This is a genomic window from Plantactinospora alkalitolerans, assembly GCF_015690345.1.
Lineage (GTDB): Bacteria > Actinomycetota > Actinomycetes > Mycobacteriales > Micromonosporaceae > Plantactinospora > Plantactinospora alkalitolerans.
Genome location: NZ_JADPUN010000260.1, coordinates 115,344 through 157,301, shown reverse-complemented (window position 1 = coordinate 157,301; position 41,958 = coordinate 115,344). Strand labels below are relative to the sequence as shown.

At 70.2% G+C, this 41,958-nt stretch carries 29 protein-coding genes (1 of these 29 cut by a window edge); 15 read left to right on the top strand and 14 right to left on the bottom strand.

The window, feature by feature from the left end; translation table 11 throughout:
• From I0C86_RS30455 to I0C86_RS30445, 3 genes are all read right to left on the bottom strand, one after another.
• The coding region (locus tag I0C86_RS30455; RefSeq protein ID WP_323373945.1) for a glycosyltransferase at positions 1-1,318 on the bottom strand (1,318 nt) is incomplete at its 3' end.
• Between the two features lie 7 nt (positions 1,319-1,325).
• Positions 1,326-3,404 carry an HAD-IIIC family phosphatase gene (locus I0C86_RS30450; RefSeq protein ID WP_196204750.1) on the bottom strand — a complete coding sequence of 693 codons (2,079 nt, stop codon included), beginning with the start codon at positions 3,402-3,404 and terminating at the stop codon, positions 1,326-1,328.
• A 330-nt stretch (positions 3,405-3,734) separates the two neighbouring features.
• Positions 3,735-5,087, bottom strand: a complete 1,353-nt coding sequence (locus I0C86_RS30445) for a glycoside hydrolase family 6 protein (RefSeq protein ID WP_196204749.1) — start codon at positions 5,085-5,087, stop codon at positions 3,735-3,737.
• A 300-nt stretch (positions 5,088-5,387) separates the two neighbouring features.
• Between I0C86_RS30445 and I0C86_RS30440 the strand changes: the two genes are divergently transcribed.
• The 5 genes from I0C86_RS30440 to cpt all read left to right on the top strand — a co-directional run bounded on the left by I0C86_RS30440 (position 5,388) and on the right by cpt (position 9,929).
• Positions 5,388-5,801, top strand: coding sequence for a hypothetical protein (locus I0C86_RS30440; RefSeq protein WP_196204748.1), 414 nt, complete (start codon positions 5,388-5,390; stop codon positions 5,799-5,801).
• A 431-nt stretch (positions 5,802-6,232) separates the two neighbouring features.
• Positions 6,233-6,883, top strand: a complete 651-nt coding sequence (locus I0C86_RS30435) for a DsbA family protein (RefSeq protein WP_196204766.1) — start codon at positions 6,233-6,235, stop codon at positions 6,881-6,883.
• A gap of 12 nt (positions 6,884-6,895) precedes the next feature.
• Entirely contained in the window at positions 6,896-7,546 is a 651-nt protein-coding gene (locus tag I0C86_RS30430) for a vitamin K epoxide reductase family protein (protein ID WP_407676368.1), read from the top strand.
• 222 nt (positions 7,547-7,768) lie between these two features.
• Positions 7,769-9,316 (top strand): methionine--tRNA ligase, encoded by a 1,548-nt coding sequence (locus I0C86_RS30425; protein WP_196204747.1) that lies wholly within the window; start codon positions 7,769-7,771, stop codon positions 9,314-9,316.
• A 79-nt stretch (positions 9,317-9,395) separates the two neighbouring features.
• Entirely contained in the window at positions 9,396-9,929 is a 534-nt protein-coding gene (cpt, locus tag I0C86_RS30420) for a chloramphenicol phosphotransferase CPT (protein WP_196204746.1), read from the top strand.
• A gap of 65 nt (positions 9,930-9,994) precedes the next feature.
• Here cpt and I0C86_RS30415 read toward each other — a convergent pair whose 3' ends face one another.
• Entirely contained in the window at positions 9,995-11,182 is a 1,188-nt protein-coding gene (locus I0C86_RS30415) for an FAD-dependent monooxygenase (protein ID WP_196204745.1), read from the bottom strand.
• A 71-nt stretch (positions 11,183-11,253) separates the two neighbouring features.
• Here I0C86_RS30415 and I0C86_RS30410 point away from each other — a divergent pair, with 71 nt between their 5' ends.
• Positions 11,254-11,889 carry a TetR/AcrR family transcriptional regulator gene (locus tag I0C86_RS30410; RefSeq protein WP_196204744.1) on the top strand — a complete coding sequence of 212 codons (636 nt, stop codon included), beginning with the start codon at positions 11,254-11,256 and terminating at the stop codon, positions 11,887-11,889.
• 163 nt (positions 11,890-12,052) lie between these two features.
• On the opposite strand, the gene I0C86_RS30405 is transcribed toward I0C86_RS30410, so the two are convergent.
• The 5 genes from I0C86_RS30405 to I0C86_RS30385 all read right to left on the bottom strand — a co-directional run bounded on the left by I0C86_RS30405 (position 12,053) and on the right by I0C86_RS30385 (position 16,144).
• A complete protein-coding gene (locus tag I0C86_RS30405) occupies positions 12,053-13,063 on the bottom strand; it encodes a DUF5954 family protein (protein WP_196204743.1) in 1,011 nt (336 codons plus the stop codon).
• A gap of 209 nt (positions 13,064-13,272) precedes the next feature.
• Positions 13,273-13,617 (bottom strand): VOC family protein, encoded by a 345-nt coding sequence (locus I0C86_RS30400; RefSeq protein ID WP_230395053.1) that lies wholly within the window; start codon positions 13,615-13,617, stop codon positions 13,273-13,275.
• 150 nt (positions 13,618-13,767) lie between these two features.
• A complete protein-coding gene (locus I0C86_RS30395) occupies positions 13,768-15,177 on the bottom strand; it encodes an FAD-binding oxidoreductase (protein WP_196204741.1) in 1,410 nt (469 codons plus the stop codon).
• A gap of 7 nt (positions 15,178-15,184) precedes the next feature.
• A complete protein-coding gene (locus I0C86_RS44625) occupies positions 15,185-15,556 on the bottom strand; it encodes a DUF302 domain-containing protein (RefSeq protein WP_196204740.1) in 372 nt (123 codons plus the stop codon).
• Between the two features lie 330 nt (positions 15,557-15,886).
• On the bottom strand, positions 15,887-16,144 hold the full coding sequence (locus I0C86_RS30385; protein ID WP_196204739.1) for a hypothetical protein: 258 nt from the start codon (positions 16,142-16,144) through the stop codon (positions 15,887-15,889).
• A gap of 333 nt (positions 16,145-16,477) precedes the next feature.
• On the opposite strand from I0C86_RS30385, the gene I0C86_RS30380 reads away from it, so the two are divergent.
• A complete protein-coding gene (locus I0C86_RS30380; RefSeq protein ID WP_196204738.1) occupies positions 16,478-16,699 on the top strand; it encodes a hypothetical protein in 222 nt (73 codons plus the stop codon).
• A 116-nt stretch (positions 16,700-16,815) separates the two neighbouring features.
• Positions 16,816-17,907, top strand: a complete 1,092-nt coding sequence (locus I0C86_RS30375; protein WP_196204737.1) for a methyltransferase — start codon at positions 16,816-16,818, stop codon at positions 17,905-17,907.
• Between the two features lie 78 nt (positions 17,908-17,985).
• On the opposite strand, the gene I0C86_RS30370 is transcribed toward I0C86_RS30375, so the two are convergent.
• Positions 17,986-18,825, bottom strand: a complete 840-nt coding sequence (locus I0C86_RS30370; RefSeq protein WP_407676370.1) for an SAM-dependent methyltransferase — start codon at positions 18,823-18,825, stop codon at positions 17,986-17,988.
• A 200-nt stretch (positions 18,826-19,025) separates the two neighbouring features.
• Here I0C86_RS30370 and I0C86_RS30365 point away from each other — a divergent pair, with 200 nt between their 5' ends.
• On the top strand, positions 19,026-19,784 hold the full coding sequence (locus I0C86_RS30365) for an META domain-containing protein (RefSeq protein ID WP_196204735.1): 759 nt from the start codon (positions 19,026-19,028) through the stop codon (positions 19,782-19,784).
• A 156-nt stretch (positions 19,785-19,940) separates the two neighbouring features.
• On the opposite strand, the gene I0C86_RS30360 is transcribed toward I0C86_RS30365, so the two are convergent.
• A complete protein-coding gene (locus I0C86_RS30360) occupies positions 19,941-23,402 on the bottom strand; it encodes a galactose-binding domain-containing protein (RefSeq protein WP_323373942.1) in 3,462 nt (1,153 codons plus the stop codon).
• Between the two features lie 432 nt (positions 23,403-23,834).
• On the opposite strand from I0C86_RS30360, the gene I0C86_RS30355 reads away from it, so the two are divergent.
• The 6 genes from I0C86_RS30355 (at position 23,835) to I0C86_RS44620 (ending at position 34,648) form a co-directional block, all read left to right on the top strand.
• A complete protein-coding gene (locus I0C86_RS30355; RefSeq protein ID WP_323373941.1) occupies positions 23,835-25,067 on the top strand; it encodes a DUF2786 domain-containing protein in 1,233 nt (410 codons plus the stop codon).
• A gap of 529 nt (positions 25,068-25,596) precedes the next feature.
• Positions 25,597-28,170, top strand: coding sequence for a 3-keto-disaccharide hydrolase (locus I0C86_RS30350; protein WP_196204733.1), 2,574 nt, complete (start codon positions 25,597-25,599; stop codon positions 28,168-28,170).
• Positions 28,171-28,242: 72 nt separating this feature from the next.
• Entirely contained in the window at positions 28,243-29,478 is a 1,236-nt protein-coding gene (locus I0C86_RS30345; RefSeq protein WP_230395021.1) for a multicopper oxidase domain-containing protein, read from the top strand.
• An 80-nt stretch (positions 29,479-29,558) separates the two neighbouring features.
• Positions 29,559-33,635, top strand: coding sequence for a ThuA domain-containing protein (locus I0C86_RS30340; RefSeq protein ID WP_196204732.1), 4,077 nt, complete (start codon positions 29,559-29,561; stop codon positions 33,633-33,635).
• Between the two features lie 234 nt (positions 33,636-33,869).
• On the top strand, positions 33,870-34,559 hold the full coding sequence (locus I0C86_RS30335) for a hypothetical protein (protein ID WP_196204731.1): 690 nt from the start codon (positions 33,870-33,872) through the stop codon (positions 34,557-34,559).
• Entirely contained in the window at positions 34,526-34,648 is a 123-nt protein-coding gene (locus tag I0C86_RS44620; protein ID WP_255527872.1) for a hypothetical protein, read from the top strand. The genes I0C86_RS30335 and I0C86_RS44620 overlap by 34 nt, the downstream gene beginning before the upstream one ends.
• A 105-nt stretch (positions 34,649-34,753) precedes the next feature.
• Here I0C86_RS44620 and I0C86_RS30330 read toward each other — a convergent pair whose 3' ends face one another.
• The 3 genes from I0C86_RS30330 to I0C86_RS30320 all read right to left on the bottom strand — a co-directional run.
• Positions 34,754-40,549, bottom strand: a complete 5,796-nt coding sequence (locus tag I0C86_RS30330; RefSeq protein ID WP_196204730.1) for a ThuA domain-containing protein — start codon at positions 40,547-40,549, stop codon at positions 34,754-34,756.
• A 479-nt stretch (positions 40,550-41,028) separates the two neighbouring features.
• On the bottom strand, positions 41,029-41,766 hold the full coding sequence (locus tag I0C86_RS30325; protein WP_196204729.1) for an isocitrate lyase/PEP mutase family protein: 738 nt from the start codon (positions 41,764-41,766) through the stop codon (positions 41,029-41,031).
• Positions 41,767-41,838: 72 nt separating this feature from the next.
• Positions 41,839-41,958: the end of a carboxymuconolactone decarboxylase family protein gene (locus tag I0C86_RS30320; protein ID WP_196204728.1), read on the bottom strand. Its footprint extends 381 nt past the window's final position; 120 of the gene's 501 nt are visible here — the last part of the coding sequence; its start codon lies beyond the right edge, outside the window; the stop codon is at positions 41,839-41,841.

The following is a 41,958-nucleotide window of genomic DNA, read 5'->3' as shown; positions in this document are numbered from 1 at the left end:
CCGCTGCGGCGGCCGCCCCGGCGGTGCCCGTCGGGTCGGCCGCCGCAGCGGGGGACGCGGTGTCGACCGATGCCGGACCGGCGGGCCCGGCCGGTTCGACCGGCCGCCCGACAAGTTCCTCCAGGGCCCGGCACGCGGCGTCGAGCGCGGCCGAGCCGTCGATCGTCGGCGCCAGGTCGGCGGCGCGGCGCCGGTATCCGGGCTCGCCGAGCACCCGGTTCAGCAGGGCGGCCGCGTCGGCCGGGTTCCAGCGCGCGGCCGGCAACCATTCGGCGAGCCCGAGGCGGCGCAGCCGGAGGGCGTTGTCCGGGCGGTCCACGCCGTGCGCCAGTACGAGCTGCGGGGTGCCGGACCGGATCGCCCGTGCGGAGGTCAGGATCCCGCCGTGGTGCACCACCGCGGCGACCGCCGGCATGAGGGTGGCGAAGGGCAGGGCGGGGAACCAGCGCACACCGGCCGGCAGCTCCGGTGGCAGCAGATCCCGGTACCGGCACACGACGATCCCCCGTCGGCCGGCGGCGGCGACCGCCGCCACCGCGGTCGGATACCAGTCGCGGTGCAGCATCCGACTGGAGCCGCCGGTGATCAGCACCGGCCGGTCGTCCGCCGGTACGTCGGGGGCGACCAGGGCCGCCACCTCGGCGGGGAGTTCACCGCCCTCCGCTGCGTCGTTGAGCAGGAAACCCGCCCGGGCGGCGTCGGCCGGTGCCGGATGCCCCGCGGAGTCGAACCAGTCCGGCCACAGGCACACCGAGCCGTCCACACCCGAGAGCCAGGACCCCCAGTCGGCCACCGGCGGAAGGCCCAGCCGGTGCCGCAGCGCGTTCATCGGGTCGGCGAGCCCACGCGGATACAGGCGCTGCGTCAACGGCGCACCCATGTGCTGGGTCGGCGTCACACACACCCAGGCCGCCGGGATCCGCAGGGCCTCCCGGCCGAGCAGGACCGACAGGCGGGACGTGTGTCGCCCGACGAGCACCACCTCGCCGGGCGGGCGGTTCCGCGCCAGGGCCGCCATCGCCTCGTACTCGCCCTGGATCTGGTCGAATATCCCGTTGCGGTGGTAGAAGTCCACGACGTGCTCCACCCGGGTCAGCACGTTGAGCAGGACCTCGCGGTGGTCGTCGAGCAGTCGGTCGTACGCCTCGGTGGTGTCGGTGGCGACGAGCCGGACCCCGACCCGCGCGGCGGTGTCGGCGTAGACCTGATGGCTGTACACCACCGCCTCGTGCCCCCGGCCGGTCAGCCCCTGAGCGAGCCGGATGAACGGCAGAACGTCACCGTGCGTCCCGTCGGTGCACAGCAGAAAGGTTGCCACCGCCGCGCTACCGATCGGCGTCGAGCAGTCGACGCACCTCGTCGTCGGAAAGCTCGTCGAGCTTGGCCAGCATGCCGATCAGCACGTCGTCGCCGGGGGCCGCCCGTCGCTCGTTGATGGCCCGGGCCATGTCCGCGACGGTGAACCGGTCGGTGAAGAGCACGTCGACCGGGAGTTCCACGTCGAACTCGTCGCGGACCCGGCCGGCGAACTGCACCACCAGCAGCGAGTGACCGCCGAGTTCGTAGAAGTTGTCATCGACCGTCCGGGGCGGGAACTCCAGCAGTTCGGCCCAGATCTTCGCGACGATGGCCTGGGTCGCGTCCGCCGTGACGAGTTCCGCGAGCGGCGGGGCGGAGCGGCGCGCCGCCATCGTCTCGAGTACCTGCGTCGGGTCGGCGAGCGACCGCGCGATCCGGTCCACCGTGGCGTTGTCGACGACTCCCGCAGTTGTCGCGACGGCGCCCGGGGCCGGGGCTGCCGTCGGCCGTCCCCCGTCGGGCTGGAACGTCTCGGTCGACGCGACACCGGCCGGTACGTCGAAGAACTCCGTACCCTCCGGCCCGGTCCGCTGCCCGGCCGGAAGGTTCCGCAGGAAGTCGATCGCCGGCTGGTTGCGCTCGGCCGGCCGGTACGGCAACGACACCGTGCCCAGGCCACGCTCGACCGCACGCGCGCCGAGCGCCCGGAGAACCCGGTGCTCGACGCCACGGCCCAGTACCCGGCAGCTCAGCCACAGCCCGTCGACCCGGTACGTCGATCCGTCCGCCACGGCCTGGACCGCTCCCGCGAGACCGTAGTCGCCGAACCGGTCCCGCGCCCGCACGACGAGGCACTCGGCGCCCGGCGGCAGGTCGATCAGTTCGGATACCGACCGTCGGGTACCGGCCAGGTTGAACTGGTTGACCCGCTGGGTGAGCTGCGCGACCCGGGCCGCGTCGGCGCCGTCCATCGGCTCGACGGTCACGACGAGATCGAGCGAGGCGAGGAACTCGGCCAGCGAGGGCGCGGTCGACCGGGCCGTTTCGCGCCGGCGCTCCTCGCGGTAGCGCTCGGCCCGGGCCCGGTCGTCGTCGGTGACCCGAGGATGGTCCAGCGGCCAGCAGTGCCGCAGGTACGACAGCATCCCGTCGCCGGACGACGGTGGGGAGAGCGTCAGCACGGCCGGGTGCGCCGCCCGGACCTCGGCGGCCTCGACCGGGCTGTCGTCGATGAACACGAACGAGTCGAGGCCGAGGGTGAGTTCGGCGGCAAGCTCGGCGATGTTCGCCGATTTCGGCGCCCAGTTGATCCGCCATCCGCTCAGGTGCTCGGCCCGCAGCAGCATGTCCGGGTGCCGGCGCAGCGTTTCCAGTACGTCGGCCTCGGCGTTCTTGCTGGCCATGCAGATCAGCCGGCCGGCGTCGCGTTGTGCCAGCAGGAGTCGCTGGATTTCCCGGTGTGCCGGGCCGACCCGCACGCCGAGTGGCCCGTCCTCCCCCACGGCTCCGTCCCAGAGCGTGTGGTCGGCGTCGACGACGATCACCTTCGGCCGTGGCACCCGCCAGGCGTGCACCGCACGGACCACGGTCAGGGCGAGCCCGGCGTACATCTCCGGTGTGTAGGGCACATCCGCCGTGGCCAGGGCAAAGTGGTCGTGGATATCGGGCACCGGGTACTGACGGAGGATTTCCGCCTCGGACGCCACGGCGATCCGGGCGTCGTCGGCGAGCCCGTCGACGAGCCGCCGCTCGAACGCCGTCGCGATGGCGTCGGTCGGGTCGTCGGCCGGACACGACACGACGAGGTGCGGCACCCCGGAGGCGGCGGCGCAGTCGACGATCGCCCGTACGAGGTCGTGGGCGATCTGTTCGACGGCCGCGGGTCCGCCCGTCAGCCAGCCGTCCCGGCGGAGCAGGACGACGTTGGCCCCGTCGGTGTTGCCGCGCAGGGCGCCGTCCGGGTCGAGTAGGGACTGAAACACCTCACCGTACGGCGCGAGCGTCACATCGGCGGCAAGGCCCGCCTCGGCGAGCACGAACTCCAAAGGCTCCGCGAGCGGCCCGGCGGTGAAATTGGCGGCCACCCTGATCTGCAACGAAGTCAACGAGGCCCCGCAATCATCGATTATGGACACGTCAATGTAGACGACATTGACCAATGTCGTCGACCTCGCTACACAGAACATTGCCGGTCGGACACAAGGGGACATCCTGATCAATAACCTCGATTGCGCATCGATGACTTCAATATCTGAAATAGATTCGCCATCGAGTGGCGCAGCGCGCCGAACAACCGACTCCCAACGATCAACATCATGATCGACATCTATCTGCAATGTTCGTGCAACCGTCGCCGGTCCGGACGCATCCGATGCTGGAGGCCCGACCGCACCGTGACCGGCTTCGCCCAGCAGGGGCGACCGCAGCGGCGGCTGTCACAGCGGTGGCCAGGCGTTCGCCAGCAACTGCCGAAAGTGCGCCGGGAACCACTCCCCGATCGGCGGGGCGTCCGGCAGCGCCCCGGTGGGGTAAAAGGAAGCGCGCGGCGGACTGTAGTACGGGTCGCACATCGGCTCGTACGGCTGGCCCGCACCCGGGCGGTCACTGGCACCGTCCGACTCGCCGGGCGGCTTGACCCACACGTAGGCGTCGATGCCGGGTTCCGGATCGACGGCCGGCCGCTGGCCGAGGCCGGAGCCCGCCTGGTTGCACCAGTTTCCGATGACCGCCCGCCGATCGATCCGGCTGGCGTCGACGTAATGGTTCAGGTCGCCCCGCGTCGGCGGCACGGTAGGTCTGTCCGGGCCGCCCCAGCCGTTGCGGGAGGTGTCGACCAGCACACTCGACTCCGGGGAGAAACCCACCCCGGCCAGCAGTTCGCGCATGTGCAGCGCGTACGGCACCTCGTCGACGAACGGGTTCCAGTCGACCCACTTCGACTGGTGCACCGGCTGGCCGTTGAAGACGGTGTCGGCGCGGAAGTGCTCCTCACGCAGCACGGAGTAGTTGGCGGTGTTGGCGACGAAGCCGTGCACGTTCGCCACCGTGCTGCCGGCGGCGGTCGCGGCCCGGTGCAGCAGCGCCGTCATCGGACCGGAGTTGTCCGGCCAGCCGAGTTCACCGTGGTGACTGATGTCCAGGTACGGGTAGACGGTGGGCACGGCGCCGAGCCGGGCCAGCGCGTACCCGATCCCGTGCAGGTAGGTGCCGCGCGCCAGTACGTCGTTGCAAGCCTGCGTGGCGGAGTACCGGGAGCCGGTGTTGACGACCAGGTTCGCCAGCGAGTTCGGCTCGACGAGGGCGACGATCCGCAGGTCGGCGTAGCGGGGAGCGGTGAGGATCTCGACGAGCGGATCGATGAACTCCACCCGGTACCTGTCGATCTCCTCGATCGGGAGTTCACCCCGCGGGGCCGGCCGGCCACAGTCGCGGGCCGGCAGGTTGTAGATGACCAGCTGAACGACGTCGGCGCGCTGCGCGAGGGCGGCGTCCAGATGCTCGCGCAGGCCCATCGCACCGTCTGCTCCGCCGATCGCGGCGATCCGGTCCAGCCAGACGGCCGTCGGCTGGCCGGAGATCGCGTCGCCGCCAGGCTCGGCGCCGGCGTGCTCGGCCCACTCGGGATTCACGTAGACCCTGGCCCCGGCGTACGGGTTGTCCACCCGGTGCGGCGGATCGGCCGCGCCGGCCGGACCGGCGCCGACGAGTGCCCCCGCGACGAGGACGGGCACGGCGAGGACGGCGAGGACCCGGCGTACCCGGGCGCTCCGGCCCTCAGAACCTGGCATGGTCATGATGGTGGCTCCTCGGACGCCGGGTGTGACGGCTACCGGTCCGGCTCGTCCGGCTGGACGCCGCCGCGACCCGACAGCCCACCGCTACTCATTCATCTACTTCGATCCATCATGCCACCGCCTCGCGCCGAACGCGCATGATCTGTCGACCGCCGTCGGTGCGCCGGACGCCAGGAGTGAAGGTCAGGCCCGTCGCCACCCAGTTGGTCCGCCTCGGCATCGCCACCACCGCCCGGCCGGCCACGTCGGCTCGCTAATGCCCTGTCCGAAATTTGTTTCGCGTACCCTGGAGGGGTGACTGTCCCGGCCAGCCGAGCGCCTTCGGTGCTGCTGCTGCGCTGGCTCACGGTCGTCGGGGCGTTGTTCGCCGTCGCACTGTTCGGCGGCACGTCGTGCGGTGACGGACCGTACGCGCCGGTGTCGATGGCGGGGCACGCCGCCTGCCCCAACGTGCTCTTGCAGGCGTCGCTGCCGGGAGCGCTGATGGCGGACGCGGACCGCGGCGCGCCGCATGGCGGACACGATCCGGCCGAAGGCGTCACAGGTGCGTGCCTCTTCGTGGTCGTGGCGCTGGCCGGGCTGGCCGTTGCCGGCGCGGTGCGCCGGCCGCTGTTGGTGCACGCGTCCTTCTGGTGGGCCGGGACGGGCAGTCCCGGTGTGCGGCCACCGTCGGCTCGTCCGATACGGATTGACGTGCTGCGCATATAGGCGCGGCGTGACCTCCTTCTCGCGGTAGCCGTCCCCTGCGCGGCCGGCCTCACGTCGTCGCCCCGCCCTCGATGGCTTCCGCCTGCCACCCACACTCGGTGACCCCGCCGGTGCAGAAGCATCGAGTTTCGACTCGCCTGCTGAGGTCACGTCTCCACGCCGGCCTGATCGCTCGCCGGTGTCCGTATCGCGCGAACACTTCAGCCAGACCTGATCTATTGGAAAGAGAGGCACTGACCGTGCCACCACACAAGACGAGAGCGAACCGTAGTTCGGCAAGCAAGCGGCGCAGAGCGCCTGGATCCGTCAGTCCAGGGTCCGGCAGTCCAGGGTCCGACGGTCCAGGGTCCGACGGTCCAGGGTCCGACGGTCCGGCAAGCGTGCGGGTGAGGGCGGCCGGAAAGGCGGTGCGCCGGGCGCGGCGCGGCGGGATGGGCACCAACCTGAAGGTGACGCTCAGCCTTGGCGCGGTCGCGCTTGCCGTGCTGGCCGTCGCCCTGGTGGTCGACCGCGCCGGCAGCGAGGACGTTCCGGCGAGCGAGGCAGCGCAGACGGTGGTCCGGCCGGACAGCCACCGGCTCTCCACCGCGGCAGACGGCAAGGTCACGGTCGTGGAGTTCCTGGACTTCGAGTGCGAGGCGTGCGGCGCGGCGTACCCGGGAGTGGAGCGGCTGCGCGACGAGTACGGGGACCGGATCACCTACGTGATCCGGTACTTCCCGATCGCGAGCCATCCGAACGCGCTCAACGCGGCCCACGCGGCGGAGGCGGCCTCGCGACAGGGCGGGTTCGAGCAGATGTACGTCAAGCTCTTCGACAACCAGACCGCGTGGAGCCACAGGGAACAGTCTCAGGTGGAAACGCTCGTCGGGTACGCCGGCGAGCTGGGCCTGGACGTGGAGAAGTTCCGCGCCGACATCGCCAGCCCGGAGGTGGACGCGCGGGTCCGGTCGGACGCCGAGGACGGTCAGCGGATCGGGGTGCGAGGCACGCCCACGTTCTTCGTCAACGGCGTGCGGTACGAGCAGGACCCGACGTATGAGGCGCTCAAGAGGACCATCGATGCAGCCTTGGCGCGGTAGGAGGATGCCACCGTGTTCAGCACTACAGTCACCCGACCCGACGCTGTCGACGACACAGGTCCGGATGAGGCGAGCGCGATCAGCGACCGGCTGGCCGGCTGGGTCCTGACCATCGGCGGGCTTCTCGGCGGTGGCTCCGCGTTCGTCCTGATCGTGGAGAAGATCGCGCTGCTGCGCGACCCCGGCTACACGCCCAGTTGCTCGATCAACCCGATCCTGTCCTGCGGGTCGGTCATGAACACCTGGCAGGCCGAGGTCCTCGGTTTCCCCAACCCATTGCTCGGCGTGGCCGTGTTCCCGCTGGTGGTCGCGACCGGCGTCGCCGTGCTCGGTGGGATCCGACTGTCCCGCTGGTGGTGGCTCGGCATGCAGGCCGGCACGGTGTTCGGGATCGGGATGGTGCACTGGCTCTTCGTGCAGAGCGTCTACCGGATCGGCGCGTTGTGCCCGTACTGCATGGTGGTGTGGGTGGTCACGATCATCGTGTTCAGCTACACCACGCTGTACAACCTCGACCGGGGCCACCTTCGCCTGCCGGCTTCCTGGCGGCCGACGGTCACCGCGATCACCCGGCTACACACGGCGATTCCCGTGGCGTGGCTGCTCATCCTGACCCTGTTGGTCGGCGAGGCGTTCTGGACCTACTGGCGCACCGTGCTGTGACGACGGGCGCGGTTCATCCGGCTCGGCCATGGTGACATGGCCGAGCCGGGCCCTCCTGTCAACACGATTCGTGGCGTTATGGCGGGCCGTGATCCGGTCCGACCGACGAGCCGGAATTAGTCCGACCGGCGAGCCGGAATTACGTAGACTGCAGCCCACACATCGCGCCCTCAGCCAACTGGCCGCGAGGTGTCATGCCGCCGACGGCCGCGAAGAGGGATCATGCCAGCCACCGCCTATGTTTCCACCACGATCCCCTACGTGAACGCGCGTCCGCATCTCGGGCACGCGTTCGAGTACGTCCAGGCAGACTCGATCTCCCGGCATCTCACCAGAACGGGCCACGAGGTCTACTTCCTCACCGGCTCGGACGAGAACAGCCTGAAGAACGTGCTGGCCGCCGAGAAGGCCGGCATGACCACGCAGGCTCTGGTCGACCGCAACGTGAGCTATTTCGGGGAACTGTTGGCCTCCCTCGGCGTCGTGACGACCGCGTTCATCCGCACCAGCATCGACCCGCTCCACCTGGCCGGGGCGGCGGAGATCTGGCGCCGACTCGATGCCAACGACGACATCTATCCCAAGGACTACGCCGGCCTGTACTGCGTCGGCTGCGAGCAGTTCTACGAGCCGTCCGACCTCGTCGACGGGAAGTGTCCCGAGCACCTCGTCGAGCCGGAGCCAGTGAGCGAGCGCAACTACTTCTTCCGACTGTCCCGCTACGGGGACCAACTCGCCGAGGCCATCGAGTCGGGTCTACTCCAGGTCCACCCGCAGAGCCGGCGCAACGAGACGCTCAGCTTCATCCGCAGTGGCCTGGCTGACATCAGCATCTCCCGGTCGGCCACCCGGGCGCGCGGCTGGGGCATCCCGGTTCCCGGTGATCCGAGTCAGGTCATGTACGTCTGGATCGACGCGCTCACCAACTACATCAACACGTTCGACTGGCTCCATGACGACACGGGCTACCACCGCTACTGGACTGGCGCCGAGCGTCGCATCCACGTCCTGGGCAAGGGTGTGCTGCGCTTCCACGCCGTCTACTGGCCGGCCATGCTGCTCGCGGCCGAGCTGCCGTTGCCGACCGACGTGATGGTGCACGGCTACATCACCAGCGCCGGACAGAAACTGAGCAAGTCTCTCGGCAACGCGACCGACCCGGAGGAGTTGGTCGGCACCTTCGGACAGGATGCCGTCCGGTACTACCTGCTGGCCGAGTTCTCCCCGTTCGGGGATGGCGACTATGCCGAGGAGCGCCTGGTCGCCCGATACAACAACGATCTCGCCAACGGCGTCGGCAATCTCGTCAGCCGGCTGACGTCGATGGTGGAGCGGTATCGGGGCGGAGTGGTCCCGACGCGGGGCGAGGCCGGCGCCCTCGAGGCCGACCTCGAGTCCCGGACAGCCGACGCCGTCCGCGACAGTGTGGCCGCGATGGACCGGTTCGACCATCGAGAGGCGCTGGCCCGCATCGCCGAGCTGGTCCGGCGCAGCAACGCCTACGTCGGCGAGCGGGCGCCCTGGCACCTGGCGAAGGCGGCCGACGCCGGAGACGACGACGCGGCCCGTACGCTGGACACCGTCCTGTACTGCGGCATGGACGCCGTACGACGCATCGCGATATTGCTGCGGCCGTACATCCCCGCCGGCAGCGGCCGGCTGCTCGACGCGGTCGGCGAGGACCCGACCGCAGACTTCGGCTCGCTGACCGAACTGGCTGGCCGTAAGGTCGGCAAGGCGGGGCCGGTCTTCCCGAGGCTCGAGTCGTGAGGTGACCGGGGGGAACGACCTTCGAGGGATCGAGGTCGACCACAGCCGACCAACGCTTCCCGAAAGGCGGACCAGTCGAGTGACGACACAGGTCATCGTGCTCAACGGCGGCTCCAGCTCGGGCAAGTCGGCGATCGTCCGGTGCCTCAAGTACGTACTGCCGCAGCCCTGGATCAGCTTCGGTGTGGACGACCTGATCGACCGGCTGCCGGCAGCCATGATGGGCTCCCCCAGCGGGCTGACCTTCGGTCCGCGGGGCGAGGTCATCGTCGGCGAGGAGTTCCTCCAGGTGCAGCACGCCTGGATGGTCGGCATCGCGGCGATGGCGCGCGCCGGGGCACGCATCGTCCTGGACGAGGTTTTTCTCGGCGGTGCCGCTTCCCAGGAGCGCACCCGTGAGTACCTGGCGGATCTCGAGGTGCTGTGGGTCGGGGTGCGCTGCGCCCCGGACGTCGCGGCGGGCCGGGAGATCGCCAGAGGCGACCGCGTGATCGGAATGGCGGTGTCGCAGGCCGAGATCGTGCACGAGGGTGTCCGCTATGACGTCGAGGTCGATACCAGCCTCACCGAATCCCTCGGGTGCGCCCGCGTCATCATGTCCCACGTGGTCTGACGGCGTACCCGATCCGCGATCGACCTGCCGCCTCGCGCGGTGGGCGGGGCCCTCCCTCGGCTGAGTCAGTCGGCGTACGACGGCAGGGCGAGGGCCGTGGCGGCCCGCCGGCCGGCTCGGCCCAGCAGCCCGGTCCTGGTCAGCAACGGCGCGATCCGGAGGGCCTGGTTCCGCAGCCACAGCCCGGCGGCCGTGGTCGGCGCGAGGATGCTGCCACCGCCGTCGGCCAGAGCCTGGTTGACCTTCACGAAGGGCCGGGTGAGCTGTTCGTACGCGGCGAAGGCGTCGGCGTGATCGGCGCGAGTGGCCAACTCGCCCGCGAGGACGTAGGCGCCGACCAGCGCGATGCTGGTGCCCTGACCCGACAGGAACGACGGCGCGTGCGCGGCGTCGCCGGCCAGCGCGACACGTCCGCGCGACCACGTCGGCATGTGGATCTGGCTGACGACGTCGAAGAACACGTCGTCGGCCGCGTGCATGCCGTCGAGTAGCCGTGGCACCTCCCATCCATCGTCGCCGAACACCCGGGTCATCAGGTCGCGCTGAGCATCGGCGTCGCCGAGTTCCGCGCTCGGGGGTTGCGGGCGGGCGGTGGCCAGAAAACCGTGCAGCGTCTCGGTGCAGCCGGGTGCGTACAGTGCGGCCATTCGCCCGGGAGCGGTGTAGGTGATGCCCTCGTGCGCCAGGCCGAGGTCGTTCGGGATGGTGAACCCGGCGAAGCAGTACCCGAGGTAGCGGGCGAACGGTTCCTCCGGGCCGAACGCGAGTCGCCGGGTACGCGAGTGCAGCCCGTCCGCCCCGATCACCAGGTCGAACTCGCGGCGCGCACCGCCGGTGAAGGTCACCTCGACGCCGCTCTCGTGCGTCCGCAGCGCCGCCATCGAGTCCGCGAACAGAAACTCCACGTCGTCGCGTACCGAGTCGTAGAGGACCGAGGTCAGGTGGCCTCGGGGGACCTCCAGATCACGATCCAGTACCCCGCCGGTGACCGCCTCCGGCCGCAGCGAGCCGACCCGCCGGCCGTCCGGGCCGACGAAGGTGAGACGGTGCGTGTTGATGTGTCCGGCCCGTACCGCCGGCAGGACGTTCATCCGGTCCAGGACACCGAGCGCGCTGCCCCGGATGTCGATCGGGTAGCCCCCACTACGAATGGCAGGGGCCTTCTCCACCACCGTGACGTCGAAGCCGTACCGGTGCAGCCAGTACGCGAGCGTCGGCCCCGCGATGCTCGCACCGGAGATCAGGATCTTCATTGATGAGCGCCTCTCGTCGATATCCAGAACTACACTACACCGTGCAGTGTAGCTCCGATAAGATCGGGGCCATGTCGACCGCGAAGGCACTGCGTGAGGGGTCCGCGCAGAAGCGGGCGGCGATCCTCGGAGCGGCCCGGCAGCTCTTCCTCACCGACGGCTTCGACCGGTCGAGCGTCGACGCGGTCGCCGCGCGTGCCGGAGTGTCGAAGCGGACCGTCTACGACTACTTCGGCGACAAGCAGACGCTGCTGCGGGCCGTCGTGCAGACGTCCGGCCAGGCGCTGATCACCACGATCCGCCGCACGCTCGACGACACGCTCAGCGGGCTGCGCGGACCCGACCAGCTAGAGGACGCCTTGACCGCGTTCTCGATGCGGATATCGACCGAGATGCTCGGCTCGGCGGAGTACGCCACGCTGCAGCGACTGATCCAGAACGCCTCCGGCCACCTCTCGGGCCTGGAGCAGGACGCGATCGACAACGCACCGGAAGAGGCCATGGCCGAACGGTTCGCCGAGCTGGCGCGCGCCGGGCTGCTCCACGCGCCCGACCCGCGCCTCGCCGCCGACCACTTCATCGCCCTGACCTTCGGGGTGGCGCTGAATCGGCTCCGCTCCGCGAACGCGGCGGAGGACACCCGGGTGCGTCCGCTCATCGTCGAAGGGGTCCGGGCCTTCCTCCGCGCGTACCAGCCCACGCCGTAAGGCTGTCCGGGTTGGCGCAGCCGGAAGCTACGAATCCCTCGGGTGCGCCCGCGTCATCACGTCCCACGTGGTCTGACGGCGTACCCGATCCAGCCTGGACCGGGTACCTGAACCGGCTCACCCGCTTCCCGAGATCGATCAGTGGGTGGTACGTACCGGCGGGTCAGTCCGGGTCGGGCATCAGGCCCTGCGCGCGGAGTTGGTGGACGTGCCGCGCCGGCGGTGGCTGCGAGTCCCGGTCCGAGGGACGCGGCCCCTCCGGGCCGTCCGGGCCGACCCGGACGAAGGTCTCGATCCGGGTTACCCGGCACGGCACGCCCTGCACGTCGAAGTCGTCGGTACGCGGGGGCCGGTGCGCCGCGCGGGCGCGCTGGTACGCCGCCGTGAACTCCTCGATCGGGGTGTTCTCGTCCAGGGCGATGTCCCGGATGGAGAACGACCCGGCATCCCGGGCGGCCTGCGGCGTGGGGTACGTGGCGAACGATCGGGGCCGCCAGCTGCCGGCGACGTACTCCCCGATGGTGTAGCCGACCGGCAGCAGCACCACGTTCGGGTGGGTCGTCAGCACCCGACGGGAGTCGGCGTGTACGTCCTCGGGGACGGTCCGCGTACGGTAGGAGGTCGAGATCATCTCCATCCGGACGAGTCCGTCGGTGAGCCCGGTACTCGCGGTCGGGTCGATGACGAACCCATCCAGCTGTGACGTGCTCCGATCGGCCTGGCCCGGCGGGTACGGATCCGGGTCGGTGGGCCGGGGCGGCTCCGGTCCGTCCGCACCCATCCGGATGAACGGCTGGGCCCGGATGATCCGGTAGCGGCGGTCGTTGGCGGTGAGTTCGTCGACGGCCTCCCAGTCGAGCAGTTCGTACACCGCTTCGTACTCCGCCCGCTCGGCCGCGTGCTCGACGGTCTGCGGTGTCTCGCTGAACAGCCTTCGGAAGTGGGACGCGAGGCCGTCCCGGGCATGCTGCGGCTCGTCGGCGTTGAGCTGGATGATCCGCCACCGGCCGTCCACCTCCTCGGCGGCGCCGAAGACCGGTGCGCTCCACAAGAGCGTCGGATAGGCGACCGAGCGGATTCGGGCGTCGTCCTCGGAGACCGCCGATACGGGGTCGTTCCGCTGCTCGATCTTGATCAGCAGGTGATCAGGCACCCGCTTACCGTGATTGGCCATGTACGCAGTGTGTTACGTCAATCGACGAAACGCAGCACTGCCACCACCACAGTTCCCCCACAGATATCGGTACTTCATCCACAACGGCTGTCCGCTCCCCCACGGGGCGCCACCTGCCGTCCGGGTTCTCCGCCGAGCATGCCGACCCACCTGGTCCAGCAACGGTCCCACCGCGCTCGATCGGATCGCGATGCCCCTGCCACCACTGCTCAGCTCGGGTGGTACACGATGTTGATCACATTGCCGTCCGGTGCACGGACGAAGAACCGGCGCACCCCCCATGACTCCGTGGTCAGTGGATGCACGATCTCGTAACCGAGTCTCTGGGCGTCCTCGTAAGCACCTTCCACGTCGTCCACGTGGATGGATATGACCGGATCTTCGGGTGCGGTTGCGTCGCGCGTCACGAGTTGGACGTTCGCCCCGCTGTCGGGAGAGGTGAAGCGGGCCACCCATCCCATGTTGAACTCCTCGGTAGCCAGCCCGAGGTAGTCGGTGTAGAAGCTCTTCGCCGCCTCGATGTCAGCCACTCGAAGGTCGGCCGTGACGCGCATGACGTGCACGTGATTCTCCTGTTCTCGGACCGGCGCTCAGAATACGGGTGGCATGCCTGCGTCCAACGGAGCGACAACGGGACCGAGCGGTCGGCCCGGCCGTCCACCCAGAAGACAGTCGGCACGCTCGTGCCCAATCTCTCCCGGACCTCAGCCCGGGGTGTCGGGCGGAGGTCCCGGGGTGATGTTGTGGTTGACGCGGAACAGGTTCCGCGGGTCGAAGGCGCGCTTGACCTCCACCAGCCGCTGGTAGGTGCGTGGCGCGTAGGCCCGCGCCACCGCCTCGGCCGTGGTGTCGTAGCCGGTCAGGAAGTTGGCCTGTCTGCCGCCCGTTGCCCACCGGGCCATCGCGTCGGCGAGCGCGACCAGCGGCGTGCGGAACTCCTCCGCCATCCCGGGCGCGCCGAACGCGGCGGCGGAGAGCTGGAAGGCGGCGTCCCGGTTGCCGACGGCGTTCGGCACGCCGGGTTCGCGGCCGAGCGCGCCGCCGAGCTGGCGGATCTCGACCATTCCGACCGGGGTGTCGACGCCGGGACCGGCGGCGGCGATCAGCGCCTCGGCGGCCTCGGTGGGGAAATCGCGGAGCAGGGCCGACATCTCGTACGTCGGAACCGGCTCGACCGGGTCCGCGTGGATGGCGGCGATCGTCGTGTACGGCATCTCGGCCATCGTGTCGATCAGCGGCGGCGCGGCGGCACGCAGGTCCGCGACGAGTCGGTGACCGTCGGCGGCCGACCCAAGGTAGGCGATCCGCACGTGCACGCTGAAGCGGTCGCGCAACGGTTCCGGCACGGACGGCGCCGACGGCAGCCGCAGGAACGCGAGGGAGACCGACAGCTCCTCCGGGGCGGCGGCAACCAGCCGGCGGTACGCGTCGACCACCTGCTCGACGTGGTCGCCGGAAAAGTACAGCCCGCCGCCGTACAGCCGCGTCACCGGCACCAGGCCGACGGTCAGCGAGGTGACCACGCCGAAGTTCCCCATGCCGCCCCGGATCGCCCAGAACAGGTCTGGTTCGTGGTCACGGTCGATCCGTCGGAGCGAGCCGTCCGCGGTGACGATCTCGGCGGCATGCACGTGATCGGCGGCGAAGCCGTACGTGCGGGCGAGGGTCGGGCTGATCCCGCCGCCGAGGACGTAGCCGACCACCCCGACGTTGCCCGACGAGCCGGCCAGCGGCGCCAGGCCGACCTCGACCGCCGCGTCGATGAGTCGCTGTGCCGTGACGGCAGCGCCGATGGTCGCCGTACGCAATCCCGCGTCGACCCTGACGCCATCGATCCGACGTAGGTTGATCATGAGTGCACCGTCCGCGGTCACGACCGCGCCGTGCCCCGTGGCGACAGTGGCGACCGGCAGACCGTTCGCGTCGGCGAAGCGGACGGCGGCCCGCACGTCGGCGGCGGAGGTGGCCCCGACCGCGACGGCCGGGCGTTGCACGAGGGCCGTGTTCCAGGTGGCGGTCTCCGCGGCGTACCCGTCGTCGCCGGGGACCACCACCGGGCCGGCGACCTCCGCGGTCAGCCGGGCCAGATCGTCCCGGTCGAGCACGTATGTCATTCCGTGCTCAGCGGCCGTCGACCGCGGCGGCGATCGTGGCCGGGGCGTTCAGGGGCGCGAGCTGGTCCTCGCCCAGTCCGTACCGCCTGGCGAGGTACGCGGGGTCCTGCCAGGTGACCAGCGAGCCGGACCGGCCGTCGTCCCGCACCAGAAGTCGCATCGGCAGGTCGATGGCGATCTCGGGACAGGCCTGCATGAGCGGGGTGCCCGCGTGCGGGTTCCCGAAGATGATCACCTGTGTGTCGGGCATACTCAGCCCGGCCTTGCGAGCGGCCGCCGCATGGTCGACCACCGCCGCCACCGCGGCGCCCACGCGTTCCGCTTCGGCCCGCAGCGCGGAGATCGTCTCTCCGACATCACGGGTACTGCGTCTGGTCACCAGTCCGTCGTTCACGGTCGACCCCCGCTCACCGTGTCGCTGGGCACGTCCATCCCATCGTGCCCGCAACCGGGGCCGGTCCGGGGAGGTTTGCTCCACAACGACGGTCGACCCGGCCGTCTCGGCACTGGTAGCACCGGCTCCAGCGTCGCCCACCGGGCGCCGGTCAGGTCGAACCGCCTCGGCACCGCTGGGGTGTCCGCGAGGTCTCCGGTTTCAGGTTCTGCTTGGTCGCTGAACCATCCACCGGAGACCTCGCCAGATGTCGACCTCCGACACGCGAAGATCCTTAAGCCAGCTCAAACCCTGGCACCGACATCAGCACAGGCTTCAGTAGGTGAAGGTCCAGAGGAAGTAGAAGTTGGGGGCGGTGGGACCGTACTGGCGGCTCTCGCAGTAGTACCAACTCCACTGGCCGGTCTGCACACCCTCGCTGCCGTAGCTGTTGCAGAACTGGCCGTCGGAGTAGACGCCGCGCAGCGTGCCGCCCGGCGGGTCCGCGGCGGCCGGGGTGGCCCCGATCCCGACCAGCCCGCCGAGTCCGAGCACCGTCGCCGCCACCAGGGTGGCCGATCTGCGTCCGCGCATGTTGTGCCTCCTCGCGCTACCGTCCACAGTGCACAGCGACTCCTCGTCGAGTCGGGCCCGAGACATCGAAGTACGTGAGCATCAGGCTCACACGGGCGCGCGTGGTCCGGCTCACGACAACGGGCGACGCTGGGGCGATGATCCGCCAGCCTGGTCTCCGTCGAACGGGCATCCGCCCTGACGGGACGGGGGTCAGTTTCGGACGACCCCGGCGCGTCCTGCCCATTGCGGTAACCAGACCTCGGTGTCGGGTGCGTCGGCTCGCCTGGAGCCGAGGTGGTCGCGTAGCTTGCGGAGCGCGCGGTCGACACCGGATTCCCGCCCGCCGTCACCGTGAACGCGGGCGTCACCCGGGGAGACCTCAACCAACCGGTCCACCCGCTGGCCCGCTTCGGCACCGTCTATTTCGACGAGATCAGTGCCTACCCGACGAGTGGGAGCCGGTCGCTCACCTCGGGCGAGGCCATCACCATGGTCGAATCGAACGGCGGCACCCTCGCCACGCCTGTCCGGCTCACCGACTACGCCTTCAAGACGATGTACGCAGGAGCCTGATCGCCCGCCTGCCACCGTGCCCGGAATACTCCGCCGGCACGGCGATGGCTCCGCACGATGCCGTGGACCTATGATCACATCGACGCGGATGGTGCCAGTCGATCGGCGGAGGTTCGATGACCGAGCAACCCGTACCCCGAGTGTTTGCCGTATCCGCACAGCCGTCGCCGGACGCCGGCCCGGCTTCCGGCGACGGGCCGGCGCCGCCCCCGGCCGGACCGCCGACGCCGGCCCGGATCACCGAGGCCGCGGCCGGCTTCATGCTGTCGAAGCTGCTGTTCGTCGCCACCGAGGTGGACCTGTTCGCCGCCATCGGACCGGAGGGCGCGACCCCGGAGACGATCGCCGAGCGCTGCCAACTTCCGGAGCGCAGCGCGGCGACCCTGCCCTACCTGCTCGCGGCCGCGGGTCTGCTCGAACGCGACGGCGACCGCTACCGCAACGCGCCCGACACCGAGGCCTTCCTCAGCGGTCGCGGTCCCCTCGACATGCGCCCGGTCCTGCGCTACTGGGACACGGTGAGCTATGCCAGTTGGGGCCGGGCAGGCACGGCGTTCCGCACCCGCCAGGCCGTTCGCGGCGAGTTGACCGGAGAGCAGACCCGGGCCTACGAGTCGGCGGTCGCGGCGGTGACCGCCGAGACGGCCGCGGACCTCGCCCGCACGTACGACTTCAGCCGCCACCGCCGGTTGCTCGACGTGGGCGGCGGGATCGGCACCTTCGCGCGGCCGATCCTGCGCAGCTTCCCGCAGCTGACCGGCACCCTGCTGGAGTTGCCCGAGGTGGCGGAGATGGTCGACGCGGAGATCTCGTCCAGCGAGTTCGCCCAGCGGCTGGCGGCACACGGCGCCGACGTCTTCACCGACCCGTTGCCCGGCGGCCACGACGCGATCGTGGTGGCCAACTTCCTGCACCTGTTCCCGCCGGAACGCAACATCGCCCTGCTGACCCGGCTGCGCGAGGTCGCCCCACCGGACTGCCGGCTACTACTGGTCGACTGGTGGCGGGACGGCCCGACTCCCCACCCGTCGGCCCGGTTCGCCGCCGGCGAGTTCCTGATGATCAGTGGCGGCGACACCTACCGGCCGGACGAGGTGGCGGACTGGCTGGCTGCCGCCGGCTGGCGATTCGTCAGTCATCAGCCGCTGCCGCCGCCGGCCGGGCTCATCGTCGCCGAGCCCGCCGAGCCGAGGACCGCCAGCGGCTGATCGGAAAGGGCATCGGGTCCAAGTGACGACGACAACCTCGGACGGCGAACCGCGCGATCCCGGGTACCCCCGGTCAGCTCAGGGTTTGCGCCCGACCACACCGTACTGCGGGACCTGCGCCGGCAGCGCACCGTCGGCGTCGGCCCGCCACACCGCACACGACACCAGGCCCGGCTCGACCAGGTCCAGTCGCCGGACCAGCCGGGCGATCTCCTCACCACTGCGGGCACAGATCTTCGGGGTCGCGTGCTGGTTGTAGTACGCCATCGCCTCGATGTTTCCTTCGCCACCGAGTTCGATCGTCGGATGGGTGAGCGCCAGGTAACTACCAGCCGGCACCGCGTCCAACAACCGGTCCACAATCGCCTGTACCTGCTCGGTGTCCTGGACGAAGTTGAGGACGCCGAGCAGCATGATCGCAATCGGTCGGTCGAAATCCAGCGTCGCGGCGGCCCGGGTCAGGATCGCGTCCGGATCGCGGACGTCGGCCTCGATATAGTCGGTCGCACCCTCGGGGGCGCTGCTCAGCAACGCGCGAGCGTGTACCAGCACCAGCGGGTCGTTGTCGACGTAGACGATGCGCGACTCCGGGGCGACCGATTGGGCGACCTCGTGGGTGTTGTTGGCGGTTGGCAGGCCGGTCCCGATGTCGAGGAACTGACGGATGCCCGCCTCCCCGGTCAGGAAACGGCCGGCTCGGGCCAGAAACGCGCGGTCCGCGCGAGCCACGGCATCGATATGGGGAACCATCTCCCGGATCCGCTTCCCCACCTCGCGGTCGATCACGTAGTTGTCTTTTCCGCCCAGCCAGTAGTCCCAGATCCGGGCGTTGTGCGCCACGCTGGTGTCGATCCCCGACCCGGGCCGACCAGTCTGGTTGACGCTAGGACTCTGCGACACGCTCGACTCCTCAGGCAGAGGTTTGGCAGGCTGTGTCGGGCAGCTTATCGCTACCCGGCCGACCACCACGCCACGGCCGATCGTCCGGCGCATCCACCGGCACCGCAACCGGTTCCGGTGGCACCGGGCAGTGTTCACCAACGGGCCGCAGCCCGCGGCGTGGTTGTCGGTCCTGATGCGACAGCGCCCGGAAGTGCGTCATCAGGCATCATGGAGCTATGAATACATTGACAGGCATCGTTGTCATGGGCGCCATGGCGGCCAGCACCGTCGCGGCGCTCCCGGCCACCGCCGCCGGGGTCGAGGACCAGACGTTCCAGTCGGTGGCGGTGACCCAGGACGGCCAGCCCCGCCCGCTGCTACCCGACACGGTGGTCCAACTGCGGATCACCGACGGCGGCCTGCACGCCCGTGCCGGCGGAAACCTCATCACCGCCAGGGTCGGCGTCGAGAGCACCCACCTGGTCGTGACCGACCTGCACACCGCCGACGCCCCGTACGGGACCGGGCAACATGCCCAGGACACCTGGCTGGCCGGGTTCCTCGGCGCCGGACCGGCCTGGACGCAGCACGACGACGAACTGCTGCTACGGGTCGACGGTACGGAGATCCGGCTGGCCGGTCTGCCGGAGTCCGACCGGCCGCTGCTCGGGACGTACTGGATCCTGGAGTCGTACTCGCGGCCGGACAGCCCGCCGACCCCGGGCCGCGTACCCGCGCACCTGGTCTTCCAGGACGACGAGGTGCAGGGCGCGCTCTCCTGCAACTGGCTCAGTGGCCAGGCCGTGGTCGTCGACGGCGCCATCGCGTTCGCCGGCCTGGGCACCACGAAGCGGATGTGCCAGCAGGCCGACATCATGCTGGAGATCGCCATCTTCGACGTCCTGGAGGGCGAGGCGACCTTCGATCTCGACACCGACCGGCTCGACCTGACCGCACCGGACGGCCGGAGCCTGCACCTGCGCGCGCCGTTCTGACCCGGCCAGGTGGGCGACACGACGCCAGACGAGATCCACGATCCCCGACCGGTGCCCGAGCCGACATGTCCGGAAGGGGCCGGCCCCGACCGCCGTCGTCGCGCCGGGGACGCCGGACGCACCGCCCGTACCCGACGGGCGGTGCACCGGCAACCGTCAGCCGATCGGCTCGACCCAGATGTTCCGGTAGAAGAGATTGGGCCCGGGATCGCCGTGGTCCTGGAGCCGGATCGGACCCACCGAGGCCCCCTCCGGCGCTCCGTTGCCGGTCGGCCCGTTGATCTCGGCGTTGTCGTGCACGGTGAGGCCGTTCCACACGACGGTGACCCGGGCGTTCTCCGTCTTGGCTCCGGAGGCGTCGAACCGGGCGGCGCGGAACGTCACGTCGTACGTCTGCCAGGTCTGCGGTGCGGTCGCCGCGTTCACCCTCGGCGCCAGTTTCTCGTAGATGGCGCCACACTCGTTCGGGGCGGGAGTGGTGTCACCGTACGAGTCGAGCACCTGCAACTCGTACCGGTCCTGGAGGTAGATGCCGCTGTTCGCCCGCGCCTGCCCGGTGACGTCGGCCGGCAGGTTCGGCAGCCAGAACTCGATGTGCAGCTTGAAGTCGCCGAAGCTCTGCCGGCTCCGGATGTCACCGCCGAGCACCTCCACTCCGCCGTTGCCCAGCGGCCAGCTCGGGTTGGCCCCGTCGGCCTGCTGGAAGTTGTTCATGTTGGTCCCGTCGAAGAGCGTGATCCGGCCGGGGCTGCCGCCGGGCCCGTACGCCTCGAACTCGTAGATCCGGGCCGCGTTGTCGGTGGTGCTGGTCGGCGCGCTCACGTTCAACCGCGCGTACCTGGCCTGGACGGCCGGGATGTCGTGCGTGGTGGCGTTCGCGGTGTTGCCGGTGACGTTCACGACCGTGGTCCAGGCGGTGCCGTTGGTGCTGACCTGGACGGTGAAGTCGCGGGTGTTCCAGGCGGTGTTCTCACCACCGGCGCCCGCGTGCCGGACCACGAACCGCTGCACACTCTGGGCCGAGCCGAGGTCGACCTGCAACCACCTGGTGGCGCCGAGCGAGCACCACTTGTCTCCGTTGCCGCCGGTCACGCTGCCGTTGACCGCCTGCGACGGTCCCTCGGTGCCGGAGCAGGAACTGTCCGCCGTCGCCGGCCGCCCCAGTGCGAGGTTGGCCGTCGGCGGGGCGGCACCGCCGTAGACCTCGAACTCGTAGATCCTCGCCGCGTTGCCGCCGTTGTTGGTCGGCGTGGAGACGGCGATGCGGGCGTACCGGGCCTGGGTCGTCGCGAAGGTGTGCGTGGTGGTGTTGGCGGTGTTCGCGGTGACGTTCGCGACCGTGGTCCAGGCGGTGCCGTTGGTGCTGACCTGGACGGTGAAGTCGCGGGTGTTCCAGGCGGTGTTCTCACCACCGGCGCCCGCGTGCTGGACGACGACCCGGTTCACGCTCTGGGCCGAGCCGAGGTCGACCTGCAACCACCTGCTGGCTCCCGACGAACACCACTTGTCGAGGTTTCCCGAGGTGGTGGTCCCGTTGAAGGCCTTCGCCGGTCCCTCGGTCGCCGAGCAGGAACTGTCGGCCGTGGCCGGTTTGCCCAGGGCGAGGTTGACCGCCGGCACCTGGCCGGGGATGGCGTTGAGGGTGTACCAGACCTCGGTGCTCCACAACGCCTGGCCGTCGCTCGCACTGAACGGCCGGGGCGAGCGGACGTGTACCACCCGACCGGCCTTGAGCCCGTTGACGACCAGGGTGACCTTCCTGCCGTCGGCCGACAGCGTCGCCGAGGAGACCGACAGCGTCTCCTCGTCGATCTTCGGGCCGCCGTAGTCGGCGGTCGGGACGTACCGCCACTGCTTGACCCGGTACTTCGAGGCCAGGGCGGTCGCGGTCGCGGACGAGAGCGGCTTGGTGTACTCGATCTCGAACCCGTTCGACCGGGCCCGCATCGCCAGCATGTCGAAGTTGCCGCTGCCGTTGCGGGCGATCTTCTGCAGGCCGTAGCCGAGTTTGCCCTCCTGGCCCCAGTTCCCGCCGCCGTGCAGCCCGCCGGTGTAGAGAGCGCCATCCGGGCCGATGCTGACCTCCGAGACGCCGGCCTCGAGCCCCTGCGTCATCCGGAACAGCGCGCCCTGGTACTCACCGTTGACCTTTTCCAGGTACGCCCGCTGGAGGCCGCCGTACGTGACGTCGCCGATCGCCATCTGCCCGGCGAAGACGCCCTCGGTCATCATCACCGGGGTGCTCGGCGAGTTGCCGATCTCGTTCTGCGGGAACCAGAGAACCGGCTGGGTCACCGGGTTGTTGTCGAACGGCCCGGCCGGGTTGAGGTAGTGGTTGAAGAACCGGTCCTGCTTGATGTGCAGCAGCTTGGACGCCGGCTGGTAGCCGCCCTGGTTGTCGGTGACGAAGAGTCCGTTCTCCGGCCCCCAGCCGATGCCGTGCGGGGTACGCAGCCCGCCCGCCAGGTACGACACCGCACCGGTCGTCCGGTTCACCTTGATGGTGGTGCCCCGGTTCCCCGCCGGCTGTGGGTTCGTGGTTGCCCCGCCGTAGTTGATCGACACCGAGAGGTTCAGGTAGAAGAACCCGTCGGCGTAGAGCAGCCCGAACCCGAATTCGTGGAAGTTGGCGCCGAACGGCCAGGTGGCCACGGTCCGGTAGTTGTCGGTCACCCCGTCGCCGTTGGTGTCGTTCAGTTCGGTCAACCGGTGCTTCTCCGACACGTACAACTTGCCGTCGGCGACCTTGATGCCCATCGGTTCCTGGAGCCCGCTGGCCACCCGGGTCCGGGTCACCTGGGCCGGGCTGGTGTTGCCGGTGACGTTGTCCAGCAGCCAGACCTCGCCCGCGGTGGTCAGCGAACCGCCCCAGGTGAGCACCGCGAGCCGTCCGTCCGGAAGCCAGTCGAAGCCGGTGACCTGCGGCTCGAAGCCGCTGGGCCGCAGGTTCGTCAGCGTGTAGTCGGGGTGTACGGCGGTAAGTGGCAGCCCGTCACCGGGTGAGTCACCGCTGGCCTCGCACTCCTTGCGGCCGGGCGCGGTCACCCGGACGACCCCGGCGTCGGTGCTCAGCACGGAGTTCGGCACGGTCACGAACGACGTCGAGCCGGGCGTACGCCACTGCAACGTCAACTGCTGACCGCCGTCGCGCTCGAAGTGCTCGATCCGCAGCGGGTGGTAGCCGGTGCCCAGGTCGACGGTGCCGTCCTTCGGGTCCGGCCCGTGCAGCCCGTCGTGGTCGATGACGACAGCGTCGTCGATCAGCAGTCGCGACCCGTCGTCGCTGAGCAGCCGGAAGGTGTAGCTTCCGGCCTGGGCGATGTTGATGTTGCCGAGGACCTGGGCCAGGAAGTAGTTCTCGAAGCCGAAGTCGGCCGTACTCGTCCAGTCGATCACGGGCAGAAGCTTGTCGATGTTGGGCGTCTGCGCGGCCTTGAGGGTGCAGAGGTTGTTCAGCGGCACCTGCAGGTCGAAGACCCGGAGGGTGACACCGGGCTCCTGGGGCGGCGGCGCGGCGGTGGCGGCGGTGGCCGGCAGGCAGACGGCGGAGACGGCGGCGAGCACGGCGGCGACCGCGCCCAGGATCGGTGTACGCGCTCGTCGGGATGGTAGGAACACGTTTCCTCCCAGGGGTGAGCGGGACGACGCCGGACCGTTCCGGACACGGCGGACCGCCCGGCGGCACACCGAGATAGCTGACGGAGGGCGTCGTTACGTCCTGTGGCTACCGGGCACGCCGCTGCCTGGCGAGGCAAACCCTACGATCGTTACGTTTGGATGTCTAGATGTTTCGTCGGCAACGCTCTAACTTTCATCAGGTACGACAAAAGTTCGCGACCCACCGGGGCAGCCGGGCGCCGAACTGGCGCAAATCACCCATCACGCCCGCGCACCGCCGGTTCCGCACCCCTTGGGGGCCGTAGCCGGAGTTGGCCGAGACAGCCGCGATTGTCCTCGGTGACGAGGTTCCACAGCCTGGTCCCGGTGTCAACCGCCACTGATCGCCCCGCCCGGTCAACTGCCCGACCCGGCGTCCGTAGCCTGTTACTGGTGACAGCTGTGCGGGCACGGATCAGGGCGGTTCTCGCCGGAGCGGTCGACTACGAATCCGGGCTGGACGCGCTGACCGTCACACCGTCGGCCGAAGTCGACCCCGAACTGGTCGCCACGGTGCACGAGTCGTGCGCGCGGCTGTGGAGGGGCGGGTGGCAGCCGGCCGAGTTGCACCGGGTGGTCGTCCGGCGGGGTTCACCGCAGCAGGCCGACCTGGTGACCGACGCGGTCGCCGCGCACCTGCGGCAGTTTTCCCGGAACACGGTCGACGAGCGGTGGCTGGCGCAGGCGGACACGCTCGGCGCACGGGTCTGGTGGACCAGCGACGCCACGTACCTCGACGAACTCGCCACCCGCGGGCGGCTCGACCGGGTGGCCGTACTCGATCTGATGTTGAGCCTGCTCGCCATCCTGGCCGCGCTCCCGCCGATCGAGGTGCTCGTGCCGCCACCGGGAACCGCCGCCGCGCCGGCCGACCGGTCGGGCGCCGTCGGGCCGTCCCGGATCGACAAGCGGCTGCTGGACCGGGTACGCGCCCTGCTGGCCAAGGCGGAGTCGACCTCCTTCCCGGCGGAGGCGGAGGCGTACACCGCCAAGGCCCAGGAACTCGTCACCCGGCACAGCCTCGACGTGGCGCTGCTGGTCGCGCGCGGCGGCGACCCGGCGAAGGTGGTGCCGTTCGCGCGCCGGATCGGCCTGGACCAGGCATACGACGGAGAGAAGGCCTCCCTGCTGGACGCCGTCGCCCGGGCCAACCGCTGCCACACGGTCTGGTCACCCGAGTTGGCGTTCAGCACCGTCTTCGGCTTCGATGCCGACATCGACGCGGTCGACCTGCTCTACACCTCGATGCTGGTGCAGGCCCACCGGGCGATGGCGCGGACCGAACCGCCGGGCGGCAAGGCCGGTCGGGCCCGGCTGAAGGCGTTCCGCCAGTCCTTCCTGGTGGCGTTCACGGTGCGGATCGGCGAACGACTGGCCAGCGCCGCCCGGGCCGCGGTGGAGGACGCCACCGGTTCCGGGAACGGGAACGGGATGACCGATCCGGCCGACCTGCTACCGGTACTCGCCTCCCGGGACGAGCAGGTCCGCGAGACCATGCAGCGGATGTTCCCGCGCACGGTCCGGGTCCGGGGCGCCCGGGTGGACAGCCGCGAGGGCTGGGAGTCCGGCCGGGAGGCCGCCGACCGCGCCTCCCTTCCCATCCACGACTCCGCGCGGCGGGGATAGCTCCGGAGTCCGAGGCACCGGAAGCGCCAGGAAACGCTGTCGCGGCCGCCGCCCAAGCCTTTTGTCATCGCGAACGAAAGTGCTGCCCCATTCACCGAAAGATCTAGACATATCAACGCCAACGCGGTTAGTGTCGAACAACATCAACGTGTTTCGACGAGGTAACCGGCGGCGCGGTTAGCTCATCATCTGAGAGTCACGGCGTGATCGGGCCAGCCCACTCTCCAGGTTGGCGTGCCCAGCAGAGCGCCCCGGCGCGGCCCCCGCGCCTGCCCGCAACGACGTCGGTCCTCGCCGGTCCAGCGACGTGGTCGGCGTACCCCCCGTCGCGGGCCCGACCTCGTCCACCGCCCACCGAATCGAAGAACATCCGTCCACCCGCCAGCCCGACAGGCCGGCAACCGCAGCATCGCACCCACCTATGTGGATCAGCCGGATGCGCGGTCCACCGTCGTGCCCTCCGTCGATCCACCCGCCGCCCACCCGGATCGTCGACGTCCCCGCAAGACTCGCGAAAGGTGTGTCCGACATGCCAGCTCCCCCTGTGCGATGCGACCCGCCACGGCGGTCGCGACTGCTCACCCGGCTCGCCACGGCCCGGCCCAGCCGACCGATGAGGATGCTCGCGGCAACTGTCGTCCTGCTCGCCGGCTCCGCGCTCGCCGCCGTTCCGGCCGGCGCCCGGCCGGCCGACACCGGGCCGACCGCGACCGGCGACCCCGCGCCGGCCGGTCAACTACAGGCCCAGGTGCTCACCTGGACGGCCGGCGACAGCACCCAGTCGTACGCCTCCGCACCCACCACCGCCGTCGCCGGAGCGACCACCCTCGTCTTCGAGAACAGCGTCGCGACCGGCAACACCACCGGCATGCAGCACACCCTCACGTTCGACACCGGAAACCCCGAGTACAACGACGACGTGGAGGTGAACATCCTCGCCGACCCGTTCGACAGCAACCAGGGCCGGTGGACCGTCGACGTGGTGCTCACGGCCGGCACCTACCGCTACTTCTGCGCCATACCCGGGCACGGCACGATGACCGGTCTGCTCGTCGTCGGCGACGGGGGCCAGGACGCGACCCCGCCGACGGTGACCGCGGCGGTCACCGGCGAAAAGGACGAGGACGGGGCCTACGTCGGCGCCGCCACCGTCACCCTGTCCGCCACCGACACCGGATCGGGCGTCGGCCGGATCGAGTACTCCCTCGACGGCGGGCCGTACGGCACCTACACCGCACCGGTCACGGTCAACGCCGCCGGACAGCACACGGTCACGTACCGGGCCACCGACGTGGCGGGCAACACCTCCCCCGTACAGTCGACCGCCTTCCAGGTCGTACCACCGGCCAACCCCGACACCACCGCACCCACCGTCACCGCAGCCATCACCGGCGAACAGAACGACGACGACGCCTACATCGGCACCGCCACCGTCACCCTGACCGCCACCGACACCGAATCCGGCGTCGAACGAATCGAATACTCCCTCGACGGCGGCAGCTACGCGGCCTACACCGCACCGGTCGCGGTCAACCAACCCGGTCAGCACACCGTCTCGTACCGGGCGTCCGACCGGGCGGGCAACACCTCCGCCCCACGGGCCGTCACGTTCGAGGTGGCCGACACCTCGAACCCCGACACCACACCGCCGACCGTGACCGGCGGTGTCACCGGCGACCGCGACGACGACGGCGGCTACCTCGGGGCCGCCACGGTGACGGTCTCCGCCACCGACACCGAGTCGGGTGTCGAACGGATCGAATACTCCCTCGACGGCGGCAGCTACGCGGCCTACACCGCCCCGGTGACGGTCAACCAGCCCGGACAGCACACCGTCTCGTACCGGGCCACCGACGTCGCGGGCAACACCTCCACCCCCGGCTCGGTCACGTTCGCGGTGGTCACCCCGCCCGACCCCGACACCACCGCGCCGTCCGTGACCGCCGCCATCACCGGCCAGCAGAACGGAAGCTGGGCGTACGTCGGCAGCGCCACCATCGTGCTCACCGCAACCGACAGCGGATCCGGGGTCCACCGCGTCGAGTACGCGCTCGACGGGCGGGGCTACACCGCCTACTCCGGACCGCTCACGGTCAACACTGCCGGCGTGCACACGCTCAGCTACCGGGCCACCGACCGCGCCGGTAACGTCTCGGGAACCGCGTCGACCACGTTCACGGTGGTGGCGAGCGCACCGCCGGCTCCGTCCTGCCAGGTGACCGACACCCGGCCAACGGTCTGGATCGGGACGCTGAACAGTTCCGTGCCCAACCGGGTGGTCGAGGGCCGCTGTTCGATCAACGACCTGATCGAGGACGAGCGGGCCTGGCCCGACCACGACGAGTTCGTGGCCCACGTGACGGCGGTCGCCGAACGCCTGCACCACCGGGGCCAGCTCCTGCTCAGGGAGCAGAACGCCCTGATACGCACGGCCCGGGACTCCGGCGTCGGCAGGTCCGAGGCGAAGCAGGGCTACCTGCCGCTGCTGGACCGCTCCGCCGCCTCGTTCAAGCTGTGGGAGCAGGTCGGCGCCGGCGGTTTCCGGCGCAACGCCGACGGGTCTATCACCAGCCGACCCGTCGACGGCCTCGGCATGCTGTGGTTCCCCGTCCGCAGCTACGGCGACTTCTCCCTGAAGCTCCAGTGGCGCGACGACGCCCCCGGCGACGGCCGTGCCAACAGCGGAGCCTTCGTCCGATTCCCGCAGGTACACCAGCACCCGCAGGAGTCCCGGCCCGAGTGGGTGGCCATCAAGTACGGCCACGAGCTGCAGATCTACGACCGGACCGACGGCGACGAGTACAAGAGCGGGTCCGTGTACGGCTTCGACCGGGTCGACCTCGACGGCGCACAGGTCACCCCGAAGGGCACCTGGAACGACTACGAGATCCGCGTCGTCGGCCAGCACTACTCGATCTTCCGCAACGGCAAGCTGATCAACGAGTACGTCAACGTTCCCGAAGCCGTCTTCACCCCGCCCCGTGCGGACGATCCCGGCGGCGCCGGACGCCAGCACGCGAGCGGCTATGTCGGCCTGCAGAACCACGGCGCGGGCGACATCGTCAGCTTCCGCAACGTCAGGATCGCCCCGCTGACGCCGTGACGCCGGCACCGGACGCCGTCTGACCTCCGCCCACCAGCGCCATCGGTGCCGGCCGAGCGATTGGAGAGAACGTTGGACAAGGAAACGAACGACATCGGCGAGGTCGTGCTTCCGCCGCCCGGCGACCGGCCGGACCCCCGGCCGGCGTCGCCGGCCCGGCTGCTCGGCACGAGCGCCGGCCGGGCCGTGCTGGTGGCGGCCGTTCTGGCGGTGACGCTGGTCGGCGCGGGCGGACTCGCCCTGGCCGGCGGCACCACCGCCCGTCCGGCCGAGCGGACGGTCGAGGCCGCTCCCGAGGCCCGGTCGGCGGAACGGCCGGCGGGCTGCGTCACGCCGGACCGCCGGCTGGACCTGTACGCGGTCGAGTTGCCCAAGGACCCGGTGACGGGCCAGGTCCGGCTCGGCTACGGGCTCACCCCGCAGACGGCCTCCTATCCCGGGCCGACGATGGAGATGATCGAAGGCGAGTGTCTGGCCATCACCCTGTACAACCAGGTGACGGCCTCGACGCTGGAGCAACTGCGCACCGATCCCGCGCACCCGGTCGGCGTCTCGCTGCACGTGCACGGGGTCAAGTACACCCAGACGTCCGACGGCACCGTGCACAGCGCCTCCTTCGTGCCGCCTGGCGGGTCGCGTACGTACATCTGGTACGCCAAGCCGCGTACCGCGACCTCGCCGGGCACGGCCGGCTACTGGTGGTACCACGACCACGTGGTCGGCGGGCCGCACGGCACCCAGGGTCTGCGCTCCGGGCTGTTCGGCGGTCTCGTGGTGCGCCGGCAGGGAGATTCGAGGCCCGACCGGACCTACGTGACGGCCTTCGGCGACCGGCAGACCATCAACCTGCGGCGCAGCGCGGAGGCGGACACCTGTGACCCGGTGAACCCGCAGCCCGGTCCGACCTGTCTGGTCGCCAAGATCGGCGAACGGGTCGAGTTCATCGTGATCGGCCTCGGGGACGACATGCACACGTTCCACGTGCACGGACACTCCTGGGCGGACACCCGGACCGGGGTGGTCGAAGGAAGCAACAGGGCCCTCGTCGACTCGATCCCGGTCATCGACAACAAGACCCTCGGTCCGGGCGACACCTTCGGCGTGCAGATCGTCGCGGGCGACTCCGTGGGACCCGGGCACTGGATGCTGCACTGCCACATGCAGTTCCACTCCGACCTGGGCATGTCGACCACGTTGCACGTCCTCGACGAGAACGGGCAGATGCCGCCGCATGCGGGCGGCCATTCGCCGACCCCGCCGGCACAGGGCGCCCCGGCACCGGCCGGCGCGCACACGAACCACCGATGACCCGGACCATCCCGCACCACCAACCGAGTACCCCGCCATCCCCTGAAGGACTTCTCGTACCCCCCTCTGGAGGAGGAGAAATGGCTCACCAACGCCATTTCCGGCTATCCCGATCGGTCGGGCGACACCATCCCGGCCCCGTTGACCCCTCGTCCCCCGCGCTCGACCCGGTCCCCCCGGCACGACGTCGCGGCGCCGGACCGATCCGCCGCGCGGTCGCCCTGGCCTCGGGCACCGTACTCACGCTCGGTCTGCTGAGCGCGCCGGTCGCCGCCGCCCCGGACTCGAACGTCGACACGGTCGCGCCGGCCTGGGGCGGTCAGGCGGTCAACGTCCTGGTCTTCCACGGCCCGGCGGCATCCCAGGACGACCCGGTCGTCAAGGCCGTCGACACCATTCGGAAGCTGGGCAACGAGAACGGTCTCAACGTCCACGATTCCAGCGACCCGTCGGTCTTCAACCCCGACAACCTGGACCGCTACCGCAGCGTGGTGTTCCTGTCGGCCAACGGTGTGACGCTGAACGACGCCCAGGAGGCCGCGTTCCAGGCGTACGTCAAGGGAGGTGGCGGGTTCCTCGGCATCCACGACGCCGCCCGCGCGCAGCCCGGCTCCGAGTGGTTCACCGGTCTGATCGGCACCCGCCCGGCGGCGAGCCTGCCGAACGCGGAGAAGATCGAGAGCGTCACGGCCAGCGGCGGCAACCCGCCGAACGAGATCGTCGAGAACCTGATCGACGGATCGACCGGGACCAAGTGGCTGACCCGTACGCCGACCGGCTGGGTCGTCGCCAAGCTCGCGGCGCCGAAAGCGATCGCACAGTACGCGCTGACGTCGGCGAACGACTTCACCGGCCGCGACCCGAAGGACTGGACCCTGCAGGGGTCGGCCGACGGCAGCAGCTGGACGGACCTGGACCGCCGGACCGGGGAGACCTTCTCGGGCCGGTTCCAGACCAAGCAGTTCACGTTCGCCAACACCCAGGAGTACCAGTACTACCGGCTGAACATCACCGCGAACAGCGGTGAGCCGCTGATCCAGCTCGCCGAACTGTGGCTGGTCGGCCCGGACGCGGGACCGGCGCCGGAGAGCAGGGTGCAGGAGGCCGTGGTCGACGTGGTCGACCGGCAGCACCCCGCGAACAAGGGCCTGCCGCTGAACTGGACCCGGTCCGACCAGTGGATGAACTGGGACCCGAGCCCGGTCGGCCGGGTACACACCATCGCCCAGGTCAAGGAGACCAGCTACCAGGCCGGGCTGGGCGGCAACGGCGCGTTCCACCCGATCTCCTGGTGCCGGGACTACGACGGCGGTCGGTCCTTCTACACCGGCATGGGCCGCACCGAGGCCAGCTACACCAGCGACGCGCGGTTCCGCAGCCACCTGCTCGGCGCGCTCCAGTGGACGACCGGCGCGGTGCGCGGCGACTGCCAGGCGACGATCGCGGCGAACTACAGGATCGAGCGGCTGACCGCCGCCAACCAGTCCGGGCAGCTCGACCAGATCGGTGAGCCGCACGGCCTGACCATCGCGCCCGACGGCAAGGTCTTCTACATCGGCAAGGCCGCCTGCGCCACCGGGCCGGTCACCGACTGGGCCGACCCCAACGTGGGTCTGGGCTGCGGCACCATCCACCAGTGGGATCCGAAGAACAAGCAGGTCAAGCTGCTGACCACGCTCAAGGTGATGGGCAACCGGGGCAGCGGCAGCGAACTGGTGAAGAACGAGGAAGGGCTGGTCGGGATCACCCTCGACCCGAAGTTCGCGGAGAACGGCTGGTTCTACGCCTACTGGATGCCGCACGAGTCGATCGACCGGGAGCGACGGATCGGTCAGCGTACGGTCTCCCGGTTCACCTACGACCACGCGCAGCAGTCGATCGACCAGGGCACCCGCAAGGACCTGCTGCACTGGGACACCCAGATCCACAGCTGCTGCCACGCCGGCGGCGGGATGACGTTCGACGAGTCCGGCAACCTCTACATCGGTAGCGGCGACAGCAACTCCTCCGGCGGGTCGAGCGGCTACTCCGGTAACAACTGGACCCAGGAGTACGCGGGCACCTCGTTCCAGGACGCCCGTCGTACCGCCGGCAACACCAACGACCTGAACGGAAAGATCCTCCGGATCCACCCCGAACCGGACGGGACCTACACGATTCCCGAGGACAACCTCTTCACCGGTCAGGAGCAGGGCGGCGGCAAGACCCGCGCGGAGATCTACGTGATGGGCGTGCGGAACATCGCCCGGATCGCCTGGGACCCGGTCAACGACTGGCTCACCGCCGCCTGGGTCGGCCCGGACGCCGGAGCACCGGACCCGACCCTCGGCCCGGCGAAGTACGAGACCGCGACGGTGATCACCTCGGCGGGCAACCACGGCTGGCCGTACTGCATGGGCAACCGGCAGCCGTACCGGGACCGCAGCAGCACCGATGCCACCGTGCTGACCGGCTGGTACGACTGCGACAACCCGAAGAACGAGTCGCCCCGCAACACCGGTCTGGTCAACCTCCCGCCGGTGCGGGACAACATGATCTGGTACTCGCCGCAGGGCGGTGGCCCGGTCTTCCCGAAGCGCACCGACGGCAGCGGCCTGCCGACGTACAAGGCCGAGGACGCGACCTTCACCCAGCCGTACCTGAGCGGCGGCGGCCAGGCCATCATGGACGGCCCGACGTACCAGCGCGAAAAGGTCGACGTGACCAGCGGCGTCGCCTGGCCGGCGTACTGGGACGACAAGTGGTTCATCGGTGACCAGTCCAACGCCAACAACCGGATCGCCGTCACCGTCGACCCGGGCACGGTCAGGGAGGCCGGGGCACCGGCGTTCGCCGAGGACCTGCGCAGCATCATCTCCGGCGGCACCGGCGCGAACCAGCTCGACTCCTGGATGGACGCGAAGTTCGGGCCGGACGGCGCGCTCTACATGCTCGACTACGGCAGGGGGTTCTTCAGCCTGCACGCGAACCAGAAGCTGGTCCGCATCACCTACCAGGGCGGCCAGGCCACCCCAAACCCGAGCCTGGCCACTGCGCAGTCGGTCGCGCCGGGCCAACCCCGGACCATCAGGTTCTCGGCGGCGAGGGTCGGCGGTGTGGCCTGGGAATGGGACTTCGGCGACGGCGGCAAGGTGTCGACGGCGGCTCATCCGACGCACACCTACAAGCGCTACGGCACCTTCTCGGCGACGTTGAAGGTGACCTACGCCGACGGTGAGGTGGTCACCGGAAAGGTCGACGTGAACGCGGGCTGCGGTGCCGCCGACGCTCGACCGACGGTCTGGATGCTGGACAGCGACACCGGGGTGGCCAACCGGCAGGCCGGCGGCGGCTGCACGATCAACGACCTGATCGACGACGAGACCACCTGGCCGAACCGGGCGTCGTTCGTCACCCACCTCGACGGCGTGCTCGCCGAACTGACCGCGGCCCACGTCATCGACAACCGCGAGTCCAGGGCGCTGCGCAGGGCCGGAACCCAGTCCCCGATCGGTGCCACCAGCGGCTACCAGCCGATCTTCGACGGTTCGGCGAAGTCGCTGGCCGGCTGGCGCCAGGCACCGAGCGGGTCGTTCACACTGCGTCCGGATGGCTCGATCCGCAGCTCCGGCGGCCTCGGCATGCTGTGGTACGCGGACCAGCAGCTCGCCGACTACTCGATCAAGGTGCAGTTCCGCGACGTCTCTCCGGAGAACGTCCGGGCCAACAGCGGGCTCCTCGTCCGGTTCCCGGACCCGAGGACGCCGCTGGACCAGCGTCCTCCGGGCAGCTGCGGCACGGTGGGATCGGCCCGCACCTCACAGGCCTGGGTCGCGATCTACTGCGGTCACGAGATCCAGATCTACGACGGGGAGACCGGGGAGCCGCAGAAGACCGGCTCGGTCTACAACTTCGCGCCGAACACCCTGGACAGGGCCGGGGCGACCCCGAAGAACCAGTGGAACGACTACGAGGTCCGCGTGGTCGGCCAGCACTACACGATGATCCGTAACGGTGTGGTGATCAGCGAGTTCGACAACACGCCCGGCAAGCAGTCGTCCCGCCAGGGCGACCCGCCGACCGACCTGCGGCAGTTCCTCAGCGGCTTCGTCGGGTTGCAGAACCACGGCACCAACGACCTGATCGAGTTCCGCAACATCAGGGTGCGCCAACTCTGAGCGGCAGGTGCCGGATGCGGGCGCCACGCCCGCATCCGGCACCGGGTCACACCCGGCCCGGTCCGAGAGCCGGATCCGGATGGTCATCAACAGCCTCCGCCGCCCGGGGGCGGCGACCTGGAGCAGGCAGCGCATCGACGAGCCGCTATGACCGGTCGTCCAGAATCGATTCCCGGTGCGACAGGGAGCGTGCCGGGCCGGCCGCACCGGCCGTATCCCCCGGGGGGAGCGGAGTTGGCGAGACGGCGTGACCTTGGCGTACTGCTGGCCACGGTGCTGATTGCCACGGCCGGGTGTGACCAGTACCGGGACGACGCACCGTCGGTCGCCCACACCGTACGGCCGTCGGCCACGCCCTTGGCCAGTCCCCCGTCCGGCGTATGGGCGGTCGGGTCGGGCTCGCCGGAACCCGTAGGGGCCACCGTGCAGCGCCGGGCGACAGTACTCCGGGTCGGGCCGGGGCTGCGCCCGTACCGGCTCCTCTTCCACGACACCGACCACGGCTACGCGCTGCTGTCCGATTGCCCGTTCCGCTACGTGACCGTGAGCCTGCGGCGACCCGATCGGCATTGCCGGGGTGCCCTGGCGGCGACGGCGGATGCCGGACGGAGCTGGTCGATGGGCACTCTGCCGGACGTCGACGGCGACGACTGGCTGATGACCACCCTCGGTCCCCGCGAACTACTGCTGAATGTTCGCAGACGGTACTACGAGTCGGTCGATGCCGGCCGGACGTTCACACCGTCGACGAAGAAGTTCGGCCCGGGTGGACCGATCGGTGTGGACGGACTCGGTTCGGTCGGGCAGCAGGTGCCAAGCGCGGCCTCGGCTACGTCGGTACGGACGGCAGTTGGCATGCCGAGTCGCGACTGCCAGCCGGGCTGGACCGGGTGGATCTGCTCGCCGACGGCGGCCTGGCCCTGACGACGCTGACCAGCCCGCACCGGCTCTACCTCGGCACCGGCCAGGCGGACCGACGCAACTGGACCGAAATCGTCATCGATGTCGAGTGACTCCGGCCGCCGCGCGCGAGAGATCTTCACCGCCGGAGCCGGTGCGGGGGCGGTCACCGACCGGTGACCGCCCCCGCGCCTACCTGACTGTTTGCACCACTGCGGCTACAGCCTTCCGCCCCGCTTCACCCGGGTCGGGTCCTCGGCCAGCCGGCCGGTGCCCTGCACCGACCTGCCGTCGTTGGCCCTGACCCCGGTGGCGCTGGCGGTGCCGCCGAGCCGCACGATCATCGCGTCGGCGTCCCGGACCAGTACGTCCCGGACCTCCGCCTCGGTGACCAACTTGGTGTCCGCGGCGAGCTGCTTGAACTGGCCCAGCTCCTTGATCGCCTTGTTGTCGTTCCCGTTCGCCTCGGCCTGGCGGATCGTGGCGAGCTTGTTCGACAACTGCTTGTGCCCCTTCGCCGACAGCCGACCGGTCGCCTTGAACCGGTCCAGCAACTGCTGCATGTCCCGGAACGAGGTGCTGACGAAGAACCGTACGGCCGAGGTCGTCGAGTTGCCGGCCTTGTCCGTCGCGGTCACCGTCAGCTCGTGCAGGCCGAGCGACAGCTCGTACATCGCCTGCAGGGTGTTCGGCTGGTACGGCCGACCGTCCAGCGTGCCCACCGTCGCCTTGATCCCGGAGATCGGGTCGACCGCCGACCAGTTCACCCGGACGTCCTGGCTGTCACCGTAGAGCTGGCCGTCGGCAAGCCCGGAGACCAGCACCGTCGGCTTCACGCCGTCGATCTTCAGGATCGCCGACTTGAGCGTCTCGGCGTTGCCCGCGGCGTCGGTGGCCCGGTAGAGCAGCTCGTGCTGCCCGTCCCCGGTCACGTTCACCGGCTCGGTGTACGGCGTCCAGGCGCCGCCGTCGAGCGACCACTCCAGCTTCGCTACGCCGGATCCGGCGTCGGTCGAGGTCAGCGTCACCGGGACGGTGCCGCTGTGCCAGCCGTCGTCGGTCGGCGGCGCGAACGCCGCGGTGCTGACCGGGGCGGTGGCGTCGATCTTCACCTCGACCGACTTCGTCTCCTCGACGTTGCCGGCCTCGTCGGCCGACCGGAACCGCAACACGTGCGTGCCGTCCCCGGCGACCAGCACCGGTTCGGTGTACGCGGTCCAGGTGGTCGCGCCGTCGAGCTGGTACTCGGTACGGGCCACCCCGCTGCCACCGGCGTTGTCGGTAGCGGCCAGGGTCACCGTCGCCGGGCCGGTGTGCCAGCCCGCCACCGGCGTACCGGAGACGGTGGCGGTGGTCACCGGAGCCGTCTCGTCCTGCTCACCGCCCGGCTGGGTCAGCCAGAAGTAGTCGAACGAGGCGGTCTTCGATGCGGTCTGCGCGCCGCCGAGGCTGAACAGACCGACCCGCGGTGTGGCACCGAGGGCGGTACTGGTCAGCGGATCGAACGTCGTCCAGGTCGTTCCGTCGGCCGAGTACGCCGCCGTGTAGGTGTCGCCGACCTTCGCCAGCCGCAGGTGCCACACCGACTCGGTGAGGCCGGTCACCTGGGGCTGCGGGTCCTGCACCACCGCCGCGATCTCGCTGCGGAACTCGATCCGCCGGCTCACCGGCGAACCGACCGTGTTGTCGGCGATGAAGTCCAACTTGAGGTAGTTGTCGTCATCGCCGTACACGATCAGCCCGGCCTGCTGGTACTGCTCGTCCAGCCGGCTGCCGTCCACCTTCGTCTGGATGGTCCAGTCGCCGTCCGGCGCGGACTGGAGGATGAAGTTGGTCGGCCCGGTGTTGTTGCCGGTGTAGATGTCGCCGTTCGGCACGTCGATGTGCAGCGCGCCGTCGGCGACCCGGTACGCGGCCGGGTCCTCCCGGACGATCCCGTCCCACCGGCACTTCTCCAGCGTGTTCCCGTTGAACTCGTCGGACGGGGACACCGGTCCGGCCGGCTCGTCGGGGGTGACCTGGAACCAGTCGAAGGTGGCATCCACCACCGGGGCGGTGGTGCCGCCGTTCAGCGCGAACACCCCCACCTTCGGCGCCTCGATGCCGGCCAACGCCGCCGACTGCCCGACCGGGGTGAAGTTCTGCCCGTCGGCCGAGTACGCCGCCGTCAGGTTCGTCCCGTCGCTGGTCAGCCGCAGGTAGATCGAGTCGCCCGCGGGTGCGGCCGTCGCGTCGGCCGCGCCGTTGCGGGGCGTGGCGGCGGTCTCCCGGATGAACTCCACCCGCCGGCTGCCGCTGTAGAGCAGGTCCAGCTTGGCGTAGTTGTCGTCGTCGCCGTAGACGATCAGACCGGCCTGCTGGTAGTCCGCCGCCGCCGCGAGGCTCAGTTTGGTGGTGGCCTGCCAGGCTCCGCCCGGGGCGGTTTGCAGCACGAGGTTGGTGGCGTCGTTGCGGGTGCCGTACAGGTCGCCGGCCGAGGTCGGCAGCACCAGGGCGCCGTCCCGGATCGCGTACGACTGGTCCTCCCGGACCACCGTCGACCACCGCGCCTTGTCCAGCGCGGTGCCGGTGAACTCGTCCGATCGGGCCCCGAAGCAGGACGTGTTCGGTGCCTCCACCTTCACCCTGACGTACGCGGACGACTGCGCGCCGCGCGCGTCGGTCACGGTCAGGGTCGAGGTGAAGTTCCCCGGGGCGGTGTACGTGTGGTTGGCGTCGAGGCTGCTCGACGTACCACCGTCACCGAAGTCCCAGGCGTACGTCAGCGGGGTGTCGCCCTCGGCGTCGGTGGCGGTGCCGTCGAAGCTCACCGCGACCGGCGCGGTGCCGGTGACCGGGGTGGCGGTGACGGTCACCGTCGGCGGGGCGTTCTCGGTGATGCCCCGGCCGAGGAAGTCGACCCAGTTGACGTTGAGGATCGCGCCGGTGCCGGTGGCTCCGACCGGGTTGCGGGCCACGAGGAACAGTGGTCCGCTCGCCGTGCTCGGGGTGCCCAGTTCGGCCGTGGCGTTGGTGAAGGTCTGCCAACCGCCGGTGTCCGGCACGGTGGCGGTGGCCAGCACCGGCCCGTCGACCGCACCGGCCCGCACCTCGATCCGGGCGCCGCCGCCGGCCGAGGAGGCCCGGAACCGGAACCCGGTGATCCCGGTCAGGTTGGTCGGGTCGAAGGTCCAGTAGTCGCCGTCCTCGATGAAGGCGATGTTCTGGAAGCCGCCCTCGACGTCGGTGGTGGCCTGGGCCTGTACGCCCGGGTCACCGGTGCCGACACCGTCCGGCGCCCGACCGGTGGCGGCGTAGTACTCCGCCTGCTTCCGCTTCGGTTGCAACTGCTCGATCGCCCGGCCGGTCAGGGCCTTGGAGCCGCCGACCCCGCCGCCGTCGGTGTAGGTGGCCTCGAGGACCGCGAAGACGTTGGCGTCGGCGCCGTGGCTGGCGGCCAGCGAGGTCTGCACCACGCCCTCGCAGCCGGCCTGCTCGCCCATCGGGTGGGCGTGCTCGTCGTGGCCGAGGAAGTACTGCAGCTTCACCCGGTCACAGTCGATCGTCCCGTCCTCCGGGTCGGTCACCTTGACCGTGTACTTGACCTGGTCGCCCCAGTCGAAGAAGCCGCCCTCCGGCGGGAACTCGATGGAGACCGTCGGGGCGGTGTTGCCGACCGTCACCGGTACGTTCGCCACCGCGGTCCGGCCGGTGTCGCCCGTGACGGTGAGCTGGGCGGTGTAGTTGCCCGGTCCGCTGTAGGTGTGCGTCGGGTTCGGCGCGGTCGAGGTGCCGCCGTCACCGAAGGTCCAGGCGTAGGTGATCGGACCACCGTCCGGATCCCGGGAGCCCGCGCTGGAGAAGGCAACGGTCAGCGGGGACGGGCCGGAGGTCGGATCGGCGGTGGCGACGGCGATCGGGGCCCGGTCACCGGCGATGTAGTCGATCCGGTAGATCCCGGAGTTGTCGTTGTTGCCGCCGAAGCCGCTGCCCCACTCGATCAGGTACAGCGCGCCGTCCGGGCCGAACTCGAAGTCCATCGGCCGGAGGAAGGTCATCCCGGTGAGCATCTGGTTGATGTCCACCAGGGACTTGCCGTCGTCGGTGACCTGGAAGGCGTACATCTTGTTCTGGTTCCACTCGCCGAACATCGCCTTGCCGTCGTAGTACGCCGGCCACTTCCGGTCCGACGTGTTCGCCGGGTCGTACCGGTAGACCGGCCCGCCCATCGGGGCGCCGCCGCCGCCGATCTCGGGGAACAGCGGGTTGCCGCTGAAGTCGTAGTCGACGGTCGCCGGGATCGCCGGCGGCAGGTCGGTCAGCCCGGTGTTGTTCGGCGAGTTGTTCACCGGTGCGGCACAGTCGAACTTCGCTCCGCTCGGCCCGGACGGGAACTGGTAGTCGTTGTACGCGTAGTTCGCCCCGTGGCAGTACGGCCAGCCGTAGTTGCCGGCCTGTCCGAGGATGTTCCACTCGACGGTTCCCTCCGGGCCACGGTCCGGGTTCGCCGCTCCGGCGTCCGGACCGTAGTCGGCCACGTAGAGGGTGCCCGACTTCGGGTCGACGCCGATCCGGAACGGGTTCCGGAAGCCCATCCCGTAGATCTCCGGGCGGGTCTTCGCGGTGCCCGGGGCGAAGAGGTTGCCCGCCGGGACCGTGTAGGAGCCGTCGTCCTCCGGATGGATCCGGAGGACCTTGCCGCGCAGGTCGTTGGTGTTGCCGGCGCTGCGCTGGGCGTCGTAGTCCTGCCGGCCGGTGCGCTCGTCGATCGGGGTGAACGAACTCGACTCGAACGGGTTGGTGTTGTCGCCGGTGGCCAGGTAGAGGTTGCCGGCGCCGTCGAACGCGATGCTGCCGCCCGCGTGGCAGCAGGTGTTGCGCTGGGTGTCGACCTGCAGCACCACCTTCTCGCTGGCCAGGTCGAGGGTGTCGCCGGTGACGGTGAACCGGGAGAGGTAGTTGCGCGGGCCGCCGCCGCTGGGGGCGTAGTAGAGGTACACCCACCTGTTGGTGGCGAAGTCCGGGTCGAGCCGGATTCCGAGCAACCCGTCCTCGTTGCCGGTGAAGACGTCGAGGTCCGCGGCGGTGACCGTGGTGCCGGTGTCCGGCTTGATGATCTGCACCCGGCCGTCCCGCTCGATGTAGAAGACCCGCCCGTCTGCGGCGATGTCCAACTCCATCGGGTTGTTGGTGTTGCTGTCCAGGGTGATCTTCTCGAAGCTGCTGGTCAGCGAGGCGGAGCAGTCGGCCTCCACGGCACCGGCCGCGGTCTGGATGCCGCCGAGCAGATGGGCCAGGAACTCCGGCTCGGCGTACGACTGCTGGGTGTGTCCACCGGCCGTGTACCAGGCCCGGCCGCCGTCGTAGTCCTGGCACCAGGCGAACGGGTGGTCGTGTCCCATCGCGCCCGTGCCGGGGGCGTAGCTGGTCTCGTCCAGCGTGGCCAGCACGTGCACGTCGGCGCGCGGGTTGTCGCGGAAGTTGTACCACTCGTCGTACCGGGACCACTCGGCCGGCAACGCCTTCGTGGACTCGTGCGCGGGGTCCTCGACCTTGACCGTGGCCTGCTGGTTGGCCGGGTGCGAGGCGAAGTAGGCACCGACGAGTTCGCCGTACCAGGGCCAGTTGTATTCGGTGTCCGAGGCGGCGTGCACCCCGACGTATCCGCCGCCGGCCTGGACGTACCGCTCGAACGCGGCCTGCTGGTCCGGGTCGAGTACGTCGCCGGTGGTGGAGAGCCAGATGACGGCCTGGTACCTGCCGAGGTTGGCGTCGGTGAACGCCGTGGCGTCCTCGGTCGCGTCAACGGTGAACCCGTGCTCCGCACCGAGTTGCCTGATGGCAGCGATGCCGGCGGGGATGGCGTCGTGCCGGAAGCCGGCGGTCTTGGAGAAGACCAGGACGGCGAACGGATCCGCCTGTGCCTGCGCCGGCGCCTGCACCGGTGCCCGGACGGGCAGGGCCGCGGGCGCGGCCGAGGCGGCCGGCGGGGTGGCGACCAGTGCGGTCATGCCGAGGGCTACGGCCGCGCCCATGCTGAGGAGGTTGCGGGTGAGTCTGTTGCGGGGGCGGTGGGAAGGACGGGTGCCGGAGGTTCGGCGATGGGACACGAAGGATCTCCTTCGTCCGGTAAGGACATCGTGGGTCCCGGGCCGGTACACCGATCACCGTCTCGGGGTGCGGGAAAAGCGGTCGGAGCCCGTCGAGGCGCCGACCGCCGAATTCTGTTCGTCGTTGGACAAAGTTATGGCCGTCTGTGGGCAGGCCGGAATATGCCAGTGACATTAATCCAGGTAACGGTTGTGTAACGGAGGCGAATCATCCGGATAGGACAGACATATCCACCGTCGATATATCCGCCGGCCCGCGCGCTGGTCAGCCGCCATGTCCTGGCGCGACACCTGGGAACGGGCCGCCGACGTTCTGGATCGAGCACTGTGCACCGGATTGACGTTCATCCGAGGGTGCTGGGGCTCGGTCCGCACCCCCGACCGGATCGGACCCAGCCGGCCGCTCACCGACCGGCGCGGTCTCCCCGCCGGAGCCGCGCCGCGAGTTCGCCGGTCGCGGCCATCGCCCGCCGCTGCATCCCGGGACCGAAGGTGATCCGCGTCGCGCCCAGCCGGGCCAGTTCGGCCACGGACTCCTCGTCCGGTTCGGCCGCCATGTTCAGCGGGCCGTCGATGCCCTTCCGCAGCACCGGGAACACCTCGGGCGGCGCCAGCAGCGGGTACACGCAGTCGGCGCCGGCGGCCACGTACAGCCGGGCGCGGGCCAGGGCGTCGGCCGGGTCACCCGTACCGAAGAGGAAGGTGTCCACCCGGGCGTTGATGAACAGGGCCTCGCCGGCCTCCGCCCGTACCTCGGCCAACCACTCGGCGTGCCGCCGGGGGTCCTTGAGCGTGGTGTGCTCCTCGGAGTCCTCCAGGTTGCAGCCGACGGCGCCCGTCTCCAGAAGCCGTTCGACCAACTCTCGTGGGGCGAGGCCGTAACCGCCCTCGATGTCCGCGGACACCGGCACGGAGACGGCCCGCACGATCCTCGCCACCGCGGCGAACATCTCGTCCGGCGGGATCGAGCCGTCCTCGTAGCCGAGCGATGCGGCGATCCCGGCGCTCGGGGTGGCGAGCGCGGGGAAACCGGCGTCGGCGAAGACCCGGGCGCTGGCCGCGTCCCACGGTCCCGGCAGGACGAGCGGGTCGCCGGCGGCGCGGTTCCGGTGCAGGGCGCGGAAGGTGGAGGCTGCTGTCATCGTGTCACGTGTCCCGGGAATGAGCAGGGGTGCTGGCAGGGCGGAGGGGCGGCGGCCCGACCGGCCGGTGGGTCAGGAGGCCGGCGTGTAGTGGCCGGGGACCATCCGGGTGGACACCCCGAAGCGGTTCCAGGCGTTGATCGTCGTGATCGCGACGATGAGGCCGACCAGTTCGGTCTCGTCGAACTGGTC

Excerpts from the sequence above, each read along its gene's own strand:
- I0C86_RS30445 (WP_196204749.1), bottom strand. The coding sequence starts at position 5,087 with ATGCCAGGTTCTGAGGGCCGGAGCGCCCGGGTACGCCGGGTCCTCGCC.
- I0C86_RS30435 (WP_196204766.1), top strand. The coding sequence starts at position 6,233 with ATGGGCACCAACCTGAAGGTGACGCTCAGCCTTGGCGCGGTCGCGCTT.
- I0C86_RS30425 (WP_196204747.1), top strand. The coding sequence starts at position 7,769 with ATGCCAGCCACCGCCTATGTTTCCACCACGATCCCCTACGTGAACGCG.
- I0C86_RS30415 (WP_196204745.1), bottom strand. The coding sequence starts at position 11,182 with ATGAAGATCCTGATCTCCGGTGCGAGCATCGCGGGGCCGACGCTCGCG.
- I0C86_RS30410 (WP_196204744.1), top strand. The coding sequence starts at position 11,254 with ATGTCGACCGCGAAGGCACTGCGTGAGGGGTCCGCGCAGAAGCGGGCG.
- I0C86_RS30405 (WP_196204743.1), bottom strand. The coding sequence starts at position 13,063 with ATGGCCAATCACGGTAAGCGGGTGCCTGATCACCTGCTGATCAAGATC.
- I0C86_RS30400 (WP_230395053.1), bottom strand. The coding sequence starts at position 13,617 with ATGCGCGTCACGGCCGACCTTCGAGTGGCTGACATCGAGGCGGCGAAG.
- I0C86_RS30395 (WP_196204741.1), bottom strand. The coding sequence starts at position 15,177 with ATGACATACGTGCTCGACCGGGACGATCTGGCCCGGCTGACCGCGGAG.
- I0C86_RS30385 (WP_196204739.1), bottom strand. The coding sequence starts at position 16,144 with ATGCGCGGACGCAGATCGGCCACCCTGGTGGCGGCGACGGTGCTCGGA.
- I0C86_RS30375 (WP_196204737.1), top strand. The coding sequence starts at position 16,816 with ATGACCGAGCAACCCGTACCCCGAGTGTTTGCCGTATCCGCACAGCCG.
- I0C86_RS30365 (WP_196204735.1), top strand. The coding sequence starts at position 19,026 with ATGAATACATTGACAGGCATCGTTGTCATGGGCGCCATGGCGGCCAGC.
- I0C86_RS30350 (WP_196204733.1), top strand. The coding sequence starts at position 25,597 with ATGCCAGCTCCCCCTGTGCGATGCGACCCGCCACGGCGGTCGCGACTG.
- I0C86_RS30340 (WP_196204732.1), top strand. The coding sequence starts at position 29,559 with ATGGCTCACCAACGCCATTTCCGGCTATCCCGATCGGTCGGGCGACAC.
- I0C86_RS30330 (WP_196204730.1), bottom strand. The coding sequence starts at position 40,549 with ATGGGCGCGGCCGTAGCCCTCGGCATGACCGCACTGGTCGCCACCCCG.
- I0C86_RS30325 (WP_196204729.1), bottom strand. The coding sequence starts at position 41,766 with ATGACAGCAGCCTCCACCTTCCGCGCCCTGCACCGGAACCGCGCCGCC.